We start from the raw sequence: 56,640 nt of genomic DNA, 5'->3' as shown, positions 1-56,640 counted from the left end.
GGGACGTGAGCGTGTGCGGCCACCGGTTGGTGGGTTCACCAGAGCATGACGGCAGGTCATGGACCGCTTGCCGGGGCCGCGTTGTCAGTGGTGGGCGATACGTTCGGCGTCTTGGAACCGCTGTTGCACGACAGGAGTGGACGATGACCGAGAGCAGTGTGCTGCCCGCGCTCAGGGTGGTGCTGACGGACGTCAACGAGCGTGTGGTGGAGGCGTGGCGCGCCGCGTTCGCCGACACGCCCGGCATCGAGATCCGCAAGGGCTCGATCCTCGACGAGGACGTCGACGCCTGGGTCACCCCCACCAACTCCCTGGGCCGGATGGACGGCGGGGTCGACGCCGTCATCAAGCGGTACCTGGGGTCCGGCATCCAGGTGCGCGTCCAGCGGGCGATCCGTGACCGGTTCGCCGGACCCATGCCGGTGGGCAGCGCGGTCTGCGTCCCGTCCGGCGCGACCGTTCCCCGGTACCTGATATCGACACCGACGATGGTGCGGTCCTCGCAGAATGTGAGTGCCACGCTGAACGTGGCGCTGGCGTGCGCGGCCGCTTTCCAGGCCGTTCACCGGCAGAACCGGAAGAAGCCGGGCAGCATCCGGTCCGTGGCGCTGGTCGGGTTGGGGGCGCAGACCGGCCAGGTGCCGGCGCGGGTGTGCGCCAATCTGATGTGGACCGGCTACACGCTCTTTCACGACCACTGGTTCGAGGACGACGCCGAGCTGCGCTCCACGATCGTCTCCCAGTTGCACGGAATCGAGAACGCGCCCGTCGATCAGCGGGTACGCATCGTGCCACCGGCGGCCGCCGTGCCGGTGCCCGTAGCTCCCGCTCCCTCCTCTCCTTCCGCCACGACGAGTGAAGGCGCCTCCGCCATGACCGGATCGGGGCCCGGTGTCCCGGCTCCGGGCCAGCCGCCGCAGTCCCAGCCCGGTGCGAGCGACCCCCTCGCCCTGAGCGAGCTCTTCGACGGCGGCGGGGAGTCCTGGCTCCCGCTGCTGAAGCCGGTCATCGAGGCGCAGCCGGACGCCGCGCGGTTCATCGGGAAGGGCCGCAGCCCTGAGGTGGTCCCGGTCCGCGAGCTGACGTTCCAGGCGCTCAAACCGAACCCGCCGCACAAGTGGAAGGTTGTGGTCTTCGGTCAGAACCCGTATCCGCGGCCGGAGAGCGCCACCGGCATCGCCATGTTCGACAACACCTTCAGTGACTGGAAGGACAGCCGGTTCGGCCGGGTCGTCAGCATTCGGTGCCTCATCAAGGCGGCGGCGATGTGGAAGTACGGCATCGTCAAGAAGACCCCGATCGCCGATGTGCGGGCGCTGCTGAAGGAGCGGGACACGGTCCAGCCGCCGGAGTGGTTCCAGGCGATGCTGACGCAGGGCGTGCTCCTGCTGAACGCGTCGCTGACCGCGAGCGGGGACGGGGCGATGGGGGCCGACCAGCCCACGGCGTTCTGGCGGCCGGTCGCCGAGCGGATCGTCGAGGAGATCCTCAAGGCCAAGCAGGAGGCGGCCGAGGAGGACCGCGGGGTCGTGTTCGCGTGGTGGGGGGCGCACGCCCGCAGCCTGAAGCGGGTTGTCCTGCGGCTCCAGCAGAAGTACCCGGACGTCGAGGTGCGGCATCTGGACCACGCCAACCCGGCGGCGCAGGGCGACATCTTCTGCGAGGGCGACCATTTCGCCCAGGTCAACGACGCTCTGGCCTCGTTGGGCGCCGACGGCATCGACTGGCTGCCGAGCAAGGGGTGGAACAAGACGGCGGTCGGCGCGGGCGGTGCGGACGGGGGTGCCGCTGCGCGCATGGGCGCTTTCATCGAGTCGACCATGAACCTGCACCAGCTGTACCTGGAACGCCTCACCAGCGTCAAGGACGAGGGCCTGGTCCTGCCCGCGATCACCGGTGTCTTCGACACCCCGCTGATCGACTTCCACGACGCCGTCGCCCCGGTCTCCGCGGCGCTGTCCGGGCTCGCCGGGCACATCCAGCGCTCCCGCGACTTCGGCAAGCGGCGTGCGGACCAGGTGGCCGAGGGCGGCCCGTCCGCCGACGCGATCGCCGCGCTCCACCTCTATACCTGTGAGTCGGCCTTCTACCGTGAGATAAACAGCGTTCTGCGCTCCCCCGACCGCACCAGGGTCACGCCCTACCTGCCGTATCTGCGGCTGCTGTTCTCGGCGGTCTCGAAGCTGCCGGCCTACACGCAACCGCTGTGGCGCGGGGTGTCGCTGGACCTTCGGGCGCAGTACCCGGTGGGCCGGACAGTGACCTGGTGGGGTGTCTCCTCCTGTACCTCCGAGCTGAAGGTGGCCAGGGCGTTCTTGGGCAGCCGCGGCAAGCGGACGCTCTTCGAGGTGACGCCGGCCCGGGCGGTCGGGATCAAGCGCTTCTCGGCCTTCACCGGCGAGGAGGAGTACATCCTCACGCCAGGTACCCAGCTCAAGGTGACGGAGGTGAAGAGCGAAGCCCGCGGGCTGTGCACGGTCCGGCTGAGCGAGGTCACGGACGCCGCTCCCGTGGTGTCCTGACCCCCCGTTCACGAGGGCCGCGGTCGTGGTTGCCGGACGCCGGTGGCAGGCACGGGACGCCGGATCCCGCTGGTCGCCGTGGTGGGCACCCTGGCCGTTCTCCCGCTGGCCGGCCTGCTGGTGCGCGCCGTGCTCGACTCCGGCTCGGACCACACTGGTTCGACCGGTGGCAACGGCGCGCCGACCACCCCGCCGGACAGCGGCCCGAGCCCTGATCCAAACGCGCTGCCGGCCTCCTGGGCGGGCACCTGGGTCGGCACCGGCCCGGGAAGTCCGAACGGCAACTACCCCGCGCATGCCCCTCGTCCGAGGGTGTCTCTCCGCGCGCGACTGCCTCGGCGCGGGAATGGTCCCCGGTGGCGTGCAGCAGCACGAACCGGCCCCGGCGCGCCTTCGAAAGGGCGCGCCGGGGCCGGTCCCGGTGTGAATCGCAGCCGCCCTTACGGGCGGATGCCGGCGTCAGCGACGGGGTGAGTGGTGGCACTCCTGGTGGGCGGGGTGCCAGACGCGGATCCACTGGCCGGGGTGCCAGTGGTGGTGCCGGTCCCGGAACGCCGGGCGCCACTGCCGTGCCCAGTGGCCCGCCACCCTCTCGCAGTGGTGCGACCCCGCCGAGGGCCGGTGGTCCTGCGACCCCGCCGACGGCCGATGGTCCTGCGACCCCGCCGACGGCCAGTGGTCCTGCGGGGCGGCCGACGCGGTACCGACCGTACCGACGACCCCACCCGCGGCCAGGGCCACCGTCGCCGCCCCCAGGGCCGCGGCCCTCTTCAACCCGTTGATCATGTTCAGACCTTTCCGTACGAACCGGGGCTGACGCCCCGGCACTGCCCGGACCATTCGGCCGGACACGTACTGATCCTCACCCCCAATCATGACCAAATCGCCCTAGAAATCCGCTTCTTAAGAAATGCAAATTAGTTTCTCATTCAGCGCAAATAGTCATATATACATGCCAATAGCGTGGCCCGTCACGCGTCGGCAGTCAGCCATCCGGGGCGCAGCGGGCCGGTGAGGGTTCTGAACGAAGAGCAGAGGTCTGCTTCATCGGGGAGCGTTGAGCGCCGGGCATGGACGCCCATCCCGCGCTGCCGTGTGCACGACCTCGGTCCGGCGGGCGGTCCGAGGAACCGTGTTGGCAGGCAGTCGTGGCCCGAGAAACGTGCGCGATTACAAGCGGCTCATTTCCCACAGCCAGCACCACATCACCTGGACCTTCATCACCCTCATGATCCGCCGACTCGCCTGCCCGCCCCGACCACCGCGCACCTCCCCACACCCCGTCGAACCCGTTAAGGCGGCCGGCAAGCCCAAGCCCATACGCATCCGAGTGCAGCCCCAGATGATCCGACTGGCCCCCACCGCCTTGTCCTAGACGGGCAGGTCCGAAGTTGGGTCGGGCACAAAGGGTCTGGCACGCCCCGGTTCCACCTGCACTTCACGCCGGCCGGCTCATCCTGGCTGAACCTGGTCGAGCGGTGGCTCGCGGGCTCCGCCACCCGGATCGCCAGCCGTCGGTCTCAACCGCCTGCCACGGGCCTGGAGCCGATGGCTTCGCAGGCTGCCTCCTTTGTGGGGTAGCCGTCCGCCGGGTAGATCACCGGCCCGCCGAGTTTCCGATGGCCGTCGGTGGCGGAGGACTCGCCGCCGTCGGGCTGGGCGTTGGGGAAATAGCAGGCCGCGAACCGGGTCGGCTTGGGAGTCTGTGGCACTGTGCCCTGTACGGGCCGGTCCCAGTTCCACATGCGGTCCCAGGCCGCCGCGCAGGAACGCGCCGCGTCCTGCGGATCGAAATCCTTCATGGCTTTGAGCGGCAGCTGGCTCAGGTCCGCCTCGGGCGACAGCGTGCGAGCGCACATGACGTTGCGCCCGTCCTCGCCCCATGGCCCGAATGTGGCTACGGCAGCCGTGGTGGCGCCCCCGAGGAGGACGGCCGTGACCGCACCCACCATGAACAGGTGCCGGCGCCTCCCGGAACCGGCCGTGCCACGCGGCTGCTCGGTACGTCGCAGGATCTCCCGCAGGACGGCCTGGCCGTCTTCGGACGCCGCCCAGCCGTCGGTGCCGTCGCCGGTGGGGCGCAGGGCGTGGACGGCGTCGAGGTCGGACGCCTGGCTGCGCTTGGTGACGGTCTGCTTCACGCTGACTCCCGTTGGGTGAAGTGGGCCTGGGCAAGAGCGCCATGGACCGGCTGTGCATGGCCTGCACGGGGCAGCGCCGCCCTGAACCTTTTGCGTGCCCGGTGCAGGCGCACAGCGAAGGCAGTGGCCGTGCAGCCCATGACCACGGCCGCCTGCTTGGCCGTCAGTCCGTACCAGGCACTCAGCACGAGTACCTCCCGGTCCTGTTCGGAAAGCGCCGACAGCGCAGCGGCCACCTCGACCCGCGTCCCTATCGCGTCCCCGATCTCCGCGGCCCCCGTCCGGTCGGCCATCACCGCCAAGCGCTCGGTCAGCGCACGGTGCCGCTGGTCGGACCGCACGCGGTTGGCGAGCAGCCGCCGGGCCGAGGCGAGCAGCCACGGCAGGGCATCGTCGGGCACGGACCCGGACTTGCGCCAGGCCAGCACGAAGGTCTCCGACAGGATGTCCTGCGCTGTCTCCCGGTCCGTACGGTGCAGCAGATACGCCAGGACCCGATCAGCATGAGCCGTATAGAGAGCCTCCAGGGCCCGGTGTCCGGCCGGGTCACCGTACTCCCCGGCGGTTGTTCGTCGTCGTCTCACAGCACCTCCATGTTCCGCCCGTCAACGGCTGTCAACCGGGAGATGTACGGCCGGGCCGGATCTCTTACAGCCCCTGGCGGATTCAGGCTCGGGCCATATCGGCAGGCGTGACACGGAGCACGAGCCTGCCGTGAGTACACACCCCGCGCGAGTCGCCCCTGCGCGATCGCCACCTGCTCCAGAGGAAAGGGGGCCTCCCCCTGAGTGGTGGACACGCTGATACTGGATCTGCTTGATCCGGAGGAAGCGAGAAGACCGCCGATGGCGATGAAGGACTACGCGGACGAGTTCAAGGCCGATGCCGTGGCCCTGTACGAGTCCACCCCCGGGCGACCTACAACAGCATCGCCGCCGACCTGGGCGTCAACCGGGCCACCCTGCGCGAGTGGGTGCTGCGGGCCCGCGAACGCCGTGGCGTCAGCACCACGGCTGCGAAGCCGGCCGCCCTACCTCGGGAGACGGTACCGTCCGCTGACCCGGACGAGCGGGTCCGGCAGTTGGAGGCCCGGGTGGCAGAACTCGAGGCGAGTGAACGCAAGCTCGCCACCGAGCGGGACATCCTCCGCAAGGCGGCCCAGTACTTCGCCGGGGAGACGAACTGGTGATGAGCCGCTTCCAGTTCGTCGACGACCGCCGGGACACCTACGAGGTGAAGCGGCTCTGCCACGTCCTGGACGTGAACCGGTCCAGCTACTACAAGTGGCTCGCCGGCGCCGAGGCCCGGGCCGCCCAGCAGCGGGAGGACCGGATCCTGGCCGAGTAGATCCGCAAGGTCCACGGCGAGTCCGGCGGAACCTACGGCTCCCCGCGAGTGACCGCCGAGCTCCGCGAGAAAGGGCGGCGGGTCAACAAAAAAGCGGGTCGCCCGGATCATGCGAACGTTCTCCATCACCGGAATCCGCCTGCGCAGACGCGTGCGTACCACCGTCCCGGACCCGGCCACCTCACCGGTTGCGGACCTGTTCCAGCGGGACTTCACCGCCTCGGAGCCGGGGCGCAAATACATGGGCGACATCACGTATCTCCCGCTCGCAGGCGGGAAGTTCGGGCAGCCGGGGACGGCGCGCTGGCGGGTGGGCCAGGGCTTGACCCGGCGGTGGCTCCGACGGGGTTTCGCCAAGCCTGGATGAGCTGGCCCAGGCGGCGGGCGGGTGTCTCGCTCGGGAGGAACAGCACGAGCACGAGCAGGACGAGCGCGCCCGCTGTGAGTCCTGCGACCACCCAGCCAGGTACTCCTACGCCCACGATGGCCGTCCCGAAGGTGGCTGCCGCCCCGAGCAGGCCGCCGATGCGGGCCGTCCGGCTCACCATCGTGGTTCCTGGCTGACGGAGCGGCGCAGGGTCAGGGACAGGCGGGGAGTGCTGAGCAACACCCGGAAGGTGAAACGGGTACGGGTGCGGCGGGTGGGCAAGACGGCCAGTTCCGCCTGCCATTCCTGTCGCCATCGGGCTCGCTGTGTGCCGGGCAGCAGCATCGTGAGCAGGGCCAGCAGGCGTGTGGTGACGGCGTACGCCGTGGGTGTCGGTTGGAGCACGGCTGCGGAGAGGTCGTGCAGTTCACGGCTGACCTCGGCCAAGCCTGCTGCGCGGGCCAGAGGGGCGAAGACTTTGATGGTCTCGCGTGCTTTGCCGTGCTGCTTGCCGGGTGCGACGAACTCGATGGTGCGCATGTTGTGGAGCCGATCGGCGAGACGAATGGCCAGCACTGCCTCTTCGTGCGGCGACCGCGAGGCCGGCCGCGCGGCGCCAGGGTGGAGACCGCTCGGAGGGATCGCACGGAGCTTGACCGTGCGGACGTCCGACACCAGCTGGGCGACGTCCGGGCCGAAGTGCTCGGCCACGCGGCCCGGCGGGCAGGATGTGTCCTCGACGTCGTGCAGGAGGGCAGCGCAGACCACAGTCGGCGGCATGCCGATGTCGGCAACGATGGCGGCGACAGCGAGGCAGTGAGTCAGGTACGGGTCACCGCTGTGGCGGGTTTGTCCCGCGTGCCAGCGGGCGGCCTCGCCATGGGCGAACTCGATGAGCCCGACGTCGGCATCGGGATGGTGCACACGCACGATTCCCAACAGACCTTCGAGGGACGACGGGCCGTTGACGTGACGCCTACCCGGCCGGGTGGCTAACCAGCGCCGTGCCTTCATGACACTCCCCCCTCACCGACCGGATGCGTGACCGCCCAGCCAGGCAGCGGCTGCTTGCGGGCGCGGTAGGCGCGCGCGAGGGCCAGGCGAGCCTGTTCGGCACCGTCCTTGGTGATCAGGTAAAAGCGGCGGCGCGGTCGGCCGGCTACCTCGTGGACGGCCGGGTCCTCCCAGGTACTGTCCACCCAGCCGGCCTGTTCCAGCCGGGCCAGGATCGGATAGATCGTGCCCGACGGCAGTCCCGCCAGCTCGCACAGCTCAAGGCCGTACCGCTGCTTGGCGGGATCCTCCAGCAAAGCCCGCAGCACCAGTTGGGTCTGCAGGGTCATACGCGGACTACCCATACCCGTACTCTACATAGCCTATATACGGGATGTCTAGGGAACGGGACGCTCCGGCCGCGCCCGACCATGTGCGGCCGATCGACGGCGTCGACCGGCCCGGCTCGGGGGGGTGCTGCACGCGCCGGACCGCGGAGAAGCACCGCAGGGCGCGCCACCGCGTTCACCAACCAGAAGCCGGGGAACTCGACGCCACGCTGCTCGAAGCTGAACGAGCCGTCGCGCCAGTTGGGCAGCGCGTCGGAATTCGGCTCGATTATCGAAGACCGCATGAACGGCGTCGGCAACTCGGTCCGGCGCGCTTGTGCTCGGCCGACTCGCGCAGCATGACCGACAGCAGGTGCGCCACGCGCAGCTGGCAGCCCGTACGCGCGGTGATCGATGGAACCGCGCGCACGACTCTCAAACCTCGTCCGGGTTCTCCTCGGCGTACAGGCGGGCGTCAAGCTCGGCTGCCCAGGCGAGGGCCCAGGCGCGAAGGTCGGCCAGTTGGCCGGGATTGAGGCCGTAGTCGGTAAAGTCCCTGTCGTCCCACCATTCGGCACCGCTGAGGCGGTCGCGCACGTCCTGGAGGCTGAACTCGAAGCGTGCGTGGCGACGGCCGAGCGTTTCGAGGTCGGCGGCGGTGCGCTGCTGGGAGGCGGCGTGGACATCGATGAGGTCGCGGACCGCGCCGCGGTCCGCGAGCGCGCGGACCTTGGTGCCGATCACGTCGTCGAGGGCCAGCACCGGTCCGTACTCGGTCTCTGCGGGCGGACCCCGGAATGCCTCTTTGCGGACGTCCACCTCGCATTCCTCCCCGGATTGCGGGTCGGTTGCGATAAGACGACTGGAGAGGGCGCCCGTCTCGATCTGACGGACGCTCCAGCCACGGGTGGCGAGGCCGTCGCTGACCACGGCGACGATCTCGGCGATCGAGGCGGGATTCTCGGTGGCTACGTCGAGGTCCTGACTGAGACGGTCGACCAGGCCGTGGGCCTGGACGGCATAACCGCCTGTGATTACCAAGGGGGTACGGGGTGCCGATCGCGAGTACATCGGCATAGGGCCGGCGGTGCAGGTCGGTCAGGTTCACGCGGCCGGCACGCCCCGGGCGGCGGCCAGCTCGGGAAAGGCGGCTTCCCAGGCCTCCCGCAGCGGCCGGCTGATCAGGGTGCGCAGCACCGGCCACTGCCCGAGCAGCAGATCCCAGTTCAGGAAGGCGACCAGGTCCTGGCGCTGCCCCTCGGCCAGGACGGGTGCGGTAGAGGCTCATCCGCGAGCGCGGCTGCTCTACGTCGTAGGAGCGGCGTCCTGACCAGGCCACGTGCAGCGGCAGGTCGACCGAGCCATGGGTGGGGCCCGTCAGATCCTGAAGGCGCGCGGGCAGCCGCTTGGCGTACTGCTCGCGGAGCACCTCGAACGCGTTCGGCACCGGGAAACGAGAGGAGCCGAAAACCATGCCCCGACTATCGCCTGCCGAGCCGGGCGGGTCACGACCGGCGCCCGAACGGGCACCCGACAGCCGTGGCAGGCCGAGAACGAGATCGCCGGATCTCCGTCTGCCCACGGGAGCACCGCGGTGAGGGCACGCAGACTGCGCCCTAGCCGGGTGCCACCACCCCCCGGGCCTTCACCGCCTTCGTGCGGTCACGCCTGACCGCTGACCGTTCATCGCGAGCCGAACCAGCACAGGAATTGCGCCCCGCAGTGCTGGTGCGCGGCCCGGGCTGGTGCGGGAGCGAGTGTCAGTCGTGTTCGCCGGGGTGCGTGTAGGTGGTGGTGTAGCCCTGCACGGGCGTGGCCATGTCCGCGGCGCAGTCGGCGCGGGCCTGGCGGGCGGCCTCGGTGATGTCGGGGTGGACGGGGGGTGTGGGGGGTGCGGGCCAGAGTTGGATCAGGTGGCGTTCTCCGTGGTCGCCGATGCCGGGTGAGCCAGTTGATCCCGCACTCGAACGCATGCCGGGCCTTGTAGTCCTCACGTACGAGATCGACGCGGATGGCGCAAACCGCGACCAGGCGGTCGGGGTTGTCAACGCGTTGCCTGATTCCGGTCTCTCGTCCGACCGGCCAACGCAGTCCGCGCCAGGTCACGTAGCCACACATGTGCGGGGTCGGTGTCATAGCGCTGATGCCACGACAGGTACACCCGGGCCGAAGGCAATTCGAAGGGCAGCGGGAGGAGGACCAGACCGAGATCCGCGGCCGCTGAGTGTGTGGTGGATTCGGGGGCCGTGACAAGGAGGTCCGACTCGCGCACGAACTCGAGCCCGGCCCCTTCGGTGGGCGCGGTCGCCACCACACGTCGGGTAAGGCCGAGCCGCGCCAGAGCCTCGTCGAGAGCATTGTCGAACCTTCCGCGCCGCGAGATGGTGATGTGCTCGGCCTCGGCGTACCGCGCGGCGGTGACGGCTTTGGCACGGGCGAGCGGGTGCCCTCGCCGCATGACGATGACCTGGCGGGTTTCGGCCACCTGGTCGGCGCGGATTTCGGGCTGGGCCGGGCGGTTCGCGTTCGCCTCGAGGTCGACTTCGCCGCGCCGCAGCTCGGGGGTGTCGATGCTCGATTCCGCGATGAAGCGCAACCGTACGCCTGGTGCCTGCCTGCGCACTTCCGCGAGGAGCGCGGGGCCGCCAAGGGCGACGAGGGAATCGTGCCAGCGGAGAGTGAAGGTGCGCTCGAGTGTCGTGAGGTCGAGTTCACGGCTTGGTGCCAGCACGCTGCGGACCTGCTGGAGCAGGTCGTGGACCTGTTCCCGGACGGCGATCGCGTACGGCGTCGGGGTCATGGTGCGTCCGGTGCGCACCAGGATCTGATCCCCCGTCGTTCTCCGGATCCGGCCGAGGCTTCGGCTCATCGCCGGGGCGGTCACGTGCAGGCGTTCGGCCGCGCCGGTCACGCTTCCTTCCTCGAGGAGCGCGTCGAGCGCGGCGAGCAGGTTCAAATCCAATTGCATGCGAGTCACTCTAGCCGTGCTTTACATGCACTTGAGGTTAATGCTCGCTGCTCATACCTTCGAGGTGCGGGCGCAGAGATCGATCGTTTCGCGCCCTCGGCTTCATCCCCCTGCTGAGATGGGAGTACCGCCATGCCCGAATCGATCCAGAGCACCGGAAGTGCCGCGGCCACCGGTTCCGTGTCCGACGCCGAACTGCTCGCGCAGACCGCGATCGCCGTAGGTGCGGCGGGCTCGGTGCTGCGGGAGCGGTTCGGCGGCGTGGTCCGCCACCGGACGCGCGAAGAGCTGATGCGCGCGCTCGCCGCCAACGACGAGGCGGCCCTCGATGTCCTGCGCCCACGCCTCGCGCTCCTGCGCCCGGAGGCCGGCTGGGTGGAGGAAGAGCTCGAAGGCGGGGCACTGCCGTCCGGCGAGTGGTGGGTCGCGGATCCGGCCGAAGGCAATGTCAACCACCTGCACGGATTGCCGGAGTGGGCGGTGACCGCCACACTCGTGCGCGACAACCGGCCGGTGCTCACCGCGGTCCATCTGCCGTTGACCGGCGAGACCTACACCGCGCTCGCGGGCGGCGGCGCCTACCTCGACGGCCGGCCGCTGCACGTTTCTGAGACCACGGACCTCGGACTGAGCCTCGTGGCCACGAGCCAGGCCAGGCCGGACGAAGACGAAGCGATCGTGCGCCGCGTCGGCTCCTCGATCACCGCGATGCTGCTGGACGCGCTCGTGGTACGGACGTCCGTGCCCGCGACCCTGCATCTGCTGAACGTGGCCGCCGGCCGGATCGACGTCTTCTGGCAGTTCGCCGGTGCCCGGGCGGACCTGCTGCCCGGCGCACTGCTCGTCGCCGAAGCCGGCGGACGCATCTCCGACGCCGAGGGCCGCCCCTGGACGCCGGAGAGCGAGAGCTTGCTGGCCGCCGCGCCCGGTGTGCACGCCGACGCCGTCGCCACGCTCTCGCGCTGACCACCTCCAAGAACAACAAGCACCGGAAGGACCAGATCAGCATGACCATGATCGCCGTACTCGGAAACGGCCGCGTCGGGGGCAGCCTGTCCGCAGCCCTCACCCGGGCCGGGCATGAGGTGACCGTGGCGGACCGCTCGCCAGGCGCTGCCGCCGACGCTGCCCGGACAGGGCAGATCGTCATCAACGCCACGCCGGGCGCCGGCTCGCTGGAACGGCTCCTCGCTCTGCGCGAGGAGCTGGAGGGCAAGATCCTCGTGGACGTCTCCAACGCCACCGTCGACGGACCGGACGGACTGCCCGCCAACCTGCTCTACACCGGCTCAAGCCTCGGGGAGCAACTCCAAGTTGCGCTCCCCGGCACGCACGTCGTCAAGACGCTCAACACCATGCTCTACACGGTGATGACAGCGCCTACCGCACTCGTCCAGTCGCCCACCGCCTTCCTCTCCGGTGAGGACCCGGAGGCCAAGCAGGCCGTCCGCGGGCTTCTCGAAGACCTCGGCTGGCACCGGGAGTGGATCACGGACCTCGGCGGGATCGAGACCGCGCAGGCCGTCGAGGCCGCAATCCTGTTCGTGCCTCACGTGATCCGGTCCACCGGATTCGCGCCCTTCGCCATCTCGATCGCCCGCTGACTGGACGAAAAGCTGTGAACTGGGCGATCATGCACGGCCGGTTCTGGTCTCGCTCCCACTTCGCCGGGTCATGCGGCGGCGCACCGATAACGGTGGTCCGTCAGTACATCGAGAACCAGCAGCGTCGGACGTTGTGACCTGCGGGTTGGAGCAGTCTTGAGATGGCCTACACCCCCGCCGGAAGGCGGGGGCACTAGCCAAGATCATTGGTAGGCACAACCGGGAAACAGGCGAGGTCTTCTGATCGCTGCCGGGGTCAGCCGAGGCCGACTGCTAAAAAGGGCGAACCAGTGCGCGACAGGACCGTCCTGAAGCAGATGAACCCCGGGCGCTCGCCGAAGACCCGGCCGACGCCGGGGCCGCGAAAGGGTTGGTGTGCGGGGCCGGCGGAACTGGGTAACGTCTTTGTCATGTTCTTCCAGACACCGATTTACGAGTGAGAGCGGATGGACCCCCGCTGACGTCCTTAGACGTCGCCGCCCGTCGCCCACCGATGAATCCGTAGATCACTTCACCGGGGTCCTCCGAGGATGCCTTGGCCTTCAGGCCGGGAGGAATCGGACTCCTGCGGAGCAGGGCAGGAAACGGGATTTCGCCCCAAGGGCGGAACGCCGTCCACCTGATTGGGTAGGCTGCACGCCGTGCGGTGCGAGAACCAAGCGCGCGCACCGTGCTGATCGAGAGCCAAGACAGCACATGCACCTCCAAGCCTTGCTGTATCAAACCGGGCTGGTTCCAACCCGGCTGGTGTTGATCGCGGAAGACCTGTTGGGCCGCTGCCCCGCAGGCAGCGTGAGCCAGGAATCCCCCTGCTTTAGCTGGGGGAGGATTCAAATCATTACCGGGAGAACCCGTGACCGTGAGCAAGAACATCAACAACCCCGTGGGCATGGGCGGCGGCCAGCGCAAGAAGCTGTCCCGCGCCGAACGGCAGAACAACGGTCCGCACCGCAACCTCGACCGCCAGAGTGCAGCCGACCAGAAGGCGGAGCTGGTGCGCAAGATGCGCGAGAAGGCAGGCGCAGCTGAGGGCGCCGGGCAGGCGGGCCACGACACCGCACAGAGCTGACGCATGCGCCGCCGCAGGGCGGCACCGCAAGGGGCAGGGCCCGGACCGCGACGCGCGGTCCGGGCCCTGCCGCCGTATCGGGGCTCTGCTGCCGTACCAGGCGCGGCGGGCCCCCTCAGCTCTCGGCCGAAGGCCATTCAGGACATCTACAACGCTCAGGACCGCGAGCATGCGGCCAAGGCCGTCGCCGCGTTCGCCAAGCAGTACGGGGCGAAGTCCCCCAAGGCCGTCAAGAAGATCGTCGATGACGAGGCCGAGCTGCTGGCGTTCTACGACTTCCCGGCCGAGCACTGGATCCACTTGCGGACCACGAATCCGATCGAGTCGACCTTCGCGACCGTCCGGCTGCGGACCACCTCGGCCGCCTCCGCACCGTGCGTGCTCCCAAAGACGTGCCGCGCGTACTTCGCGCTCTGAAGCATGGCCGGCAGGACAACGCATTGAAACGACCGAACGAGCCGGGCCCCGCGCACCGCCAGGTCGACAACGGCATCCGTGGAAAAGCTTGAGCCCGACAGGGTCTCATCTGCGCCCGCGGAAGAAGCCGACTCGACTTCGGCGAGAGCCACCCGCAACTCCGCGATTACGGACGCATCCAGGCCGAGAGCTCGGGACAGGCGGTCGAGGACGTCACGGCTGGGAACCATCCGCCCGTTCTCCACACAGTCGGCTGCCCAACCCCAGCCTGCTGCGCCAACACAGCACCAGTCAGGCCAGCATCCACGCGCAAGGCCCGAAGACGTGCCCCCAGCACCCGCATTCGCTCCTGCCGCTCGCTCCCCATACCAGCGTTCTACACCACAGAGCAGCAAGCTCCTGGCTATGTACGCGAGAACGGGGCTCTGGCACAGCTTTTGTGGGGCGTCAGCAGTGGCAGTGCACGCGTACCAGGATCGTGTCGTGGGGCAGCTGCGACAGGTATGCCTCGCTGCCCGGCCAGACACGGGGCCCGGGGGGTTCGTGAGGACACGAATCCGGGTGTCGGCGGCGGTTGAACCTGGACCCAGTCTGGACAGGTGAAATCTGACCCGGGTGTCTTCGGTTCGGTCGGTTGTTTCAGTCGTTGGTGGTGGGGACGCGTCCGAGTTCGCGTCCTCGCATGCGGAACGAGTCGCCTTTGAGGGAGTGGACCTCGGCGTGGTGGACGAGGCGGTCGATCATGGCGGCGGCGACGGTCTCGTCGCCGAAGACCTCTCCCCATCGTCCGAAGGGTTTGTTGCTGGTGACGATCACGGACGCGCGTTCGTATCGGTTCGAGACGAGCTGGAAGAACAGGTTCGCGGCCTCGGCCTCGAAGGGGATGTAGCCGACCTCGTCGACCACGATCAGTGGGTAACGGGACAGTTTGGTGAGTTCTTGCTGGAGGCGTCCGGTGTGGTGGGCGGCGGCCAGGCGGTCGACCCACTCGGCGGCTGTGGCGAAGGCGACGCGGTGTCCGGCCTGGCAGGCGCGGACGGCGAGGCCGATCGCCAGGTGGGTCTTGCCGGTGCCCGGCGGCCCCAGGAAGACGGCGTTCTCCTTGCCGGCGATGAAGTCCAACGTGCCCAGATGCGCGAGCTGTTGTCGCGTCATGCCGCGCAGATGGGTGACGTCGAGTTCCTCGATCGTCTTGATCGCGGGCAAGCGGGCGGCACGGACGCGGGCCTCGCCGCCGTGCGATTCACGGGCGGAGACTTCGCGCTGGAGGCAGGCGACGAGGTATTCGGCGTGGGTCCAGGACTCCTTGCGGGCGCGTTCGGCGAGCCGGTCGGCGGCGTCCAGCAGAGCCGGGGCCTTCATCGCGCGGGCAAGGAAGGCGAGGTCCGCGGCGGTCTGGGAACCGGTCCGGCGGCCCGCTCCGGTGTTTTCGGCCGGGGCAGCGGTGGTGCGGGGCATCAGCCGGCCTCCCGCTCGCCGCCGCCTTCGATAACGGTGAACAGCCGGTCGTAGGAGCCGAGTTCGCGTTGCTCGACCTCGACGAGCGAGTCGGTTTTGGCCTGGGTGGCCTGCTGATGACGGGCCTGCCCGCGCATCGTCTGGCCGGCGGCTGCGTGGTCGGGATCGGTGAGGGTCTGGTGGCGGGCCCAGCAGCGGGGGTGGCGGGCGACGATCACGCCGCCGGGGGCGAGTGCGATGACTTCGTCGTTGTCGGTGAGCACGGTGATCGTGTGTCCGATCGCCTGGGGGTGCACGGAGTAGTCGTTGGTGTCGACGCGGACGTAGTGGTCACGCCCGATGCGCATCTGCATCCGCCACCAGGCGGGCGGGTCGACGGGTGGCAGGGTGAGCATCCCGGCCCGGTCGGCTTCCCAGCGTTCGACGGGACGTGCCTGCAGGGTGCGGTGCAGGCGCCGGTTAGCCAGGTGGTGAGCTGGGTGTTGAAGTCGCCGGGGCCGTTGAACGTGCGGCCGGGCAAAAACGAGGTCTCCAGATAGCCGTTCGCCCGCTCGACCAGCCCTTTCGCTTCCGGGTCGCGTGGCCTGCAGAGGTAGATCCTGGTGGCGAGCAAGCCCGCGAACGCGGCGAACTCCGCGGTGAGTTTGCCGCGGCCGACCGCTGCCTCGTTGTCCCAGACCAGCATCTTGGGCACGGCGCCCCATCCGTTGAGCAGCCGCCAGTGGCCGTCGATCAGATCGCCTGTCGTGCGGGACGGCAGCATCCGCGCGGCGATCACCCGCGAGTAGCCCGACACCATCACCAGCACCGGCGGACGTCCCGTCTGTCCGTAGCCGAGCGGGATGTCCGCCTCGGGGAACCACAGGTCACACTGGGCCAGCTCGCCCGGCTGATAGGTCGTGCGTGAGACCGGATCGAGGGGAACGTAGGCGGAACGCAGTTCCCGCACCCGTTCCTTGAGGACCGTCATCCCGCGTTCCCACCCGATCCGCTCCGCGATCACCGTGGCGGGCATCGTCGGGGTCTCCCGCAGCAGCTCACGGATCTGCACCTCGACCGCGTCGACCACCGAGCCCTTGGCCGGCCGCTCGTACTTCGGCGGCCGGTCACTGGCCAGTGCCCGTTTCACCGTGTTCTTCGAGATGCCCAGATGCCGGGCGATCGCCCGGATCGGCATCTGCTCGGCCCGGTGCAGCCTGCGGATCTCTGCCCAGTCCTCCACGCGGATCACCCTTCCCTCCTGACCTTCCGATCAAGATCAGGTTCAGGCGAAGACCACCCAGAGGGTCACTTTTGATCCGCCGTCAGAGGGTCAGAATTCAGACGTCGCCGAGACCGGGTCGCAGTACGCGTGAAGGGCGCTTCCGTCGCTCTCTCGCCACCAGCCGTCCACGGTGAGCACGTCGGTCTCCCACGGAACCCAGGAGAACTCACGGATGAAGTCGGCACGGCTGCCGCGGAAGCCGATGATGGGATGCTCCGCACGGATCGAGCCCAGGCCGAGGCTCCAGGGGTGATGGATATAGGCCTTGATCAGGGGCTGGGTCCGGTAGGCGGCCAGCATGCCGTCGGCCCAGGGGCCGCCCGGGAACGCGTGTGGGTCTTTTTCACAACGGTCCTCGAAAACCGAGAGGGGCAGTGCCGGCGGGTGTACGGCGGACATCTGCTGCCACAGGTCCCAGGACGCGGCTGCCACGCGTTCGGAGGCGGCTTGCGGCCGTGACAAGTCGAGCAGGGCACGCGGTCCTCCGGCACAGGCTCCTGGAGCGCTGGGAGCGGGGAGGCCGTCATACGCAGGCTCGTCGTGAACCAGCCTGGGATCGTCTTCGTATCCGCGAACGACCGCGAACCCCTGACCGTTGCTGCCACCGTGGATGCGGCGTGAATCCCACATGCCGCGGTCCACGGGGTTGTCACTGTCCTGGTCGAACGGCGCGAGGGCCGCAGTGAGGGCCCCGTCGATGTCGTCCGCGGCCCCACGCGGTAGACACACTGTCACTGTCAGGCCGGCCATACGCTCTCCCCGATCTGTCGGCGGACAGCATGATCGCATCGAGCGGCTACGTTCGGCATGCCGATTTGGCACCGGGCAGGCATTCCATCCGCTCTGAGCCACAGCCCCAGCAGACCGCCCGGTTGATGTCCACGATGAGGCCGGCAACCGGCTTTTTTCCCACCACAGAAGTTGAGCCAGAACCCGTTCTCATGGACAGAGCCACCCGCAGCGACACCCGCCAGATGAAGCCACAACGTCAAGGCCTCAACGGAGACAAGACAAGACCACCAGCGGGACCGTGATTCAAAATTTCTCTACTGGTTCAAGTGCCCGCGCAAGCGCGGGCTGGCCCCTGGGGCCGCAGCAAGCGACGGCATGAGTAGAGACCCGGACACGGAGTATCCCGGTCAGAGCATGCCTCCGGCGGGGGCGCTCAGGCTCCGAGATGGCGGGGGCGTCGTTCGCGGGTGCCGGCCGAGTGGGATGGGAGCTGGGGTAGGTGGTGGGTAGGGGCAGTCGTGAAGGCTCCGGTCGGTGTTTTGCCAGGTCAGACCGCACCCGCATACTCGATCTTGCGATACGGTGCGGATTCGCGTAGCCACCTCCGGGGGGCAGTGAAGTATCTGATTAACCGTGTCTCTCGTTGCGTGACGCTGACCATCCTGAGTCCGGCCTGTCTCTGCCTTGTCGGCTGTAACCCGGATCCGACCGATCCCGAGAACGTCGCCCCGATCACCCTGATGAACAACACACCCAGCGCCGTGCGTGTCTTCTGGTGTGCTGGCGACGGAGACAACGAGTGCTCGGAGCAAGACAGCCTCGGACCAATCGCAGCGGGCGGCACGCGCCACGTACAGATTTCGTCCTACGAGGTACTACTGCGGATCACGTCCACATCAGGCCCGGAGGGATACGTCTGCGGCGACGACACATCAGGCAGTCGGATAGCTCTGAGCCCGTCGTACCCCTCGGTGAAGTCCGCATACGACCACTGCTCCGACGGATCGTCTCCAAGCACGACGGGCTGATCGTTACGCGCGGGCTTGCTGGGCCGGCGATCGGTCCAAATCCTCGATGCCGCCAGACAACGCGCCCCTCCCGTGCCCGTTCAGTCGGGCAACAGCGGGGAACAGCGGTCGCTGGCGGGCAACGCCGCAAGAACTGCCCCTGACCGAGCTACCTGGTCAGAGGCCGTTCACCTGCGGTGGGTGTGGGATTTGAACCCACGGTGACTCGCGCCACGACGGTTTTCAAGACTCTTCACGAGCTTGACGCACCCATCGAGATTCCGTCGACCGCGCGTACACTGCCGCTCGCAGCCCGAGAAGCAACCCGTGGAGGATGGCATGGCGGATGTGTCCAGGTTCCCTGGGCGGGCCGGCCGCATCGTAGTGCTCGCCTTGGTATCTTGCGGCTGGGTAGCCGCCCCAATCTCTACGTTCATCGAGCTGCCCCACATCACTTGGCCCGGATCGCTCCTGTTTCTCGGGGCCGGCGCATTTCTTGCCCGGGAGTGGCGACGCGTCTGGCGTCGAGAGGCCCCGTACGACGTACGGCAGCAAGCCCTAGAGGTTCGCGTCTTGGGCGCGAGCAGGCGCGGGACTGTCTCTGGGCCGTCCGAGGTCAGTTGACAATGACAATGGCACGGTCACCCGGCCGTGCCATTCTCGTGCCAGAACGGACGGGGACTCACGGAGAACCGTGGTTCGCAGGGGGAGTTCGCCAGGCCTCGGCCCGAGGTAGGGATCAGCAGGTCACGGGCATGGTCGCCCCACCTCGCTCCTTAGAGGTCCTAACAGAAGCTGTTGATCATGTGACCTTCGGCTTGGATGGTCGTTGGTCCGGGCGTGGGAAACACGTCAGTCGCGGCCGTGGATCGTGTCGGATGAACTGTGGTCGCTCATCGAGCCGTTGCTGCCCGAGCCGGCACCGAAGCTGGTCAAGGGCAGACCTCGGGTCCCGGACCGGCAGGCCTTGTGCGGGATCCTGTTCGTGCTGCACACCGGCATCCAATGGGAGTACCTGCCCCAGGAGTTGGGCTTCGGCTCGGGCATGACCTGCTGGCGGCGCCTGGCCGCGTGGAACGAGGCCGGCGTCTGGGATCAACTGCATCTGGTGCTGCTGAGGAAGCTGCGGGCCGCGAAGCAGCTGGACTGGTCGCGGGCGGTGATCGACTCCTCGCATGTGCGGGCGGCCCGGCGGGACCCAAAAGCGGACCCAGCCCGGTCGACCGCGCGCGGCCGGGCAGCAAGCACCACGTCGTCACCGACGCCCAGGGCATCCCCCTTGCGGTGTCGCTGACCGGCGGAAACCGCAACGACGTCACACAGTTGCTGCCGCTGCTGGACAAGATTCCGGCGGTAGCAGGCGTCGTCGGCAGGCCCAGACGCAGACCCGATGCCCTGCTCGCCGACCGCGCCTACGACCACGACAAGTACCGCCGCCTGCTCTGGGACCGCGGCATCCGCCCGGTCATCGCCGAACGCGGCGTGGAACACGGCTCCGGCCTGGGCATCTTCCGCTGGGTGGTAGAGCGCACCATCGCCTGGCTGCACGGCTTCCGACGACTGCGGATCCGCTGGGAGCGACGCGACGACATCCACGAGGCCTTCCTCGGCCTCGCCACCTGCCTGATCACCCACCGACACGTCCAACGCCTTTGTTAGGACCTCTAACTGGCTGTTCTCTATCCGGCCGTGTGATCGGCATGGTTCGAACAGGGGCCTGGTTCGGGTGAGTTGTCTGGTGTGGAGGCATGGAAGAAGGGCCTCTTGGTAGCTCGCGGATGTCGAGTCCAGCGAGAATCAAGAGGCCCTGTTGTCGAAGTGTCGCGTGGTCACGGTTGCCGAGTCCAGTTCGTCCACTCGTGGGTGTGACTGTCTCGCCCACAGGTTCGGGAACGCGGCCGACCGGCCGGATCGCCGGCCCCGGTACGGCTCGGACATGAGCGATGCCGAGTGGGCTCTGGTGAAGGATCTGCTGCCGGTTCCGGGCTGGCTGGCGGGCCGGGGCGGCCGGCCGGAGGGCTACTGCCACCGGCAGATGATCGACGCGGTGCGCTACCTCGTCGACAACGGCATCAAGTGGCGGGCGATGCCGTCCGACTTCCCGCCCTGGCCGCGCGTCTACGCCTTCTTCACCCGCTGGCGGGACGCCAGCCTCGTGACCGAGTTGCACGAACGGCTCCGTGAGGCCGTCCGCACCAGCGAGGGCCGCGGCCCGGAACCCAGTGCCGCGGTCGTGGACTCGCAGTCGGTGAAGGCGGACGCCACCGTCGCCCACGCCTCACGCGGGTTCGACGCGGGCAAGAGGATCAACGGCCGCAAGCGGCATCTGCTCACCGACACGCTCGGACTTCTCCTGTCCGTGCTGGTCACACCGGCATCCACGACCGACCGGGACGCCGCCCGAACGCTTCTGCCCGCGGCAAGGAAGGACTTCCGGCGGCTGGCGCGGGTCTGGGCGGACGGCGGCTACACCGGCCACCTCACCGACTGGACCAGCCAGCACCTCGGCCTCGCCCTCGAGGTCGTCCGTCGTCCGGACGGCGTCCAGGGCTTCCAGGCGCTTCCTCGCCGCTGGGTCGTCGAAAGATCCTTCGCCTGGCTCCTGCGCAGCCGACGCCTGGTCCGGGACTACGAACGCCGCACCGACACGAGCGAAGCCGTCATCCACTGGTCGATGATCGCCCTGATGAACCGCCGCCTGACGGCACGACCTCATCAGTCCGCTGTCCTGCCGGCAGGGTGAACGTTCCGGGCTTCGCCTCCACCAGCCAGCCCCGTTCCACCAGCCTCTTCAGCCGTGCTCGCGCACCCTCGACGCGTGAGGCCAAGGCGCTGTCCCAGCCAAGCACCACGGCCGCCCGCCGGGCGCCCAGCCCGTGGTCTCCGGCCTCCGCCGCTGCCGCCATGACCGCCTGGTAGTCGGGCGACAGGTCCTCGAGTCCGGCCGCGTTCTCCCGATGCGGCACCGCACGGCGCGGTCCCACCGGCTTCCTCTGTGACGGACCGACGGCCGTCTCGGCGGGCTGTTCCTCCTCGGCCAGCGCCTCCAGATACTGCTCAAGGCCGATCGTCCGGCGTCTGAGGACTTCTTCGGCGTCCGCCAAGTCCGCCCGAACCCAACCGAGTTCGGCTTCGAGCTCCTCCACGCGCACGACCGCGGCCTTCCGCCGTGCTTCTAGAACCGCACGCATCGACGGCATCCGACACCCCCACGGCAACTCGATCAGCAACGAGTCGAGGCTTCCGCAGCAGCCGCAATCTCATGTCTGACCAGCAGAATCCGCACACGAGGTTCGGAAAGAGAACGGCCTCTAAGGCGGTGGTTGGCCAGCAAGGCAGGTGGCTGCACAGCATCGAAGTACAGCAACCATCGCGCCCGGCCCTGACCATCACCGGCCCTGGGCGACTGTCTGACGTGCCCGGCAGACCTCAGAGACCACCGTGCCCATAGTTCGCATCGAGGGGCAGGGAGCCGTAAGGACTATGAGCGGTCGGAGACGGACGAGCGCCGTTCGCGAGTGCCGGCCAGAGCGTGGGTGACTGGCTGCCTATGGGAAGGTCTTGCATGTGATGGGTCAGGATGGCGTCCGGGTCCGCGAGCTCGCACTCGTGGACGGAGTTCGCCCTGCGGACGTTGTGCGGGTTCATCGCGAGGCGCTCCAAGTGCTGCGTTCGAGCATCGACGCAGCCCACATTGACGCCTACAGCGGTGACGCCTGGCCGCCTGAGATCCTGCACTCGTACGAGCGCGCCCTCCAGCTTGCTCGTGAGGAGGTCGCACGCGGTCATCGCCGCAGGCGCTCCGATCCCGGGATGGGGATCGATATTGATGTCCGAGACGACGGGCAGTTCGAAGTGCTGTCGGACTTGGCGCCTTACACAATCCACGCCGAAGGCTGGCGGAACGGTCGGCAGGTCTTCAGCGCCAGCGACACGGGAACCGCCCTGTGGATCGAGGTCACGCAGGAACAGGAAGCAGCACTTATTACCCGACTGGGTCTGCTGGGGATCCCATCGGGTGTGCTCACCGTCCTGGCACCCGGGCGCTAAAGGCCATTGCCGACGCGGGCTCGCGGAGCCACAGGACCAGCGAGGCAAGGCGGAGTCCGGCCTGGTAGCCATCCGCGAGCTTGTCGAACCGGGTCGCTACCGCGCGGAACTGCTTGAGCCGTTGGAGTGTGGACACCAGCGTCACGACCGGCGGATCCCCGGACCGGTCTTGCGGCGGGGAGTCAAACCCGATGATTCTCCTGACATCAGCGACTGACACCAACAAGGGCGAACGGCCGTGGTCAACGCTGAACGTCAGCGGACAGCCAGTCGAGGCGCCGGGTGGGTGGACCAACACCGGCAGCACCCCGTCATTGACCTGATAAAGATGAGGCCAGACCTCAAAATCAGATTCCTAGACCGTTGCCCGCCGGACCTGGTAGTCCCAGCGTGTGAGTGACCGGACGACGGTCTCGGCGCCAATGGGGTTGGCGCTGTGTACGAAGACCGTGCCGATTCGGAAGGGCCGCCCGTTGAAAGCGGCTTCTTCCATGAGGGTCACCACGGGCAAGATGCTGTCGTCACCGCCGAGGTCGTGGTCGAGCCAGAGTTCGTCGATGAAGCTGTCGCGGTGCTCTTGCAGGAGCTTGATACCTTCGCCGCTGCTGCGCGCGATCCGCGTGGTCCAGGGCAGCGGCCGGAGGTCGTCTATGCCGAGGATGACGGGCGTTGGTGCGGGCGACTCTTCTTTCACTCGACCATTATCACGGCACGGCCGCGACTGGCTCAGGGAGCGTGATCGCCGAACTAGGGTCCGTCTTCAAACGGATCTTGCCCAGAGCAGGAATGACGCGAGATTGACCGCTGCCTCGTAGGAGGTGGCGGTCTTGTCGTATCTGGTGGCGATGCCGCGGAAGCCCTTGAGTCGGTTGAAGCAGCGCTCGACGACGTTGCGCCGACGGTAGATCTGACGGTCGAAAGCGGGTGGCCGGCCTCCTCGGTGGCCGCGGTTGTGGCGGTGACGCTTCTGGTCGGTCTTTTCCGGGACGGTGCAGGCAATTCCGCGTTTGCGCAGGTAGGCGCGGAAACCGCGAGAGCTGTAAGCCTTGTCGGCGACGACCTGGTCGGGTCTGCAACGGGGTCGGCCAAGTCCGATGCGCGGGACGCGAATGCGTTCCAGGAGGGGACGCGCGCAGACGCTGTCGTGGCGTTGGCCGGGTGTCAGCAGGACGGCCAGGGGCCTGCCGCGACCGTCGCAGGCGAGGTGGATTTTGGTGGTCAGTCCGCCTCGGGATCGGCCGAGGGCGTGATCGTCCGGTTCGTCCGGCCGGTGGATCCCCCTTTTCGGCCGGTGGCGGCCGAGTGCTGGTGGGCGCGGACGATGGTGGAGTCGATCTGGACGAGCCAGTCGATGTCGCCGACAGCGTCCGCGCCAGCCTGGATCTGCTGGAGTGCCTGGGTGAACACGCCGTCCAACGCGTAGCGGCGAAAACGGGTGTAGACCGTCTGCCACGGCCCGTAACGTTCCGGCAGGTCACGCCAGGAGACCCCGGTCCGGATCTTGTAGACCATCCCGTTGATGACCTGCCGGTCTGGCACTCGCGGTCGTCCCGTCGCGGCACGCGGTATGAGCGGAGCAAGTAACTCCCACTCCAGGTCGGTGAGTTCATGGCGGCGTATCACCCGACCATGATCCACCACCTGATCATCTTTGAAGACGGACCCTAGGTCGATGCAGCTCTCGACGGTGGCACCCTCGGCGTCAGCGGCCGATACGGAGGTGAGCTGTGGCTACGAGACGCAGAGATGAGCGCATGGCGCGTTGCGCGCCCGCTCAGTCGGCGAGCCCGCCGTCGGCTGAGGCACAGACTGGCTTCGTGTCCAACCTTTGGCACTCCCCCTTCACGAGGTGCGGTACAGCCACGAAGTACAGCAACCACAGCAACCGATCACGTCCCGCAACGCCCTTCGGAGACCATGACGCGACCGCAATGACGGCCAGTGCCCGGTTTCTGTATAGCTACAGATCAGAAGGTGCCCGCGCCCCTGCCGTACTCGATCTACCGGGAACTGACAGGGAGCCACGGTGGTTGACGGACAGCGCACAAGAGAACGGCCCTCGACCGCCTGGTCAGGGGCGACAGGACTGTTGCCCTTATACGTCGATCAGTGGGCGACCAAGCCAGCCAACCGGGTGACTCAGCCACCTGTTCGATTTATGAGTCCATCGAGGAGTAGAACCTCGCCTGTGATGCTGTGATCGGGCCACCCGACCACAGCTCGGCGTCAGCCGGCCCTGTTCAGCCTGGCCATCCATCGATGATGGAACACCCTCGCGCCCCCTTTGCACCGCGCTCTCGCCCTGGCTGCGGTCGAGGGAGGACCATAGGAGTTGAGTGAGCAAGGGAGGCCCACCATGAAGACCAGAGCCTCGGACTACGACCGCTGGCTGTACTCTCACACCCCCTCCCAGGCCGAGGGCGAGCGTGACGAACCGGCCGAGCGCGCAGCCATGGATCAGCACCCCGACGTCCCCAGGACCGAGCCGTCCCAGGCCGAGGGCGAGCGGGTGGACGACACCAGGACCACCTGACCGCCGACAAGCGATCAACGAACGGCGCCTGATGGTCTGACTGCGTGACAACGCCGACGTATGACGGCACACGCCTGCGGACAGCCGCGGCAGGCAAGCAACCCACCGTCCTGGGTGGAGCATCCACTCAAGTGCTTTGGGACGAAGAGGCGGTCCGTGGACCATCCGTGGACGAGTCACGTGTTACTGATCAATCAGACGCCTGTGACCTGCGCACACGCCAAGGACCGAAGGGCCCTCCGGAGCCGTGCGCGTTTGGCCAGGCAAGGCACTCCCTCTTGTTCCAGAGGTGAGCTACGGTCCCCACATGACCGAAGATGACGGCGGGCGCGCTGCCTGGATGGAGTCGAAGCGCCGCCTGGTCAATCCCAAGCGCCACATCGCTGCCCTGCGAGAGATCATTGTCGAAGACGACGATGAACTTCTTCTCTATAACTACGACCTCATCAGCGACCCGCAGACCGTGAAGATCGTAAGAGCTCAGCAGCGAGCAGCGGGGCAGAGGAACCGCCGACTCAAGCGCTTGGCGGCCCGGCAGCGCCACGCGGTACACCAGCGAAGTACAGCAACCACAGCAACCGGCCCCACCCCAGAGTGCTTGAGTTCTCGAAGTCCGTCGCAACACCCCAGTTGGGGAGTGCGATGGACTTCGAGATTCGGGACCGGTCGGTCAACCAGGGGCGCCGTAGGTTGACCGAGGAACGGCGCATTTACCTTCAGCTCGTGCAACAGGGCGTGAGTAGTGTGGAAGCGTGCCGGATCGTCGGGATCAACTATCGGACGGGGAAGCGGTGGCGTAACGGCCGTGCCCCGTCCGGCAGGACGGTCGGGGCGTCACCGATCCCTGCGGTGGCGCCTTCGGGTCCTTCCCGCTACCTCCGTGAAGCCGATCGGATCCATATCGCCGATCGGTTGCGGGAGAAGGCCACGATCCGGCAGATCGCCACCGAGTTGGGCCGCAGCCCCTCCACGATCAGCCGGGAGATCCGCCGCAACGGCACGGTCGACCCGCGCGGAGTCCGGCACTACCGCCCGCACGCGGCCCAGACCCGGGCCGACAGTCGGCGCCCCCGCCCCCGCCCCAAGCCGGGGAAGATCGCCCAGAACCTGCACCTGCGCGCCTTCATCCAGGAGCATCTGGACCTGCGATGGAGTCCGGAGCAGATATGCCAGGCCCTGCGCACCCGCTTCCCCCAACGGCCGGAGCTGCACGTGGTCCACGAGACCGTCTACCAGGCCCTCTACGTCCAGGGCAGAGGCGAGCTACGCCGTGAGCTCGCCTCGATCCGGCTCTGGCTCCGCTCGTGACCCGCACGACAGGTCTCAGGCGCCGGTCCGCCCGTCGACGAGCTCACGCACGACGTCGAGGTGGCCGTTGTGGCGGGACGTCTCCTCAATGAGGTGGAGGATCACCCAGCGGAGATCGACGTGGCGAGTTGGGACTGCATCCCCGGCGAAGAATGGTCAAGGTTCTGACGTGTACGAGGCGACCGCACCACAACCGCACCAGATCGACCGGAGAACAGCGGGGAATCACGGTGAAAGCGATCCAGCCCGGCGGGACAGTGCCCAGACCGTTCGCCCAGGTCAGCGCTAGAGTCGATCCTCAATGACCGCAGCTTCCCCAGCTGATGGCGGTACACCGGGGCCGGCCTTGACGCAGACAGACAGCGGCAGCTCCGTGCGGTCCTGACCTTGCTCCTTTGCAGGCACGGCGTTGACTGTCACGATCAAGCCGTGGCCAACCTTTCGAAGACCGCAAGCCGCCTGGACGCCTTCATCGACATGATGGGCCCAGTGATCGGCGTCATGCTGCTGGCTGTAGGCATTGAGACCTACCGCAGCGGTGGATCCATGGGCTGGCCCATCGCGGGAGCGGTCCTGCTTGTGATCAATTCCTGGGTGGCCTGGCGCCGCCTCGCCAGGCGCCGGAATCCGATCCCCTCGCCGTAGCGACGCCACGCAGCCGCCAGTTTCTGACATCCACGACTGACTGTGAGGATGCCGGACGGGGGTGCGGTCCGGGGACGAAACCCCGAAGAACCGGGAGATCGGCCCCTCGACCAAGCGGCAGCGCTTCAACCGCACCGAGCACCTGAGGGCAGATACCGCCGGACCCCGATGCCGGCCGCCGTCTCAAGGGCTTCCGCCAGGACAGCGAGTCCCAGCACTCCCGCTTCGACCAGAGCCCCCCACACAAGAGAGTCCCTGCCTACGGGGGCCTACGTGGTCCTGCCGATCTGCACGGGGATCACGTCCTGGACCCGGTCCGCGCCGGTGAACGTCACTTCGGCGTGCCAAGCCTCTGGTGGAGACGGTTCCCTCGATCGAAAACTCATCCACCAGAGGCTTCACCCGCCGACCAGGCCAACATCACATCCCACCAGGCGAGTTGCAGCCGGCCATGCTCTGATGACCACAGGTGGGAGCGGCGGCCGGCCGGGCTGCCCGTTGCGCTGGACCGCCCGGTCGGACCGGGTGTCTACCGGACGTCGTAGGCGCGGGTGATGGTCTGGGTGACCGCGTTGCCGTTGGCGTCGGTGAAGGTGGCCTTCGTCATGACCTGCTTGCCGGCGGCGCCGGTGTGGTCGAGGACGGCCGTCCACTTGCCGCCCCGCCGCTGGGTCGGCGCCTGGGTCCAGGTGGTTCCGCCGTCGTAGGAGTAGGACAGCGAGGCCTCCGTGATCGCGCCCGGGGTGTACCCGGCGTGGCCCTCGACCGACAGGCCGACCCTGATGCCGCTCTGTGCCGGCAGGGTGTTCATGCCGTCCACCGGCAGGTCGTACGCCGGGGCGAGGATCGGCAGGCCGCGGGAGTAGACGTCCGGCTCCCGGTGGGAGCGGAAGCTCCATGTGGTGGTGACGGCGGTGGAGCGCAGCCAGTTCCGGTCCGAGGAGGGGATCTTCTCCAGGTTCTGGGTGAGCTCGTACGCGGAGTCCTCGTCCGGCACCTGGAACACGCCGTACGGGTCGTAACTGCTGCCGATCTGCTCGCCGTTGCGCTTCAGCACCAGGTTGCCGAGGTCGCCGAACGATCCGCCGTAGGACCAGTGGTCGCCGGAACCGTCGACCCAGAGTGCGTTCTGGAAGCCGATCAGGTCGCCCTGCCGCTCGGCGGACAGCATCAACTTGCCGTCGGCGTCGCGCGGCGCGGCAGGCCGCAGGGGGCCGCCGTACCACTCCTCCGCGCTGCGCTGTCCGGCCCGGTAGGTGCGTTCCTGGTCGCCCATGAACGCGGCGAACGGGAAGCTGGTCATCGCGCCGTGGTACCAGGCGTCGTCGCCGGTCGTGTAGTAGGCGGTGCGGGTACCGGGCACATGGACCCCGCCGAACGGGCTGACGGTGATGTAGTCGCTGTCACCCCCGGAAGGGCGGACGAACAGCGCGTCGAGGTAGTCGCTTTCCTTGCCCATGGCCTTCCACGTCTCGGTGACCTGGGCGAGCCTGGAGTCCTTGGGCTTGTAGACCTGATCGGAGTACAGCGGACCCCGGGTCGGGTACGACAGGTTGTAGACGTAGGACGCCCCGTCCTCGGAGCCGATCGCCCGCCAGGTGGGCCGGAACTCGAAGGTGCCGTTCCTGGCACGTCCGTCGATGTCCGCGTAGACCTTCGGGACGCTCTTGCCGATCACGACCGAGCCGGCCATCAGCCAGGTGTCGTCCCAAATGCGGCTGTAGCTGAACGAGGTGCTGTCCACCGTCGAAGGCTGGTCGGTGTGCAGGCTCAGCTGGTGGGCCTTGCGGGCGTCGAGGACGACGGTGGTGTCACGGGTGATCCGCAGCTGCGGCTGCGCGAGGTAACTGACCGACTCGGCCGCGTTGTTCGCGTCGTACGACATCACGAAACTGCTGAGAGCGTAGTCGCCCGGGCGCACGCTGTACGTCTGGTCGGTCGCACCCGCGTTGGTACGGCGCTCGCCCTTGTCGATGTCGAGCTTGACGAGGTCCAGGGAGGAGGAGCCGGCCGCGGGCTTGCCGTTGCGGTCGATGACCTTGACCCGCAGCGTGACCGTCTCCGGCTGGACGTAGAGCGTGACGGGCACGGAGACGTGCACACCTTCGCCGGTGGCCAGGATCCGGCCGGTGACCGCACCGTACTGGGCGTCCTTCAGGCGGGCGGTGGGGTCGATCCGCAGCGGCACCTGGGCGGTGGCCCCCGCGGGGACCCTCACCTTGTCGTCCTCCAGCTGGACGATGCGGGAGTCGACGTCGCTGCCGTCGTTGCCGTGCACACCGCTGACCCTCAGTCTCAGGGTCAGATCGCGGCCGGTGGTGTTGGTGAACGGCACCCGCACGGTGGTGCGGTCCGAGGCGTCCTGCGGCCAGTCGTAGCTGCCGGCCTGGACGGCGGGCGCGGAGAGCACCTTCTGGTTCACCGCGGCGAACACGTCGAGGACACCGGCGCCGGTCTGGTCGGCGCCGGCGACCTTGCCGCCGGTGCGGGCGGAGGCGACCAGGGCGGCCTTGATCTGCTGCGCGGTCCAGTCCGGGTGGGCCTGGCGGACGACGGCTGCGGCGCCCGCGACATGCGGGGTGGCCATGGAGGTGCCGGACATCGTCCGGTAGGCGTAGACGCCCCGTCCGCCCGCGTTGGCCGCCGAGATGTCGACGCCGGGGGCGGCGATCTCGGGCTTGAGAGTGTGGGTGACGGCGACCGGACCGCGGCTGGAGAACTGCGCCGTGGTGTCGTCGCGGTCCACGGCACCGACGGTCAGCACGCCGGGCACGCAACCGGGCGAGGAAACGGTCTCAGTGCCCGAACCGGCGTTGCCGGCGGCGATGACGAACAGGGTGTGGGTGTTCTGCGAGAGCTGCTGCGCGGCCTGGGCCACCGGGTCGGCGCAGTCGCCGATCGCGGGACTGCCCAGGCTCATGGAGACGACATCCGCCTGCTGGTCGACGGCCCACTGCATGCCCGCGATGATCCAGGAGTCCTGGCCGTAGCCCTGGTCGTTGAGGACCTTGCCGATGAGCAGGGAGGTACCGGGGGCGACGCCCTTCTTGCGGCCGTCACTGGCCGCTCCGGACCCGCCGACCGTGGAAGCGGTGTGAGTGCCGTGGCCCACCTGGTCGTCGGTGGTCTTGGAGTTCGTGAAGTTCTCGGATGCGGCGACCCGGCCCACCAGGTCCGGGTGCTCGGCGTCCACGCCCGTGTCCAGCACGGCGACCTTGGTGCCCTTGCCGTCGTAGCCGGCCGCCCAGGCCTCCGGCGCGTGCACCTGCGCGGTGGACCGGTCCAGCGTGGCCTCGACCTTGCCGTCCAGCCACAGTTTCTTCAGTGTGGAGGCGGAACGTGAGCGAGTGTTGGTGATGTCCTGCCAGAAGGTGGCGGCCGTGTCCTTGCCGGCCTTGAGCGCGACACCGTCCACGGTCGGGAGGCTCAGGCCCCGCTCGGCCCCGCGGGGGGCCGCCGGCGCGCTGCTGGCGACGTTCACGCTGTTCTGGTACGTGGCGATGAGCGGCAGCGTGTCGGTATGTGCGTCGTCGTATCCCTGGCGGATGAGCCCGGTGACGTTGAACAGCTGCTTGTCGACCTTGCCCTCGGCGATCGCCCGGGAGGCGTCCTCCGGGTAGACGTAGAGGTCCTTGCCCATCTGAAAGGTCTGCACGATCGGCTGTGTGCCGTCCTCGCGGGGCAGGACGGCCGCGGAGCTGTGACCCGACAGGTCCGTGGTCACCAGTACCTTGTCGCCGGTGACGAGCGTGACCGACACCTGCTTGCCGCCCGCCGCCGTGGTCCCACCGCCGACGACGGGCCTCTTCCCCGAGGCACCGTCAGAGGGCGTGTCCGCCGCCGCCCCGGAGGGCAGGACCGCGGTGACAGTCAGGACGGCGACGGTCGCCGCGCCCAAGGCTGTACGCGTTATGGAGCGCATGGATCTCCCCACTGGATACCGTGAACATGTCAGGCTGTAGCTGGAGCCTGCCATGCATACGGACCTGCGAGGGGCGCCGCGCGTGACGGGTTTCCCGCATGTCGGTTTCCCGTCACGCGGTCGCGTCCGGCGGCACGTCGGCTCGATGGGGCCTGGGGCCTGGCAGGTGCAGGTACGCCCGCGTGTCCTTCGCCGCGATCATCCGGGCGAGCATCGGCCCGGCGGGTCAGAACCAGCCCGCACGTGCGGCGTGCCACCCGAGCTGCAGACGCGAATCAGCTCCGGCAAGGTCCATCAGACGGCGTGTCCGTCGCTCCACGGTGCGTATCGAGAGACCGAGTTGGGAGGCCACCCGCCGGTCGGAGACCCCCGCCAGCAACAGGGCGAGGACCTCCAGCTCCCCCTCGGTCGGCTGCTGATCGGCTGTCGACTTCGCGCGCACACCCGTGGCGGTGGTGTACAGCGGACGGGCCTGGGCCCATTCCTTCTCGAAGAGATGGACCAGGGCCGTCAGCAGGCCACTGCGGTGCACCACGATGGCGCTCGGCTCGCCGCCGGAGTCCGCCATGTCCAGCGGGACCATGGCACGCTCCCGGTCCGACACGACCATCTTCAGCGGCAGCGAGTCGGCCAGACGAAGCTCGAGACCCGCCGCGATGGCCTCCCTCACATCCCTGCCCACGTCGGGACCGTCGAGATAGTCCTTGGCCGCCACGACCCGGAAGGCGACTCCGCGGTCCAACGCGGAACTCTCCGACATGTCGGTGTCCTCGCGCGGTACCGCGATGGGCTCCCCGACGAGGAAGACGAGCAACTCCCGCTGAGCACCACGCTGCAGTTGATGGAACCGGTGCGCGACCTGCTCCACGCCGACGACCACCTCCATGACGCTGCCCGCAGGATGCGCTGCGGTGCTGCGGTACTGCTCGGTCAGCATCGCGAACGCGGTCTCGGCCCGCTGAAGCGCGTTGCGCTGCTCGACGAGGAACGGGGCCAGGGCCACCGAGGGCGGGGTGATCCGGTAGCGGGCGGACGGACGGCCGGCCCCGCGGTCGGCCACGTCAGGTGCCCCGCTCCCGGCCTCGGCGGCGATCACCACCAGGCCACGTGTCGACAGGTCGAGCAGGATGCGGGTGGTCTCGGGCTCCTCGAATCCGGTCTGCCGGGCGAGGTCGTGCGCGGAGGCTGTCGGGCGAGCGAGCAGCGCGGTGTAGACAGCCTCTTCGGCCGGTCCCAATCCCAACGCCTGAAGCATCCAGCTCCCCTCGCGGGCGGCCGCCGTGTCTGCCCCTTGGTGCAGCTCAAACGCACCGAGCGGATCTTTCTCGGCCGACCCTATCCCACCGTCGGAAGTCACCCTGGGCTGCTGCCTGTTGTGCACCCACCTGGGACGCTCGGACCGGCCTCCCGGGTGGGAGACGCCGGTGCACTCCCCCCAGGGAGCGACCGCCGACGCCGGAACAGCTAAGCGGAAGCCCTGGGTTCCGAGGTGCACCCGCTGTGACACGTGCATCATCAGGCCGAAGAGGACGGCGTGGTTCGACACTTCACGGCCCGGGTCCTGCGACCGGCCGTGCGTGGTGGACGCACGGCCGGCCGCAGGACCCGGGTTCCCTGCGTCGTCAATCACTTCGTTCATGTCCGGCGAGGCTGCGCGAGCATGCCCGGCAACCCGGTCGGCAGCCCGCTCGCCGCCTCGCGAACCACAGCAGGCAGGGGGCGAACTCGGGTGGGCCGGCAGGACCCCCCGCACCTCACCCCCTGCTGCCTCAGTGGTCGGCCCCCGCGGCCTTCTCGCCGTGCCGGTCGACGACGGCGCGCCGCATCACGGCTGTGCTGCCCATCAGCGTGTCGGACGTGATGCCCTTCTGCTTGTCGTGGGTGATGAAGCCGCGCGCGCCGAGGAACGCGAGACTGCGCTTGTCGAAGATCCATTCGTCACGCGTGGCGGAGGAGGCGTCCTCGCGTGTGATGGCGATCCCGTGCCGGCCGGCCACGTCGACGGCGTCCGGGATCTCCTTGACGCCCGGTATCCTCGCAGCCGCCTTGTACAGCGCGGCGGTGTTCTTCGGCGGCATGAGCGTCTGGCTCAGCAGGTCGCCGATCAGGGAGAAGACGGCCTGCTCCCTGGACTCTCCGTCAAACACGCGGACGTCGCGGCGCAGCAGGGCGAGCAGGGTGTCGGGGTCGGCCGGCAGCGAGGACAGCCACGTGTACGTGGGGTGGTCGATGCCCGCCGGGACCGCGTCGGTGGACTCGATGGGGATCGTCTCATCGGGCATCACGGCGTCCTTGCCGGACTCGCGCATCCAGCCCGTGGTCTTGAGGGGCCTGGGGTCCTGCGACGTCCACGTCTCCACCGTATGCGGGGCACCGAGTTTCACGGGCCCTTCGAACGTTCCCTTGTTCGACACGGTCAGGCTCCTGACGTACACGAACTGGTCGTCCCTGACCGGCGTGACGTCACGCGCCATGGCCGCGACGGCGATCCGGTGAAGGGTGACGGGGGCGCTCTGGGCGCGTGCGTTGCCGGTGGCGGCCCGGTCCGCCGGCGCGGACCGGTCGTCGCCGCCGGTGCCGGTGAGGGTGACGGCCAGTGCTCCGGCCAGCGCCATCGAGGCGAGGGGCACCAGGACGGCGGGACGCGTCAGCCGGCGGCGCGCTGCCGGAACCGAGGCGACGGAAGCGGGAGCGGCGGCGGGAGCGGGAGCGTGGTCGAGGTCTTGGTCGATCTGCTGCATCAGGACGTCCTTGTAGTGGCGGTGTCGTCCCGGCCGGAGGTCCCATTCGGCCGGCGCGGACAGCAACTCCAGCGCGTCCTCGGTCCGTCGACCGTCGGCGTTCATCGGGTCTCCTCCTTCAGGAACAGGGCCGCGAACGCGGCCTCACTCTCCATCTCTCCGCGGGGACCGGGGAGTTCCGTCTTTCCGCTGCCCTGCCCGGAGCTGAGCCGGGCGAGCTTGGCCCGGGCGCGCGACAGCCTCGACCGCACGGTGCCGAGGGGGACGCCGAGCGTCTCCGCCGCCTGGCGGTAGTCGAGCCCGGCCGACACGCACAGGGCGAACACCTCGCGCTCCTGGCGGCGCAACCGGCCCAGCGCCTCGTGGACCAGCGCGAGCCGGCGGGCGTCGTCGATCCGCCCTGCCGCCTCCTCCGCGAAGTCCTCCACGGGACGCGGCTGCGGGCTGCGGGCGAGGAAGGCGAGCCGCCGACGCAGACTCCGGTTGGCGTTGTGCGCCTTGTGCGTGGCGATGCCGAGCAGCCAGGGCGCCAGCGATCCGCCGTCCAACTCGACCCGCTCCCGGCCGCGCCAGGCGGCGAGGAAGGTCTCGGACATGGCTTCCTCGGCCTGTGACCAGTTGCCGGTCAGCCGCAGGGCATGGTTGTAGACCGCCCGCGCGTACTGGTCGTAGAGCTCGGCGAACGCCGCCCGGTCCCCCGCCCGTATGCGCGCACGCATGGACTCCTCTGGTTCTGTATGGCTCACACTCGGTACTCTCCATGCCCCGCCCGAAGTTCCAGTGGCGTGCGTCACACCCCTGGTGCGATGGGCGCTCGCGGCGAACAGCGCCCATGCCCCTCCTCATGACGAGCGCTCTTGGCCTCAACCCTGGGCCAGTGCAAGCAGCTGAGCAGCCGCGCGGCTTTTGTCCAGTACGGCGAGAGGGGGCTGCGCAACAACTCTCCGGCCCGCTGAAGTCGTTGACACGAGTTACGGACACACGGGGGCGCATACTGCGCCTTGCCCCCGGCTACGTACTCACCGGCCTCAAGGAGAAGCTCGGCGTGCCTGAGTGTCCAGGTCGGGTCTGAGGGATGCCACAACGTCACGCCGCAGGCCGTGATCGCCGCAGCGGAGGCGGAATCGATGCGCACCGGTGATTTCTGCGGCACGCCGGGAAGCGCGCGTACCCGGGGCGATCGGCCCGGCGGCCGGCGAAAGTGCGTGCGCGATGCCTGCCGCGGCGGATGGTCCGCCCACCAGCTCGTGATCGTTCACGATGTTGTGCGGGAACGGCGCGGATGAGGCGGGGCCATCCTGACGGTGCGCTGCGGCTGGACGCGGCGCCGGGCCGTGACCTGGGTCCTGGACGTGGCAGCTCCGTACAACAGCTGATCCGCATCCGGCAGGAACACGGCCGTTGCGGACACGAGCAGCGGCGCCGGTTCCCCCGCGGCCGGTGGAGGCCGGGCACCTGGGGTGTGCCGGCCCGGCCTCCGGATTCCACGCCCGGCTCCGCTCGGACGGCCAGGGCCTGGGCTGCGCACAGGCGCCGTTCAGGTGTCCGGGCCAGGGGCAAGCACGTCGGCTTCAGACGGCCGCGCGAGCGAAGGTGAGCGTCGCGGTGACCGTGGTCAGGCCGCGGATCATACCCAGCTGATTCCAGACCATCCCGAACCGCTCCCGGTCCACGGTGAACTCCACGGCGAGGCTGATCGCGTCGTCACTCGATGCGGTGACGTGGGCGGTGACGGTCTGCGGGCTGCCTGCTCCCCGGACGGTCAACTGGCCGGCGATCTCGGCGGTGTCGTCCTGGGGCACCGCCGCGCCGTTGACGGCAAAAGTGAGAGTCGGGTGGTTCTCGGTGTCGAAGAAGTCACTGCCGCGCAGGTGTTCATCCCGCTTTGCGTTCCTCGTGTCCAGAGACGTCGCGTCCACGCTGACCACACCGTGGGCGGTCCCGTCGGGCTTGATCTCACCCTCGCCCTTGACGCTGCCGAAGGCGCCCTTCACCGTCACCAGGCCCCACATCGTCCGATGCGCGATGGCCACAGTAGAGCGGGCGGGATCCAGCTGCCACAGGCCAGTTTCGATGACGACGGTCATGGAGGTTCTCCAGAAGAGTTGAGGACGGGAACGGGGAAGCCGCATCCGCGACCCGAGTGCCGGGACCGCAGCCCAGTAGTCCAAATTTGGATGACTCCACGCACGCTAGCCGGTTATCCAAAAATGGACAACCGTTAGACTGTGACACCATGGCCGACTCTTCCGCCCCCGCCGATCAGCTCGAGCGCGAGCCATCGGACGACACCGGGCTCCTGCCCGCCGAACTGCGCTCCTGGATGCAGCTGTTGGCCGCGGCCGGCACGATCGAGCAGCAGCTCCGCTCACGGGTGAAGGATGCGACGGGGATCTCGCACGACGAGTTCCTGCTGCTGTGCCTGCTCGCCGACCAGCCCGGCTCCAGCCTGCGGATGACACGGATCGCGGAACTGCTGGGCCGCCCCAAGACGCGGCTGACCTACCAGGTGGCCTGCCTGCAGCACGCGGGACTGATCACCAAGAACTCCGCCTGCGGTGACCGGCGCGGCGTCGAGGTGGCACTCACCGACAAGGCCCGCACTCTGCTGAGCGAATCGTCCCGCCCCCTCGCCGACGCGGTCGCCGAGGCCATCGCGCGAACGGCCTGCGCCCAGCGGTACACGCAGTTGCAGCACCTGCTGCCGACGAGCCAGGGCTCCGGGGAGCCCACCACAGAGCAGAAGAAGTAGCCGCAAGGAACCGAACCTGGAGCTCGTCAGAACCGGGGACGGAGCCGACGGCCGGGCAGCACTACGCGGACTCTGCCGAACACCGACGCCGCCTGTCCAGCACGACGGCGACGCCCATGCCTGCCGCCGCACCGCCGCCCGACTACCGCACGACTGCTGACGTCATTGGGCGGCTGCCGCTCTCCTTGCTGGGGCGCAAAGGCCTCGGCACTCGCCCTGGTGCGCACCTCAGCAGCAGCGGTATCGGCTGCGCGCACGACTCGGCGGCGCCGAAGGTCCCCTTGCCGACACGGGTTGTCGGGGGCCAGGCCCGGTGCCCGCCATGAAGCCGCCGAGGGCGCCGGGCCGTTGCCGGATGCGTTCGAGCCGGTCGAGGACGGGGACCTTCCTCGGCCCGATCTGTCGCGGAGCGCCCAAGTCGGCTCAGGGGATTAGTGGTTGTTTCGGTCCGGGTGCCCAATATGATGTGGGATCCGATCGCGGCCCTGGAGCAACCACCTCGTCGGGGGCCTCAGCCTGGAGGTGGAGTGACGTCAGCGGGCAGCAATGACCATCCGCCTGGCCAAGGCCGTAACGAGCGCCTCTCCGGTCCGCTTCCGCCACCGTTACGTCCGCCGGACTCGTCCGGCCGCAACTGGTCCGCGGTGGCCGACGAGGTCACCGACACCACCCGGCTGCTGAGCGCGGGCACGTACGTCGATCCCGGCTTCCGGGACGCGGTCGTCCAGGAGCTCCACGTACATCAGGAGCGCGTCGTCGCCCCCTCCGTCGACTTTGACGCCGTCACGGTCCTGTGGCACGCGTTGCGCGCACGACGCCTGCAAACCCTCTGGGCGGCGGCAACCGCGGTCCTGTGGGTGGCCGGCCTTCTGCTGGGCGGCGCCTTCTTCGCGCTTTTCACCGTCCCCGCCGCAGTGCTCCTCCTCGCATCGGCTCTCGCCGGGCCGCCGCCCGGGACGGACCGTGGCCGTCTCGGGAGCCCAGCCCGCCGGACCGGCCGGATACGACGGGTCCTCGCCACGGCGATGAACGTCGTCGGGAGCCTGCTGTTCGCCGGCTACGCCGCAGTGGCGCTGGCGAAAGTTGCCGTCGACCCAGGAGCCAACGGCGTTCCCGCCTGGTTTGCCCTCGCCGTGCCGATCGCCATGGCCGTTTGCACCGCGGGGTACCAAGCGCAGGTGTCCCGGATCATCGGTGAGGATCTGGGGCCTGCTTCGTTTCGTCCAGTCGGTGTCGGCGGGCCGGAGGGGCACCCGTGGATCCAGGTGCCGGGACGAGACATCCGGCGTGAACAGCACTCGCCGCTGATCGTCTACCACCCGGATTCTCCCTTCCTCGGCTTCGGCGCCCCCCATCGGCCCTGGGTCGTGGCAGTCGGACTGGTCCGCAGGCGTCCGGGCCGGCCGTACGCCGAGGACGAGTTCGACGACCGGATGGTCATGGACCAGGTCCGCGCGCAGGTCGAGCAGCTGCGTGGGACGGACGGGGGCCGTGCGGGAACGAAACGGAACGTCTTGGGGAGACTGGCGGTCGACGACTGCGTGTTTCTGCCCGTGACCGGGTTGCCGCACCGCACCGCGGCACCGGACGCCTGGCAGGACTTCCCCGTGCACCGGGACGCCGCCCTCGCCGAGAGTGGCACCCGAAGGCGGCACTACCTGCGTGTCCAACTGGAATCAGGGGGCGGCGAGAGCGTCCTCAGCGTGTTCGTCCGCGCGTATGCGCAGCGCGGTGTGCTGACGCTCGAATGCGTGCCGTGCGTGCTGCCCCCTGTCCGGTCGGCATTTCGCGAGGTGGACCGGATCACCAGCACGCGGCGAGGCGAAGCCGCAGTCGTCAAGGCGCTCCGGGCGATGGGGCAGACGCCGGCTTTCGCGGCACGATCGGTGGTCTATCTGGTCCGCCGGACCGCGGCCGCGTTCCGGGAGTGGACCGCAGGCCACGGTTCGGCGCCGGCTGACGGACCGCACGTTTCGGTACGGGAGCTGGGCAGCGGCGAGAGCGCGTCGCTGTTCCAGGAGATCGACATCGAGGGTTCGCTGGCGGCCATCCGAGACCGCGTGCTGCGCGGTGTGACCCAGGCTCTGCGTGAACAGGGTTACGAGACGGACGAGTTCCAAGACAGGCTGGGCAACCTAGCCCACGGAGCGGTCTTCCTCGGCGGTCCGATGACCGGCCAAGCCATGGCCACCGGTGCAGGGAGCACCGCGACTCCGTTGGCAGCCGGCCCCCGCTCCCCCGGCCCGACGACGAATCCCGACGACGACAGCTGGGAGAGCGACTGAGCCCATGGGAGACATCGCCAAGGGAGTGCTGGTAGGGGCATGGGGTCTTCTCGTCGGCTGGATCCTGCCGACGACGATCAACCTCGCCATCCTGGGTTTCACCGTCTTCCCCAGCGTCGACGACGAGTTCGGCGTGGCCCGGCTGCGGCCCGCCACACCCCACGGGGCCACACTGCTGCTGGTCCTGGCCGTGCTGTTCGGGCTGATCCTGTACGCGCTGCAGAACCCCCTCTACCGCATCCTGGAGGGCTACCTCCTGTGGCCCCCTGCGGCTTACGGTCGGCGGTGCAGGCACCACCAGAAGGTCCGTACCGCCCTCGACGACCGGCTGACACTGCTGCGCCTCGAACGGCAGTCTCGTGCCGGAACGTTGCGGGAACCGGAAGCACGGACTCTGGCCCGGCTGAGCGGCAGCCCGCACCTGACCCGTTGGCGCGAGGCCGACCGGCGGCGCAGCCTGACCCAGCGCGCTCTCCTTCAGGAGCAGCTGGCCCGCTATCCCGTCGACACGGACCAGATCGCCCCCACCCGGCTGGGCAACGCCATCCGCCGGTTCGAGGAGTACGGCCACGACCGCTACCGCCTCGACACCCAACTGTTGTGGAACGAGCTCCAGGCGACCGCCCCGGACCAGGCCTGCCGCCAGGTTGATGCCGCCCGCACCAGCGTGGACTTCTTCGTCGCCCTGCTGTACGGGCACGCGGTCCTCGTCGTCCTCGCGTTGGCTGCACTGACCGCTCCCGATGCCGCCCCCATCCGGCTCCTGCCGGCGGCGGCGGCCGTCACCGTGCTGATCCCGGTCTGGTACCGCTCTGCGGTCGTGGCCACCGACGAATGGGCGACCGCCGTCCGTGCCCTGGTGAACGTCGGCCGCGGCCCCCTCGCCCACTCCCTCGGCTTCGCTCTCCCCAAGGGCCTCGCCGACGAACGGGCCATGTGGACGATGGTCTCGAAGTTCACCCGCATCCCCTACGACGACCCCGCCGTCGCCGTGGACCGGTTTCGCAGACAACTGGAGCCGCCCGCCAGTCCTCCCGGGCCGGGCCCCGCGGACTGACAATCGGCCCTGCTGGTTACAGGGCGTGCAGGCGCTGCCCCGACCGCAACCGGTCGTCGCTCACCCGGTCAGCCGCTCCGACCGTACGTCGAACAACCACCCACTCCCGCCAGGCATCACGCTATGAATGTGGTCGCGGGCCGGTGTGGGGGGCTGGCTGCATGCAGCGGTCGTGGTCCTGCACCGGCTCGACGACGCAGGCCTGGTCGACGTCTCCCGTGTGGTCCTCGACGCGGCTCATGTCCGCGCCAAAAAGGGGGCGAAGGACACAGGTCCGTGGACCGGAGACCTTGCTGATGTCAGGTCGTGGGCCAATGAGTTGGACCGGTTGTAAGGGCGGCTGGTGCATCGGTTCTACAGGACTGAGCCGCGGAGTCGGCGCTTGCCTACCTACAGGGTCTGAGCTCCACTGGAGCGGGGAGAGACTTCCTGCGAGCAGAGAGAAGGTGCGCCCTTGGCAGCAGCCGATCCGGAGCACGTCGCCTGGTTGACCGAGAGGAAGCTGGCCCGAGCCTGGCCGACCTGCTTGAACGCCACCGCGAACGCCAACGGAGTCCGCAGCGACTTCCGTGTATCGCACAGCACTTGGGGCGGGAGCACGTGGCACACGTACCACCTGGCGGATGTCGCCCGGGTCGCCGGGGCGATCGCCGACGGCACAGCCGCGCTCCAGCCGCACTGGCGAAACGACACCCCCGAGGCCAAGCTGCTCGATCAGCACCTCCGCAGGAAGAACCTGCCCGGTGCCATAGGGTGCGCCCTGGTCATCGCCGTCGCGTTGGCGATCGTCGTCACCATCGTGGTCCTCTCCTGGAACGACTCCTCATCGTCGTATTCACCCCCCTCCTACTGGCACTAACCCGCGCAGAGCCCGCTCAGTCGAGGTCCGGTTCGCCGCAACGACAACTGGGCAGGCCGAGCCCATGCAGCAGACGCCGCTCGGCCTCGTCGGCGCCCATAGGTGTCAGATCGATCGGCGCGAGCCTCGCGATGACCGCAGGTACCAGGTCGTGGTGACCGAGACAGCTGCGAACCGTCCCGCCTCCGACTGGACCAAGGACCAGCCTCCGTCCGGCAGTTGCCGTCACGGGACGCGTGAGCCTCGCTCTGGTGCGTACTGCCCGGCTTCCGACGCTGCGATCACACCAGCCACACCAAGACCCGTTCGCACGCTACTCCGCTCGTGCCGTCAGCCATCGTCGATCCGGTGTGACAGGACTACGCCCCCAGTGGGCGTCCAGGTCAGAATCCCACCCTGGAAGTCGCTCCGCCGACGGTCCGAGGGCCCGGACTCGTCCGAGACCGGGTAGCCGAGCTCGCTGCGTTCCCAGCCCTTATTCGCCCACGTGTCGCGAATCGCCCCGTGGACTTCCCGCGCCCGGGTTTCCGGGGTCCAGTAGATCGAGCCGTTCTCGAAGTGATTGAAGCGGCCGATCCCGTCCGGAGTTCCCGTCTCATCCGTGAGCGGATATCCCAGGAACCCCCCGGAACCCCCGAGTGAGGCGTAGTGGTCGCGGATGGCGCCGTGCACTTCTTGTGACCCCGTCTGTGGTGACCACTCGATCGTGCCGTTCTGGAAGTCGCGCGAGCGCCCGCGCCCATCCGGATTCGGGCCCTCGTTGGCGCCGGCACCGGCATCCACCGGAGCCCCGATCCAAGGGATCGTAGCCCACTTCGCATCTATGGCAGTCATGTGCTCCGCCCTTTCTCCGTTCCTTAGTCGGGCATCACTCCGTGGGCAAGTCAGCACCGCAGGCTCCTCCGGGTGGTTTCACCTGCTGGTCCTGGCGGCCTTCCATCGCGTTGCGTGCAAATATTCGCGAATGCCCCGATGCCGAAACAGGCCGTCGTTATGACAGCCGTCAACACGCGGCTGTCCAAGACAGGTCATCACTGGAAGGATCATTTACCCGAAGACCCTGGCAGGTGCGGGTGCGGGTGGAATTCGTTTGGTCCGCAGTCGATCTGTTGGTGTGGCGGGGTGAGTGAACGCAGCCGTACCTAGTGACTCCGCGTCTGTGGCCGGGGTCTGGACGCGGAAGAGGTCGGGGGGAGGGGCCCGATCCCGATGGTCATGTCAAGCCCAGCCTTGCCCGACTTGATTTCCTGAGCCCTTCGACCATCCTGTTGAACCGTCGGGCGCATTGCTTCCGTCTTGGAACTCGTCCTTGAAGAACAGCAAGCGCCCGTCCTGGTGCACAGCGTAGAGAATTCCGTCTCCGCCGCCAACGATCTGTTTGATCGCTTCGAAGTGCTGGCCGATTTGGTGGCCCGTGTTGCGGGACCACCCGGTCGATCCGTTGGCCGCGTTGCTTCCGTCTCGCCACTCATCCTTGTAAAACAGCAGACGCCCGTCCTGATGCACCATGTAGAGGGTTCCATCGCCACTGCCGGTCAGCAGCCTGGCGCCTTCGAAATGCTGGCCGACTTGATGGCCTGTATTGCGGGACCACCCGGTCGATCCGTTGGCCGCGTTGCTTCCGTCTCGCGACTCATCCTTGTAAAACAGCAGACGCCCGTCCTGATGCACCATGTAGAGCGTTCCGTCGCCACTGCCGGTCAGCAGCCTGGCGGCTTCGAAATGCTGGCCGACTTGATGGCCCGTGTTGCGGGACCACCCGGTCGATCCGTTGGCCGCGTTGCTTCCGTCTCGCGACTCATCCTTGTAAAACAGCAGACGCCCGTCGTCGTGTACGCCATAGATGATTCCGATGTCACCGGAAGCGAGCTGAGTGAATCCCATGACGACTCTCCTTGTCGCGTAATCTTGGGGCTGCGCAAGCTTGCAAGGGAACCGAAAATGCGGGAATCCGCATTGGCGACTACCTCACCGACTCAACGGATAGTCACAAACTGGACCTGAAGCAACTACGTCGAAACCTCTAGTCGGCTCCCAGCCGTTCTCATCAAACGATTCAGCAGGGAGCTACGTTCGGAATGATGTGACGCGTCGCGATGGGGCTGGATAGGACTCTCAAGCCTTGTGAACCGACCGGATTTGATCCTTTCCCCATCGCGAGCGCGATCGCTGTCTTCTGCCCACCCAGCATCCATTGCGCCTGTTCGAGAGATGTGGCCGGACCGTGCAACAGGCGTTGTGCAGGCGTCGCTTGAGCATCGATGGCACATCATCGCCGCAGGAAGCGGCAGGCCGGAACATAGCCGAGACGCCGGCGGCGTCGCCCGCAAGGCCTCGCCCTAACCCGGCGCTCCCGGCCCCGAAGCCCCTGGGCTTTCGACTACGGGCCGTTCGCGGTCATCGCCGGCAACGGTCCGCCAGGGCCTTCCTCGGCAGCCGCACGTACGGCGTCCCAGGAGCTATCGCGAACTACTCCCAGGCATGTACACCGTGGTCTGGTCCGGAGGCGACGACTCACAACGCTTCATCACCTGCACAGGATTCACCGCACCATGACAGCGCCTTGAGGCAACCGGCACTGTGCATTCTTCGGCAACACGGCTCCTGCTGTCCCGCTGGCATCACGCGGTTCGGGGTGTCCTATCCCGTCCGAACCTGGGCCGGGTTCTGGCCTGGGGAAAACGGACTGGGGACAAGGCAGCAACGCTGAGAAAGCGCATGGTGCACGTACTGGAGAACGCCAGCAGGACGGGGGTGGTGGAGGCTCGGGATCATCCGAGTTCGTGAAGGTGCCGGGGAGGAACCGGGATGGGATACACGCCGGAGTGGTCCTGCGGGATTTCCCGTGTGGGCGGGACGCGTACCTGGGCTGAGCCCGGTTGGTACGTCGGTCCTGCCCGACGGGCTGCCGGATGCGCCCTGTCCCCGTTGCCGCAGGTGCCGGTCCTGCCTGGTTCACACCGCGGTCCTGTCGGCCAAGGGCCGATGGGCTTCACGGCACGCACTTCACGGACTCGCTACGTCGGCTGGCTCAACACCCATGTGGCCGACGTCGCCCCCGGATGTCACGGGCTCATACGGCCCCGTTCACGGGGTGGTGCGCAGGTCCTGGCGGAAGCTGTCGGACTGGTCGCCGATCCAGGCAGCCTGGCCGACCCGTACTCCCGCCGACAAGGCAAACGAAGGAGATGGCAATGATCGACCGGACCAAGAGGGACGAGGCCGGACTCCGGCCCGACCATGAAGCGGCACTTCGGATGCCGCTGCAGGCGCCGCCCATCAACCGGACCGCGTCCGTGACCGCGGGCGCCCTCGGCGACAGCGCCGGCGTCCAGCCCAACGGCATCTTCGACACGCTCGGCAAGGTTCTGTCGATGATCCCGGTCTGAGCAGACCACCTGTGTCTCGCGGAAGTTGTCGGCCTGGTCGCCGGTCCGGCGGCCTGGCCGACCCGTGCTCCCGCCCGTAGAACGAACAAAGGAGACGGCAATGATCGACCGGACCAAGAGGGACGAGGCCGGACTCCGGCCCGACCATGAAGCGGCACTTCGGATGCCGCTGCAGGCGCCGCCCATCAACCGGACCGCGTCCGTGACCGCGGGCGCCGTCGGCGACAGCGCCGGCGTCCAGGCCAACGGCATCTTCGACACCAGGGAAAGCCTGCTGTCGCTGATCCCGGTCTGAGCCGAACGCTCTGCGCCGACGGCTCACGGCCTCGCCGTGCCGACGGCGCGGCGAGGCCGCAGCCGTCTGGCCGATCTCGAGCTCACGTGCGCGAAAGTGCCTTGCCGACCTGGGGCGATGAACCTTGCTGAGGGGTTCTGCCGTTCCAGGCGGAGGGCACTTTCTACGTGCAGGAGGCCTACGTGGAGGCTATCGAGTTGCGGCCCAACGTCCAGGTCAGTGCTGACGGTTCGGGGTGGTGGATCACGTCTGACACGGTTGGTGCCGGACACGGTTGCCCGCCGGGTTGACCGCCGTGTATGAGGACCTCGGCGAGCCGACAAGGCAATCGGTCCGGCACGGGAATGACCGCTCTCGCGAAGGGCGGAGTCGTCATTCGTCGACAGGCACGGCTACGAAGTCGTCTCCGTAGGGAACGGGATCGCCGTTGTACGCAAGGCGAGGGAGTACGAAGTTGTAGCCCGCTGAGGCGTGACCACCGCCGGTGGGGCACCGCCCCTTTTCTGCGTAGCCATCGTAGAAAAGAGTTCGGCATTTGCCGCAGAAACGCCAGGAGTCCTGGGTTCGGGCTTGTCCCGGCACGTCATGAGGAAGCGAGAAGTTGTAGCCGGCTGCCGCATGGGCGTCGCCCCCGGCGCAGCGTCCCTTGTCCTGTTCGCCGTCCCAGAACATTGCCGTGCACTTGCCGCAGAAGCGCCAGCCCGTTTGAACTGTCGCAGTGCCCGCTTCGTCATAGGGAAGCGAGAAGTTGTAGCCGGCTGCCGCATGGGTGTCGCCCCCGGCGCAGCGTCCCTTGTCCTGTTCGCCGTCCCAGAACATTGCCGTGCACTTCTTGCAGAAGCGCCATTCTGTCTGTTGAGGCATTCTTCTCTCCTTACGGGTGTGCACTCTCCGTCGGATGGGGCATGCAGTGGCGCCGGCAGGCCTGAGGCCGGCCTGGTCCTGGAATCGGACAAGTCTTCATGCAGTGCGGATCACCTGGCCGATCGGGGCGGCGGCCTCTGCGTGGGCGAGGTACTCGTCGATGCTGTGTGCACGGCCGCGTGCGTTGGTGACGGCTACATCGGTCAGGGCGTCGTGTCCCCAGACGGCTGCGAGGGGGCAGCCGGTGGCGACCGCGTCGGTGGGGCACCAGGCGTTGAGCCATTGGCGGACGCGTGGGGGACGGTGAGGCCCGCGGGTGAGGAGGCGGTTGAAGACCGTGTCCAGTCCCAGGGGGCTGCCGGCCGTGACGATCAGTGTGAGGCCGAGTTCCGGTGCGAGCCGAGTGAGGAGATCCATGGCCACGACGGTGCCGAGGCTGTGGGAGACCAGGACGAGTTCGCCGGAGGCGGGCATCGTTTCGAGGACACAGTCCAGGACCGCGTCCCGGACGTCGGCCTGGTCGAGGTAGGCGGCGACGTCCCTCAAGGTGGCGGCGATGACCCATTCGTCGAGATCGGTCCTGGCGGCCAGCCAGCTCAGCTGCCGTTGCAGGGCCGAGGTCAGCACGTCGCCGAGTCCTTCGTCGGCCATGTGGCCGTCGGGGGGCATGGCCGCCTTGTCCGCTGCCTCGGACACGAGTTGTTCGTAAGTGCCGGTCGGAGTGGGCGGGAAGGCCTCGACCGGTCCGGCGGCCGCTGCTTCGGGTGAGCGGGGTGCGGCCGTGTGCGGGCCCATGGCCTCGGCCAGAACGTCGCCGTAGAAGGGAAACCAGACGTTCGCGGGGACGATCGGTGTGTCCCCGGCGCGGGTGAGTCCGGCGTTGAGGCCCGCGCACCACTGGCGGCGCAGCATCTCGGGATCTTTGCCCTGCTGGCTTCTGCCGTGCAGGAACACCAGATGCCGTCCCTCGCCGAAGGCCTCCGTACTCGCCCGCAGGCCGGTGTGGCCACCGGTCCGCTCGGCGACGCCCGGCGCAGTGATCACGGACGCCGGGACGGTAGCGGTCGGGGCGGGCGGCTGTGTTGCCGCGGTTTCCAGGAGCCGGGATTCGGGACCCATCTGTGCCAGCACGGTGCGCTGCGCGGGGTCGAGGGGCAGCGCGGTGAGGTGTCTGAGGATCGAGCTGATGCGTACTCCCTCGTTGGCGACGTAGGCGAGTGCGTCGTCGCCGTCTCCGGGCTGCCACAGGCGCCCGTCCTTGCGCAGGAGGCGTCCCTGCTCGTCGCTGGCGGGGACGCCGCAGTGGTGCAGTGCCGCCACTTCCCACTGGTCGTTGAACACCGGGGATCCGGAGTTTCCGGGCTGGGTGTCGGTGCCGTAGTGCAGGAAGTCGTCCAGCCGCAGTTGGAGGGCGTTGTTGCGGATGGCGATTTCCTTGAGGTGGCCCATCGGGTGGCCGATGACGTTGGCCGGCTCGCCGATCACCAGGGTGCCCAGCTGGATGCTGAGCTTGTTCCATCCGAATCTCTCTCCCGGTGGGATGCCGTCGGCTCCGGGAGCGATCTGGACCAGGGCGAAGTCGAGGCGTTCGTCGGCGACGAAGAACGCGCGGGGGTCGAGGTCGAGGCGGACCGGCTGGTCGGGGGTGTTGTCTATGGTGACCTGGGCGTTGAACTCCACGAAGCACTGCGCGGCGAATGCCTCGTCGGGCAGCACGTGATGGTTGGTCATCAGCAGGCGGGGCGATACGAGGAAGCCGGTGCCCAGGGGCAGTTCACGGCCCTGGTCGCGCACTGTGATGCGGGCGACGGTGCCTGCGGCCCGCACGCCACGCGGCAGGAAGCTCCAGGCCTGCAGGTCCATCGATGCGCCGATGACACGCTCGTAGACGCTCTCGGTGTCTGACGTGGTCCGGCTGGCGGCAGTCACCACGGCGGCAGGGGGTACTGCGCCCCGGTCGAGGAGCCGTCTGGCGCGGGCGGCGATCGCTTCTCGGGAGTCGGGGAACTTCACTCCCTCGTCGAGCTGTTGGGTGACAGCAGAACGCTGTGTGCTGGTGTCCTGGTAGCGGCGTGCGGCGGCCTGGCTCTGTTCCTGCAGTGCGCCGCGCACTGAGTCGACCATGGCCATGGGTCTGCCCTTCCGGTCGTTTCGGGTGCGCTCGCGGGGGTCATCCCGCGGGATCCTGCGGGTGTGGCGGTGTCACACGGGGTCGCCGAAATGAGCGGCTCCCTTGTCGTCGAGTTGTGCCAGCAGGACGTCACGGGTCTGGCGGGGGACGTCGTCGATGCTGGTCACCGACGACGTCGGCGGGAGACCGTGCGCGGCCTGGAACGCGTTCAAGGCGGTGCGGGTGTTCTTGCCGAGAACACCGTCCAGTCCGTGGGGGTCGAATCCCAGGGTCTCCAGAGCGGCCTGCAGGCCGATCACCAGATTCATGGGGAGGGGAAAGGCTCCCGACCGCATGAGGGCGTCGAGCTTTTGTGCGGGGTCGAAGAACAGCTGCGTGAAGTCGCCCGGGGGCGGCGCGGCCATCCAGCCCGCCAGTGTGAAGAGCAGTCCGTTGCGCACGTTGCGCGGGATGACGCCTGGGTTGCCGGCCTCGGTCATCTTGCATTCCAGGGCCATCGTCAGCCAGTCCTGTTGCTGTGCGGCGGCCTGGAATTTCGGGAATTTGAAGAACGGGCCCATCGCCCAAGCCATGCTGAACAGGCCGAGCTGGCCGTCGGCCGGCCACTGGTCCAGGTCCGCAAAGGCGGCACGTTGGCGCAGAGAGTCCTCGAAGCTGTCCAGCTTGTGTGACACCAGATCGTTGATCGCCTCGTCGGTGATCCGCAACCGCGTGATCGCTTCTTTGTCCGGAAGCAACGGCTTGGAGGCGGTGCCGCTGAATTTGACGTGCTGGTATTCCGCGCCGATTTCAGCGCTGTCTGCGGCGGCCGTCGTCGTCTTGTCGAACCAGCCCAAGGTGAAAATGTCGGGGAGCGGCTGTGGGTTGCTGCCGAAGTCGCCGGGGTCGTCCGCGTCGAGCAGGTTGCCCACTCCGGTGGAGACCAGGCGCTTGACGTCGAGGTACATGAATCGCACCCGGCCCTCCATCGGTTCGTTGAAGGGGAGGAAGGCCTCCCTGACGCTGTCGTGCATCGTCGGCTCCTGTCGTCGCACAGGGATCCGCCGCCGCGGACGCGCAGGCGCTGGCGTGGGGTTCACGCATGGACCTGGCAGGCGGGCATCGGCGGACGGGACGGGCATCTTTGCGAAACCGGTGATCAATTGGCTCCTGGACCGGGGTCCGAGGGAAGGTGCCGCATGATGGTCTGCTTCAGACCAGGCCTGCCCATACGCAGCCGGTCGTGGGCTGGCAGTGCCAGCCACGGGCGTCGTGGCCCTGCACCGCTTGCGGATCGCTGGGGAGCGAACCGTAGTCACCGTCGTTTGCCCTGCCTTTGACCACGATCACTGTCCCGTCGTCGTCCTCGAATTCACCCAACTCCACCAGGAACGGCTCGTAAGGCTCACGGAGCCGGTCGATCGCTCCTTGGACTGGCATGTTCAGTGGCATGGTGGTCTCCCTTCAGAGCGGGATGAACGCCCCTGCAGGCGTGGCATCACCCGCACCCGCGGAGCGGGTGATGCCACAGGACTACGGCAGGCAGGGTGCGCGGCCTTCGGCGATGTCGCGCCTGTCGGCCTTGTGCAGTGGTGCACCCGAGGGCGGGCCGTTGCTGCCAACCGGGTTCGAGCGGGCGCCGGCCACGTCGTGGACGCGGTCTTCGGCCTCCCCATCAGGCATCGCCCTGGAGGGCGCGGTCACCTATTCACGTCGCGACGCCGTGACGTGCGATGTAGCACAGCTGCCGGGCCGCTCCCGGCAGGTCGGCGCAGCTTGACCGTGCGGCTCGCGCACCGTCTTCCAGGTGCTGGGCCGCCGGTGCACCGCAGTGGTCTCGGCGCACGGGCCGGGCCTGGAGCGGCGGTGAAAGCCTCAGTTCCCTGTTCGGCGTGTTCATCGTGGGTCTCCCTTGTCTCGGATACGGAAGCGTTCACCTGTCGAGGAAGGTGTGGACCGGTGCCAGGCTGACCGGAAGTTCGTCGCTGACGTCGAACGTGAACTGGTACGAGCGCCTCGCTCGCCGGTCGTTGTCTGGATCGAAGAAGCTCACGACGACGTCCTGGCAGTCCGAGCCGGGACGGCAGTACGGGCTCTTGGAAACCGTGATGGTGTCCAGCGCCCACAGTTGATTCGTCTGTCCTACGACGGTCTTGCCAGACAGGATTCCGTCCTTCAGCTGACTCCCGAACAGGAAGCCGTTGGTTCCGGCGTAGTTCAGCGCCCGGTCGGCAGAACTCTGGCCGAGATTGCGGAACTGGTAGTAGATCTTGTCGAGGAACGCGCGGAGGGTATTGCGCATCTCTTCGTCGGAGAGAGGTTCTCCCACAGCGTCCTTGTTCTTGTTCTGCTCGGCGTCATGCCTGATGTCGTCCATGACGGCCCGCACCAGTGCGGCCTCGTTCCACGTGTAGACGCCGCGGCTCTTGACCTCCACCACAGGCACGACCTGCCCCGAGTACAAACGGACCGTCCGGTCCGTCAGCACCCCGGGTATCGACACCCGCGAAACATAGGCATCGTCCTCCGACGCGAGGACCTGTCCCCTGATCGCTTCCCGGAAGATCCGGTACACCGTGGACACCGGGGGGTGCGACAGGGTCTCGATCAGCTGAACCAGATCGTTCTGCTGCAGCGTGGCTTTCCCCTTTTCCATGCCCGCCTTGACGGGAACGGTGATCGGGTGACTCCAGTCCATGCCGACCGAGGCTTCCGCCTCCAGGGCGTAGATCGGCGTGCTGTCCATGTTCAGCGTCCAGGTCACCTTGTCGGACACCCACGGGTTCTTGGCCAGATACGCGGCCAGTTGGTTCGGGTCATAGGGGTTGGGGGGCAGTTCGCTCTCACGGCCGGCCCCGCCCGGCACCGTGACGACCGGCATCTGCTGGCGGAAGCTGTCCCTGCGGGCTTCGGTCTGGAAGTCGAATCCGATGACGCCCACCGCATAGACCAACTGGCGGCGGCCAGCGTTCTCGCACGCACAGCCCGTGGCGGGATCTCCTCCGCAGCCGCAGCCCGCCGCGGGACGGATACCACTCCCCTGGGCGCTCCCCACCGTTTCGGGGCTCGCGCCCATGGACATGGCGGTCGGCGTCTGCGGACTCGGAGCACCGGCGCGTGCAGTTGCCGGGGTGGACTGAATTTCCATGGGACCAGCTCCTTCGTTCGGTTCGGATGCACCTGTCCCGGGCGACGGGGATTCGCCCGCGGCGCTGACCCCCGACGAGGCCATTTCGGCCTGCTCCGCCTGCGGCGGCTCGGAGCCGAGCAGGTCGGACACTGCAGCTGCATCGTCGGCTGCCCCGTCCGTGGGGACAGCTTCCTCGTAGGCGGTGCTGGGCTGTGTTTCCATGGCGCGGGCTCCTTCGTCCATCGGGAAAGAGGTCCTTGTGACCGGCGGGGGCTCGCCTTCAGCGACGGTCCCCGAATGGCGGGGCAGCGTGGCATGTTGCTGGGCTGCAACCAGCCCGGGCTCGGACGAGGCCGGGACTTTCTCGCTTCCGGACGCGGTGGGCTGGTTGCCTGCGGCGACCAGGTCATAGGCGCGTGCGGCGTTCAGGGTGCCGGCCAGGTGCCGCCGGCATCGGGGGGTGTCCTCGGGAGTGCACGCGGGGACGGTCGCGGTGGCGAGGATCGCCCGGCCCGCCGCACGAGGATCCGCGCTCTGCCCCGCTCGCAATTGAGCGGCCACCAGCAGCGCGGCGACGCCCGACACAGCGGGGGCGGCGAAGCTGCTCCCGGTCAGCGCGGTCAGTCCGGCCCCGGGCACGGCGCCGTCGATGTCCTGCCCCGGGGCCAGGACACCGTTGTTGCGGTGTGCAGCACCCCAGTTGTTGCTTGCCAGCGGCTCCCCACGGGGATCGTGCGCTCCGACCGCGACCACCGACGGCACCGCGGCGGGCACTTGGAGGCAGTCGCACCCGTCATTGCCGACAGCGGCGACGACCAGGACCCCGCTCTCGTCGCACATGCGCAACGCGCGTACCAGGATGCTCTCGGCCTGGCCTTCGAGGGTGCGCTCGCCACCACTGATGTTGATGATGTGTGCTCCCTCCTCGACGGCCCGCTCGATCGCCCGCGCCAAATCCAGCTGCGACACCCGCCCTTCGCCGGCATCCCTGAAGACGGGCAGGATCAGGCCCCGGCAGCGGGGGACGACACCGGTGAGGGGGCTGCGCGGCTGCCCGAACAGCAGGCTCGCCACATGCGTGCCGTGCAGCGACATCGGTCCTCGGCCGACCGGCTCGTTGACCAGGGTGTCGATCCTGGTGACGTCGGCTCCCGCGAAGCAGGGGTGGGACAGATCAACCGGGCCGTCCAGGACCGCGACGCACACCTCGGGATGGCCGAAGGCTTCCTCGTGGCCGGGAAGGCCCTGCAGGACCGACCGGACATCCATCTGACATTCCCTCCGCCGGGGTCAGGTACGGGGCTCACCGTGGTTCGGAACGAGCTTCCCCCGGCCCTGTCGCGGTGGTGTTGTGCGCACTGTCCGGGATGCGTTCCGCAAACGTCCCTGATTGGTTGCTGACCCGTTTTGCCTGGCCAGGATGGGTGTATCGAGCGGCTCACGCGGGCTCTCATCGGGTGCGCATGGCACGTGCCAGCGGCACAGTGGTGGATGTGTCGTGGAATGGTGCATGCCTCGAACTGCTGGGGCCCTTCGAATTCACGAACGCCGGGAACACCACCTCGCTCTCTTTGGGAGCGCAGCGTCTCCTGGCGTTTCTTGCGCTGCGCGACGACGGCGTCGCCCACCGGTGCGCCGCCGCTGAGCAGCTGTGGCCGGACTGCACGCCCTCGCGTGCGGCGGCCAATCTTCGCTCCGCGCTGTGCCAGGCCCGCCGGGCCGGACCGGTGACCGTGATCGAGTGTGTCGGCCAGCGGCTACTGCTCTCCCCCTCGGTCCACGTTGACCTGAATGCCGTCGGGGACTGCGCCCGTCAGGTCCTCGACGGCATACGCCCGTTGCCGCAGGGTTGGCCCACACTCATCGACGACCTGAGCCGCCAGCTCCTGCCCGGCTGGTCGGAGGACTGGCTGATGGCAGAGCGGGACAGCTGGGACCAGATGCGGGTGTACGCCCTGGAAAGCCTGGCCCAGCAGTTCCAGGCCGCGGAGCGTTACCTGCCCGCGCTCCAGGCCGCCTCGGCGGCCATCGCCATCGACCCGCTCCGCGAAACCGCGCACCGCATCGTCATCGAGGTCCACATAGCCGAGGGCAACATCGCCAGCGCGCTCAAGCGCTACCAGGAGTACCGCAGGTACCTGTACCGCGAACTCAAGGCGGCGCCGTCGACGCAGATGACCGAGCTGGTACGCGATCTGACCACCGCTTAGCGGCCGGTTCATCGCGAATACCCGCCATCAAGGGCTGCGTGGCGCGCAGTCACAGCGAGGGCGGATTGCCGGTGTTGATCGTGTCCCGGTCAGCGAGCCGGTGTGTCATCCGGGACGGGACACAGCGTGCGCCTGTCCCATCCCAGGACGTGAGGTTGCGCAGGCAGCTTCGGGCTGCACCGGCGGCGCGCCTGGACACACTCGCCTTGCGGTGCTACGTACGGGACCTGACGGAACGTCGCGCGCATCCGCGTGGTCCGTCCGATGCCCGCAGGGCGCCTGCCGGGCCGGTACCGGCCTCCTGTCGGACTGACCGGCAGCGCCACGCTCTGGACATCGGGCGCCCCCGGGCACGACCTGACTCAGATCGTGAACGCGCCCTCGGCATGGACCGGACCGGGGTGCAGGGGCGGTCTGTCAACGATTCCCCGTCCTGGCAGACGGCCTGTACGTGTGACACAGCCCCGGGCCTCAGCATCACGGCGGGTGGGAGGACACCACGTCCCGTCCGGGGAACAGCACGTTCGGGTCGAGGCAGTTCAAGTGCGATCCACAGAGCATTGCGGTGAGCGTCGCTGACAGCAGCGCCTGCTGTCCATGCGTCGGTCAAAGCACGGGCGGCTGATTGCGCGTGGCGATCAGGCAGGCGGCCGAGACTGGGGGGCTTCGCCCACACCGGGCTCGTAGAGTCCTTGGGCGGCATACAGCAGGAGGTCAGTCGTTTGGCCGCTCGGAAGGTAGGACCTCACGCCCTACGTGACGGCCGCTGGTGTGGAGGTCTCCTGCGCGGTACGAGCGCACGGCTGATGCTGGATGCACCGGTGGTCCGCCCGGACTGCGGACTTCGTAGCCGGACATCACGTGCTTCCCCCGCAATGGGTGGGAAGGAGCAGACCGTCGCCCGGCCGCAGGGCGCGACCGAACGGGATGTTGAATCCGTTGCGACCTGCGGCCGGGAACACGGTCAACGGCGTCGATTCAGGGGTGTGCTCGAAGGTACGCGTGACGAGATGCCGAAGGCCAAGAGGACCTCCTCGCCCGTCGCAGCCCGCCGTAGCCCCGGGCTGCGCCACTTCCATCGTCTGCCCTCCCGGTCCGACCTGTCCACCGCAGTCGTCGGCGGCCGCCAGGGACACGGCCGCGGCACGCCAAGTGGCCGACGTACGGCGGGGCTTCCGCTGACGCAAGAGCCATCCGCCGACTGGCCTGCCCTCGGCTCCGGGCGCACGATGGAGACACAGGCACTGGCGTCATGGGTCTGGCGCGAGTCCGCGTCACCGGCGCGAGGAGGCCGACCATGACGCACACCGCTTCCCCTTCAGCTACCAAGTCCCGTACGGCAACAGGCGCGAAGTCCCAGACGTCCGCCGCCAAGCCCCGAACCCCAGCGGCACTGGCACCCGGCGGCACTGAATCGGAGAACCACCCCTGGAAAATACAGCTGGTCGACCACCCCCCGCGTTTCGAGTCGACGTACTTCCAGGCAGCGAAGAAGGTGGCACACAAGGTCCTCGCCGAGATGAGCGAGGACGACCTCCCCTACGGGCCCCAACCTCCCGGCGCCGAGCACTGGGAGATGCACCACGGCGGCAGTCTGTGGGTCAAGGGGGCCCATGGTTGGCGGATGTACCGCGCGCGGGTGGGCATCGAGTGGAGCATGCAGTTCTGCGCCGACCCGGCGAAGGTGGAGCGGCTGAGGCAAGAGGCCGCCGAGCTCATCGACGCCTTCCCGGACACCCTGCCCGCGCTTGGGGAACTGGGTTACAAAGGCGCCCAGGAACTGCTGCGCACGCCGATCACGGACGCCGACGGCGTCGAGCGGTGGACCGACTCGCTGTTCAACGCGTGCGTACCGATGAGCAACGGCAACCACCAGGGCATCCTTCCCAAAGTGCCTGGCGAACACCACTACCCCTGGCCCGTCAAGGGCGCTGACTTCGTCCGGTACGACGACTTCCAGCTGTGGGTGAACCTGCCCGACGGCACACACGGCGCCGTGTCCCCAGTGGACCGGCGCGGATCGGGCGACGGACACGTACGCCTCGTGCACGCGCCCGAGGGGAGCACGGCGGGCGACACCCTCGCCAAGGCCCAGAGCCTCGGGAAGATGGCGGTCTTCCCGGCCAACAGCACCGTCGCCCTGGAGGCGTTCAAGCAACAGATCGAGCCCGGGCGGCGCACCGCGACCGGCCCCCTCGTCACCGCCACCACGCCGCGGCGGGGCGGAGCGACCCGGCGCACCACCACCAGGCGCACCGGTTAGGAGCGGGCATGTCACGCCGAATCGTCATCTGCCTCGACGGAACGGGCAACCAGGTCGGCGCCCGCCACCCGACCAACGTGGTCAGGCTGTTCGAGATGCTGGAAGCGGACGCCCCCGACCGGCAACTCCTCTACTACGACCCCGGTGTGGGCACCATGTCGGCGACCACCGCCCACGGACCGACCGGCCGATGGCTCTCCCGCCTGACCGGCCTCGCATTCGGCACCGGGCTGAAGGCCAACCTCGCCGAGGCCTACACCTACTTGATGCAGCACTGGCAGCCCGGAGACCGTGTGTACGTCTTCGGCTTCAGCCGTGGCGCCTACACCGCGCGTGCCCTCGTCGGGATGCTGAACAAACCTGGCCTCATACGCCCCGGCTCCGAGAACCTCGTCCCCTACGCGGTGTCGAGGTACGCCTTCAACCAGGACATCGACAAGAGTGAGCAGGAGGTCGCCCGGTTCTCGCACGCCTTCTGCCGGCGCACCGAGAACGAGCCGCTGTGGGCCACCGTGAAACGCAACAACCCCCGGCAGGTCTCGCATCACGCCGTCCCCGTCGACTACCTCGGCCTCTGGGACACCGTGAAGGCAGCCGGCATCCTGCGCCTGGGCACCCTGAACTGGCCCTACACCCACCAACTGCCCAACGCCGCCCGCATCCGGCACGCCGTGTCCCTCGACGAAACACGCCGCCCCTACCGCGAGTTCCTGGTCACTCCCCGCCCCGAACCCAACCAGGACACCGCCCAGGAGGTCTGGTTCGCCGGCGTGCACTCCGACGTCGGCGGCACCTTCGAACACGCCGAGAACGCCCCCCTGCTCTCCACCATCACCCTCAAGTGGATCACCGACGGGGTCTGCCGCGACCTCGACTTCCGCCCCGGCGCCTACCAGGAAGCCTGCGCGGTGACCGAAGACTTCGCCACCGCCCCCCTTCACGACAACGGCCCCCTCTGGATCCTCGTGGGCCGCCGCACGCGCCCGGTGCCCGAGCACGCGCGGCTGCACACGAGCGTGCGGCTCCGCCAGGAACGGGACCCCGGATACCGCACAAACCTGGCTTATCCGGCAAAACCTGAGCCTTGGGCCGACCCTGACTGGATCAAGGCCCAGCCTCCGCCCGGCAGTTGACGCCACAGGCCGCGTGAGCCTCGGCCCGGTGCGTACCCGGCTGTGTCAGCCGCGGAACCGGCCACAACGGGCCCGTCCCTGATCGCCCAGATGGTAGTGCTCCAGCCGGACTCAGTTTTTCTCCTGGTCAACGGCTTGACGGTGGAGAGTGCAGCGAGGGTTGGGCAGGCGCGGGACAGTCTTGGGCCGGCTGTCCCACCAACGTGTGCCCGACTGCTGGGGAAACGTGATCTGTGACGCCTCGGCCGGAACGACATCGGCGTTCGTCTCGCGGTGGGGACCTGACCAGGATGCCGGCCGGCTCCGGACGGTTGGTGGCCTGCGTGGGACTCGTGTTCGCCCCGCTTCTCGCCGGATGCGGCTCCGGGCGCGGCCCTGCGCCGGTCCGTCTTGTCATCTGGATGTACCCGGTGATCACCGATCCCCAGGCGGATACGGCGTACTGGGGTGAGGTCGAGAAGGGCTTCGCGAAGGCGACCCCGGCTGTCGAGGTCACGGTGAGGCACCTGCCGTGGGCGGGCAGGGACCAGCGCATCGCCGACGCCATCGCGGGTGACGACGGGCCGGACGCCGTCCTTCTGATGCCGGACCAGACCCCCGGTTCGCCTCCCAGGGCGAACTCGTCCCGCTGGACGCGGCGCTGAAGGACACCGTGCACAACTTCCTGCCCGCCGCGCTGGACGCGGTGACGCAGGACGGCCGGATCTACGGCGCGCCGATCTACCAGACCGTGACGACCACGATCTACAACAAGCGGCTGCTGGCCGAGTACGGTTCGCAGGCCCCGTTACCTTTTCCGTGGCCCCGCAATGGGGCGCCTGGCCCCCGGGTCCGGTATGGCTGTGTGCCCCCTGTCGTACGGATGACCTGGGGGGT

47 protein-coding genes and 10 pseudogenes are annotated in these 56,640 nt (G+C 68.4%); 27 read left to right on the top strand and 30 right to left on the bottom strand.

The genetic code is table 11. From position 1 onward, the window contains the following. Positions 1 to 143: 143 nt before the first annotated feature. The gene (locus ACFYR3_RS39525) at positions 144 to 2,522 is read left to right on the top strand and encodes an ADP-ribosyltransferase domain-containing protein (RefSeq protein WP_389286900.1); all 2,379 of its coding nucleotides are present in this window, start codon (positions 144 to 146) and stop codon (positions 2,520 to 2,522) included. 459 nt (positions 2,523 to 2,981) lie between these two features. Here ACFYR3_RS39525 and ACFYR3_RS39520 read toward each other — a convergent pair whose 3' ends face one another. From ACFYR3_RS39520 to ACFYR3_RS39510, 3 genes are all read right to left on the bottom strand, one after another. Continuing rightward, positions 2,982 to 3,308, bottom strand: a complete 327-nt coding sequence (locus tag ACFYR3_RS39520) for a hypothetical protein (RefSeq protein ID WP_355852260.1) — start codon at positions 3,306 to 3,308, stop codon at positions 2,982 to 2,984. A gap of 734 nt (positions 3,309 to 4,042) precedes the next feature. Beyond that, on the bottom strand, positions 4,043 to 4,663 hold the full coding sequence (locus ACFYR3_RS39515) for a hypothetical protein (protein ID WP_389286898.1): 621 nt from the start codon (positions 4,661 to 4,663) through the stop codon (positions 4,043 to 4,045). Continuing rightward, positions 4,660 to 5,247: a sigma-70 family RNA polymerase sigma factor gene (locus ACFYR3_RS39510; RefSeq protein ID WP_355852254.1), complete on the bottom strand. Its 588-nt coding sequence runs from the start codon at positions 5,245 to 5,247 to the stop codon at positions 4,660 to 4,662. The genes ACFYR3_RS39515 and ACFYR3_RS39510 overlap by 4 nt, the downstream gene beginning before the upstream one ends. Before the next feature lie 604 nt (positions 5,248 to 5,851). Here ACFYR3_RS39510 and ACFYR3_RS39505 point away from each other — a divergent pair. From ACFYR3_RS39505 to ACFYR3_RS39495, 3 genes and pseudogenes are all read left to right on the top strand, one after another. Continuing rightward, positions 5,852 to 6,010: a hypothetical protein gene (locus ACFYR3_RS39505; protein ID WP_355852251.1), complete on the top strand. Its 159-nt coding sequence runs from the start codon at positions 5,852 to 5,854 to the stop codon at positions 6,008 to 6,010. Further along, a pseudogene (locus ACFYR3_RS39500) lies at positions 6,011 to 6,091 on the top strand (IS3 family transposase); the annotation flags it as partial. It lies immediately after the preceding gene. A 28-nt stretch (positions 6,092 to 6,119) separates the two neighbouring features. Beyond that, complete coding sequence (locus tag ACFYR3_RS39495; RefSeq protein ID WP_355852248.1) at positions 6,120 to 6,377, top strand: hypothetical protein; 258 nt, start codon at positions 6,120 to 6,122, stop codon at positions 6,375 to 6,377. Between the two features lie 174 nt (positions 6,378 to 6,551). On the opposite strand, the gene ACFYR3_RS39490 is transcribed toward ACFYR3_RS39495, so the two are convergent. From ACFYR3_RS39490 to ACFYR3_RS39465, 6 genes and pseudogenes are all read right to left on the bottom strand, one after another. Next, entirely contained in the window at positions 6,552 to 7,307 is a 756-nt protein-coding gene (locus tag ACFYR3_RS39490) for an HD domain-containing protein (RefSeq protein WP_389286895.1), read from the bottom strand. A gap of 80 nt (positions 7,308 to 7,387) precedes the next feature. Beyond that, on the bottom strand, positions 7,388 to 7,735 hold the full coding sequence (locus tag ACFYR3_RS39485) for a helix-turn-helix transcriptional regulator (RefSeq protein ID WP_356786397.1): 348 nt from the start codon (positions 7,733 to 7,735) through the stop codon (positions 7,388 to 7,390). A 399-nt stretch (positions 7,736 to 8,134) separates the two neighbouring features. Then, positions 8,135 to 8,807: pseudogene (locus ACFYR3_RS39480) on the bottom strand (nucleotidyl transferase AbiEii/AbiGii toxin family protein). Further along, positions 8,804 to 9,173 (bottom strand): annotated as a pseudogene (locus ACFYR3_RS39475) (hypothetical protein). The pseudogenes ACFYR3_RS39480 and ACFYR3_RS39475 overlap by 4 nt, the downstream one beginning before the upstream one ends. 286 nt (positions 9,174 to 9,459) lie before the next feature. Beyond that, positions 9,460 to 9,672, bottom strand: coding sequence for a hypothetical protein (locus ACFYR3_RS39470; protein ID WP_389286893.1), 213 nt, complete (start codon positions 9,670 to 9,672; stop codon positions 9,460 to 9,462). Between the two features lie 71 nt (positions 9,673 to 9,743). Beyond that, a complete protein-coding gene (locus tag ACFYR3_RS39465; RefSeq protein ID WP_389286892.1) occupies positions 9,744 to 10,667 on the bottom strand; it encodes a LysR family transcriptional regulator in 924 nt (307 codons plus the stop codon). 132 nt (positions 10,668 to 10,799) lie between these two features. On the opposite strand from ACFYR3_RS39465, the gene ACFYR3_RS39460 reads away from it, so the two are divergent. From ACFYR3_RS39460 to ACFYR3_RS39440, 5 genes and pseudogenes are all read left to right on the top strand, one after another. Further along, positions 10,800 to 11,633, top strand: a complete 834-nt coding sequence (locus ACFYR3_RS39460; RefSeq protein ID WP_389286890.1) for an inositol monophosphatase family protein — start codon at positions 10,800 to 10,802, stop codon at positions 11,631 to 11,633. Between the two features lie 41 nt (positions 11,634 to 11,674). After that, entirely contained in the window at positions 11,675 to 12,271 is a 597-nt protein-coding gene (locus tag ACFYR3_RS39455; protein WP_389286888.1) for an NADPH-dependent F420 reductase, read from the top strand. A gap of 35 nt (positions 12,272 to 12,306) precedes the next feature. Continuing rightward, positions 12,307 to 12,408: pseudogene (locus ACFYR3_RS39450) on the top strand (transposase); the annotation flags it as partial. Between the two features lie 716 nt (positions 12,409 to 13,124). Next, positions 13,125 to 13,340 (top strand): DUF6243 family protein, encoded by a 216-nt coding sequence (locus ACFYR3_RS39445; RefSeq protein ID WP_356786388.1) that lies wholly within the window; start codon positions 13,125 to 13,127, stop codon positions 13,338 to 13,340. 102 nt (positions 13,341 to 13,442) lie between these two features. Then, positions 13,443 to 13,694, top strand: a pseudogene (locus tag ACFYR3_RS39440) (transposase); the annotation flags it as partial. On the opposite strand, the gene ACFYR3_RS39435 reads toward ACFYR3_RS39440, so the two are convergent. From ACFYR3_RS39435 to ACFYR3_RS39415, 5 genes and pseudogenes are all read right to left on the bottom strand, one after another. Further along, a complete protein-coding gene (locus ACFYR3_RS39435) occupies positions 13,610 to 13,987 on the bottom strand; it encodes a Scr1 family TA system antitoxin-like transcriptional regulator (RefSeq protein WP_356786386.1) in 378 nt (125 codons plus the stop codon). The pseudogene ACFYR3_RS39440 and the gene ACFYR3_RS39435 sit on opposite strands and share 85 nt — an antisense overlap. After that, the gene (locus ACFYR3_RS39430; protein ID WP_356786412.1) at positions 13,924 to 14,100 is read right to left on the bottom strand and encodes a helix-turn-helix transcriptional regulator; all 177 of its coding nucleotides are present in this window, start codon (positions 14,098 to 14,100) and stop codon (positions 13,924 to 13,926) included. The genes ACFYR3_RS39435 and ACFYR3_RS39430 overlap by 64 nt, the downstream gene beginning before the upstream one ends. A gap of 296 nt (positions 14,101 to 14,396) precedes the next feature. Further along, a complete protein-coding gene (gene istB / locus ACFYR3_RS39425; protein ID WP_389286886.1) occupies positions 14,397 to 15,215 on the bottom strand; it encodes an IS21-like element helper ATPase IstB in 819 nt (272 codons plus the stop codon). Further along, positions 15,215 to 16,446 (bottom strand): annotated as a pseudogene (gene istA, locus ACFYR3_RS39420) (IS21 family transposase). The gene istB and the pseudogene istA overlap by 1 nt, the downstream one beginning before the upstream one ends. Positions 16,447 to 16,527: 81 nt before the next feature. After that, positions 16,528 to 17,229 (bottom strand): hypothetical protein, encoded by a 702-nt coding sequence (locus ACFYR3_RS39415; RefSeq protein ID WP_389286884.1) that lies wholly within the window; start codon positions 17,227 to 17,229, stop codon positions 16,528 to 16,530. A 1,857-nt stretch (positions 17,230 to 19,086) separates the two neighbouring features. Here ACFYR3_RS39415 and ACFYR3_RS39410 point away from each other — a divergent pair. Then, positions 19,087 to 19,877 (top strand): IS5 family transposase gene (locus ACFYR3_RS39410; RefSeq protein ID WP_389286911.1). Its coding sequence is split into 2 segments (ribosomal slippage): positions 19,087 to 19,411 and positions 19,411 to 19,877, totalling 792 coding nucleotides; the frame shifts between segments, so codons are not numbered across the junction. 277 nt (positions 19,878 to 20,154) lie between these two features. Beyond that, positions 20,155 to 20,961, top strand: a complete 807-nt coding sequence (locus ACFYR3_RS39405) for an IS5 family transposase (protein ID WP_389286882.1) — start codon at positions 20,155 to 20,157, stop codon at positions 20,959 to 20,961. Here the strand turns inward: ACFYR3_RS39405 and ACFYR3_RS39400 are convergent. Continuing rightward, positions 20,879 to 21,409: a hypothetical protein gene (locus tag ACFYR3_RS39400; RefSeq protein WP_389286880.1), complete on the bottom strand. Its 531-nt coding sequence runs from the start codon at positions 21,407 to 21,409 to the stop codon at positions 20,879 to 20,881. The genes ACFYR3_RS39405 and ACFYR3_RS39400 overlap by 83 nt on opposite strands. A 472-nt stretch (positions 21,410 to 21,881) precedes the next feature. Between ACFYR3_RS39400 and ACFYR3_RS39395 the strand changes: the two genes are divergently transcribed. After that, the gene (locus ACFYR3_RS39395) at positions 21,882 to 22,268 is read left to right on the top strand and encodes a hypothetical protein (RefSeq protein WP_389286878.1); all 387 of its coding nucleotides are present in this window, start codon (positions 21,882 to 21,884) and stop codon (positions 22,266 to 22,268) included. 355 nt (positions 22,269 to 22,623) lie between these two features. On the opposite strand, the gene ACFYR3_RS39390 is transcribed toward ACFYR3_RS39395, so the two are convergent. After that, positions 22,624 to 22,962, bottom strand: a complete 339-nt coding sequence (locus ACFYR3_RS39390) for a cyclic-phosphate processing receiver domain-containing protein (RefSeq protein WP_389286876.1) — start codon at positions 22,960 to 22,962, stop codon at positions 22,624 to 22,626. A gap of 66 nt (positions 22,963 to 23,028) precedes the next feature. After that, positions 23,029 to 23,888, bottom strand: a protein-coding gene (locus tag ACFYR3_RS39385; protein WP_389286909.1) for an IS5 family transposase whose coding sequence is annotated in 2 segments (ribosomal slippage) — positions 23,029 to 23,522 and positions 23,522 to 23,888 — 861 coding nt in all. Because the reading frame shifts where the segments join, the coding sequence is not laid out codon by codon here. Between the two features lie 736 nt (positions 23,889 to 24,624). Here ACFYR3_RS39385 and ACFYR3_RS39380 point away from each other — a divergent pair. After that, the gene (locus tag ACFYR3_RS39380; protein WP_356786690.1) at positions 24,625 to 24,801 is read left to right on the top strand and encodes a hypothetical protein; all 177 of its coding nucleotides are present in this window, start codon (positions 24,625 to 24,627) and stop codon (positions 24,799 to 24,801) included. A 642-nt stretch (positions 24,802 to 25,443) separates the two neighbouring features. Further along, positions 25,444 to 26,082, top strand: a pseudogene (locus tag ACFYR3_RS39375) (helix-turn-helix domain-containing protein); the annotation flags it as partial. A 42-nt stretch (positions 26,083 to 26,124) separates the two neighbouring features. Here ACFYR3_RS39375 and ACFYR3_RS39370 read toward each other — a convergent pair. After that, positions 26,125 to 26,235: pseudogene (locus ACFYR3_RS39370) on the bottom strand (DUF664 domain-containing protein); the annotation flags it as partial. Positions 26,236 to 26,538: 303 nt separating this feature from the next. Between ACFYR3_RS39370 and ACFYR3_RS39365 the strand changes: the two are divergent. Beyond that, positions 26,539 to 26,754 (top strand): hypothetical protein, encoded by a 216-nt coding sequence (locus ACFYR3_RS39365; protein WP_389286874.1) that lies wholly within the window; start codon positions 26,539 to 26,541, stop codon positions 26,752 to 26,754. 529 nt (positions 26,755 to 27,283) lie between these two features. On the opposite strand, the gene ACFYR3_RS39360 is transcribed toward ACFYR3_RS39365, so the two are convergent. From ACFYR3_RS39360 to ACFYR3_RS39340, 5 genes are all read right to left on the bottom strand, one after another. Beyond that, positions 27,284 to 30,676, bottom strand: a complete 3,393-nt coding sequence (locus tag ACFYR3_RS39360; protein ID WP_389286872.1) for a S8 family serine peptidase — start codon at positions 30,674 to 30,676, stop codon at positions 27,284 to 27,286. A gap of 226 nt (positions 30,677 to 30,902) precedes the next feature. After that, positions 30,903 to 31,919 (bottom strand): helix-turn-helix domain-containing protein, encoded by a 1,017-nt coding sequence (locus tag ACFYR3_RS39355; protein WP_355852212.1) that lies wholly within the window; start codon positions 31,917 to 31,919, stop codon positions 30,903 to 30,905. Positions 31,920 to 32,445: 526 nt separating this feature from the next. After that, positions 32,446 to 33,522, bottom strand: coding sequence for a CU044_5270 family protein (locus ACFYR3_RS39350; protein ID WP_389286870.1), 1,077 nt, complete (start codon positions 33,520 to 33,522; stop codon positions 32,446 to 32,448). After that, the gene (locus ACFYR3_RS39345) at positions 33,519 to 34,136 is read right to left on the bottom strand and encodes an RNA polymerase sigma factor (RefSeq protein ID WP_389286868.1); all 618 of its coding nucleotides are present in this window, start codon (positions 34,134 to 34,136) and stop codon (positions 33,519 to 33,521) included. The genes ACFYR3_RS39350 and ACFYR3_RS39345 overlap by 4 nt, the downstream gene beginning before the upstream one ends. Positions 34,137 to 34,988: 852 nt before the next feature. Next, complete coding sequence (locus ACFYR3_RS39340) at positions 34,989 to 35,504, bottom strand: YceI family protein (protein ID WP_355852203.1); 516 nt, start codon at positions 35,502 to 35,504, stop codon at positions 34,989 to 34,991. 149 nt (positions 35,505 to 35,653) lie between these two features. Between ACFYR3_RS39340 and ACFYR3_RS39335 the strand changes: the two genes are divergently transcribed. The 5 genes and pseudogenes from ACFYR3_RS39335 (at position 35,654) to ACFYR3_RS39315 (ending at position 40,370) form a co-directional block, all read left to right on the top strand. After that, positions 35,654 to 36,169, top strand: a complete 516-nt coding sequence (locus ACFYR3_RS39335; RefSeq protein WP_355852200.1) for a MarR family winged helix-turn-helix transcriptional regulator — start codon at positions 35,654 to 35,656, stop codon at positions 36,167 to 36,169. A 644-nt stretch (positions 36,170 to 36,813) separates the two neighbouring features. Next, a complete protein-coding gene (locus tag ACFYR3_RS39330) occupies positions 36,814 to 38,454 on the top strand; it encodes a hypothetical protein (RefSeq protein WP_355852197.1) in 1,641 nt (546 codons plus the stop codon). Positions 38,455 to 38,458: 4 nt separating this feature from the next. Continuing rightward, a complete protein-coding gene (locus ACFYR3_RS39325; RefSeq protein WP_355852194.1) occupies positions 38,459 to 39,511 on the top strand; it encodes a hypothetical protein in 1,053 nt (350 codons plus the stop codon). Between the two features lie 127 nt (positions 39,512 to 39,638). Next, a pseudogene (locus ACFYR3_RS39320) lies at positions 39,639 to 39,788 on the top strand (IS5/IS1182 family transposase); the annotation flags it as partial. 177 nt (positions 39,789 to 39,965) lie between these two features. Beyond that, a complete protein-coding gene (locus tag ACFYR3_RS39315) occupies positions 39,966 to 40,370 on the top strand; it encodes a hypothetical protein (protein WP_355852191.1) in 405 nt (134 codons plus the stop codon). 330 nt (positions 40,371 to 40,700) lie between these two features. Here the strand turns inward: ACFYR3_RS39315 and ACFYR3_RS39310 are convergent, their stop codons facing one another. Together ACFYR3_RS39310 and ACFYR3_RS39305 are read right to left on the bottom strand one after the other, a co-directional pair. Further along, positions 40,701 to 41,153, bottom strand: coding sequence for an LGFP repeat-containing protein (locus tag ACFYR3_RS39310; protein WP_389286865.1), 453 nt, complete (start codon positions 41,151 to 41,153; stop codon positions 40,701 to 40,703). 435 nt (positions 41,154 to 41,588) lie between these two features. Then, a complete protein-coding gene (locus ACFYR3_RS39305; protein ID WP_389286863.1) occupies positions 41,589 to 42,254 on the bottom strand; it encodes a tachylectin-related carbohydrate-binding protein in 666 nt (221 codons plus the stop codon). Positions 42,255 to 43,564: 1,310 nt separating this feature from the next. Here ACFYR3_RS39305 and ACFYR3_RS39300 point away from each other — a divergent pair. Together ACFYR3_RS39300 and ACFYR3_RS39295 are read left to right on the top strand one after the other, a co-directional pair. After that, positions 43,565 to 43,759, top strand: a complete 195-nt coding sequence (locus tag ACFYR3_RS39300) for a hypothetical protein (protein WP_355852179.1) — start codon at positions 43,565 to 43,567, stop codon at positions 43,757 to 43,759. 100 nt (positions 43,760 to 43,859) lie between these two features. Next, a complete protein-coding gene (locus ACFYR3_RS39295; RefSeq protein WP_355852173.1) occupies positions 43,860 to 44,054 on the top strand; it encodes a hypothetical protein in 195 nt (64 codons plus the stop codon). Between the two features lie 372 nt (positions 44,055 to 44,426). Here the strand turns inward: ACFYR3_RS39295 and ACFYR3_RS39290 are convergent, their stop codons facing one another. The 5 genes from ACFYR3_RS39290 to ACFYR3_RS39270 all read right to left on the bottom strand — a co-directional run bounded on the left by ACFYR3_RS39290 (position 44,427) and on the right by ACFYR3_RS39270 (position 51,427). Then, a complete protein-coding gene (locus ACFYR3_RS39290) occupies positions 44,427 to 44,918 on the bottom strand; it encodes a hypothetical protein (RefSeq protein ID WP_389286861.1) in 492 nt (163 codons plus the stop codon). 96 nt (positions 44,919 to 45,014) lie between these two features. Further along, complete coding sequence (locus ACFYR3_RS39285; RefSeq protein WP_389286859.1) at positions 45,015 to 47,048, bottom strand: trypsin-like peptidase domain-containing protein; 2,034 nt, start codon at positions 47,046 to 47,048, stop codon at positions 45,015 to 45,017. A gap of 72 nt (positions 47,049 to 47,120) precedes the next feature. Then, positions 47,121 to 48,062 (bottom strand): peptidoglycan-binding domain-containing protein, encoded by a 942-nt coding sequence (locus ACFYR3_RS39280; protein WP_355852164.1) that lies wholly within the window; start codon positions 48,060 to 48,062, stop codon positions 47,121 to 47,123. A gap of 178 nt (positions 48,063 to 48,240) precedes the next feature. Then, positions 48,241 to 48,480 (bottom strand): hypothetical protein, encoded by a 240-nt coding sequence (locus ACFYR3_RS39275; RefSeq protein WP_389286857.1) that lies wholly within the window; start codon positions 48,478 to 48,480, stop codon positions 48,241 to 48,243. A 481-nt stretch (positions 48,481 to 48,961) separates the two neighbouring features. Further along, positions 48,962 to 51,427 (bottom strand): S8 family serine peptidase, encoded by a 2,466-nt coding sequence (locus ACFYR3_RS39270; protein ID WP_389286855.1) that lies wholly within the window; start codon positions 51,425 to 51,427, stop codon positions 48,962 to 48,964. A gap of 224 nt (positions 51,428 to 51,651) precedes the next feature. Here ACFYR3_RS39270 and ACFYR3_RS39265 point away from each other — a divergent pair, with 224 nt between their 5' ends. From ACFYR3_RS39265 to ACFYR3_RS39245, 5 genes and pseudogenes are all read left to right on the top strand, one after another. Beyond that, positions 51,652 to 52,368, top strand: coding sequence for a BTAD domain-containing putative transcriptional regulator (locus ACFYR3_RS39265; protein WP_355852155.1), 717 nt, complete (start codon positions 51,652 to 51,654; stop codon positions 52,366 to 52,368). Between the two features lie 1,297 nt (positions 52,369 to 53,665). Beyond that, entirely contained in the window at positions 53,666 to 54,631 is a 966-nt protein-coding gene (locus ACFYR3_RS39260) for a DUF6424 family protein (RefSeq protein WP_355852152.1), read from the top strand. Between the two features lie 8 nt (positions 54,632 to 54,639). Further along, positions 54,640 to 55,764 (top strand): DUF2235 domain-containing protein, encoded by a 1,125-nt coding sequence (locus tag ACFYR3_RS39255; protein ID WP_389286853.1) that lies wholly within the window; start codon positions 54,640 to 54,642, stop codon positions 55,762 to 55,764. Positions 55,765 to 56,087: 323 nt separating this feature from the next. After that, entirely contained in the window at positions 56,088 to 56,408 is a 321-nt protein-coding gene (locus tag ACFYR3_RS39250) for a hypothetical protein (protein WP_355852146.1), read from the top strand. Between the two features lie 8 nt (positions 56,409 to 56,416). Further along, a pseudogene (locus tag ACFYR3_RS39245) lies at positions 56,417 to 56,640 on the top strand (hypothetical protein); the annotation flags it as partial.

The sequence above is a fragment of the Streptomyces sp. NPDC005784 genome (genome assembly GCF_042871525.1).
Taxonomy (GTDB): Bacteria; Actinomycetota; Actinomycetes; order Streptomycetales; family Streptomycetaceae; genus Streptomyces.
This window is presented reverse-complemented; position numbering and strand designations above follow the sequence as displayed.

Excerpts from the sequence above, each read along its gene's own strand:
- ACFYR3_RS39525 (WP_389286900.1), top strand. The coding sequence starts at position 144 with ATGACCGAGAGCAGTGTGCTGCCCGCGCTCAGGGTGGTGCTGACGGAC.
- ACFYR3_RS39520 (WP_355852260.1), bottom strand. The coding sequence starts at position 3,308 with ATGATCAACGGGTTGAAGAGGGCCGCGGCCCTGGGGGCGGCGACGGTG.
- ACFYR3_RS39505 (WP_355852251.1), top strand. The coding sequence starts at position 5,852 with ATGAGCCGCTTCCAGTTCGTCGACGACCGCCGGGACACCTACGAGGTG.
- ACFYR3_RS39495 (WP_355852248.1), top strand. The coding sequence starts at position 6,120 with ATGCGAACGTTCTCCATCACCGGAATCCGCCTGCGCAGACGCGTGCGT.
- ACFYR3_RS39485 (WP_356786397.1), bottom strand. The coding sequence starts at position 7,735 with ATGGGTAGTCCGCGTATGACCCTGCAGACCCAACTGGTGCTGCGGGCT.
- ACFYR3_RS39470 (WP_389286893.1), bottom strand. The coding sequence starts at position 9,672 with ATGCGTTCGAGTGCGGGATCAACTGGCTCACCCGGCATCGGCGACCAC.
- ACFYR3_RS39465 (WP_389286892.1), bottom strand. The coding sequence starts at position 10,667 with ATGCAATTGGATTTGAACCTGCTCGCCGCGCTCGACGCGCTCCTCGAG.
- ACFYR3_RS39460 (WP_389286890.1), top strand. The coding sequence starts at position 10,800 with ATGCCCGAATCGATCCAGAGCACCGGAAGTGCCGCGGCCACCGGTTCC.
- ACFYR3_RS39455 (WP_389286888.1), top strand. The coding sequence starts at position 11,675 with ATGACCATGATCGCCGTACTCGGAAACGGCCGCGTCGGGGGCAGCCTG.
- ACFYR3_RS39435 (WP_356786386.1), bottom strand. The coding sequence starts at position 13,987 with ATGGTTCCCAGCCGTGACGTCCTCGACCGCCTGTCCCGAGCTCTCGGC.
- ACFYR3_RS39430 (WP_356786412.1), bottom strand. The coding sequence starts at position 14,100 with ATGCGGGTGCTGGGGGCACGTCTTCGGGCCTTGCGCGTGGATGCTGGC.
- istB (WP_389286886.1), bottom strand. The coding sequence starts at position 15,215 with ATGCCCCGCACCACCGCTGCCCCGGCCGAAAACACCGGAGCGGGCCGC.
- ACFYR3_RS39415 (WP_389286884.1), bottom strand. The coding sequence starts at position 17,229 with ATGGCCGGCCTGACAGTGACAGTGTGTCTACCGCGTGGGGCCGCGGAC.
- ACFYR3_RS39405 (WP_389286882.1), top strand. The coding sequence starts at position 20,155 with ATGAGCGATGCCGAGTGGGCTCTGGTGAAGGATCTGCTGCCGGTTCCG.
- ACFYR3_RS39400 (WP_389286880.1), bottom strand. The coding sequence starts at position 21,409 with ATGCGTGCGGTTCTAGAAGCACGGCGGAAGGCCGCGGTCGTGCGCGTG.
- ACFYR3_RS39380 (WP_356786690.1), top strand. The coding sequence starts at position 24,625 with ATGAAGACCAGAGCCTCGGACTACGACCGCTGGCTGTACTCTCACACC.
- ACFYR3_RS39360 (WP_389286872.1), bottom strand. The coding sequence starts at position 30,676 with ATGCGCTCCATAACGCGTACAGCCTTGGGCGCGGCGACCGTCGCCGTC.
- ACFYR3_RS39350 (WP_389286870.1), bottom strand. The coding sequence starts at position 33,522 with ATGAACGCCGACGGTCGACGGACCGAGGACGCGCTGGAGTTGCTGTCC.
- ACFYR3_RS39345 (WP_389286868.1), bottom strand. The coding sequence starts at position 34,136 with ATGCGTGCGCGCATACGGGCGGGGGACCGGGCGGCGTTCGCCGAGCTC.
- ACFYR3_RS39340 (WP_355852203.1), bottom strand. The coding sequence starts at position 35,504 with ATGACCGTCGTCATCGAAACTGGCCTGTGGCAGCTGGATCCCGCCCGC.
- ACFYR3_RS39335 (WP_355852200.1), top strand. The coding sequence starts at position 35,654 with ATGGCCGACTCTTCCGCCCCCGCCGATCAGCTCGAGCGCGAGCCATCG.
- ACFYR3_RS39325 (WP_355852194.1), top strand. The coding sequence starts at position 38,459 with ATGGGAGACATCGCCAAGGGAGTGCTGGTAGGGGCATGGGGTCTTCTC.
- ACFYR3_RS39305 (WP_389286863.1), bottom strand. The coding sequence starts at position 42,254 with ATGGGATTCACTCAGCTCGCTTCCGGTGACATCGGAATCATCTATGGC.
- ACFYR3_RS39300 (WP_355852179.1), top strand. The coding sequence starts at position 43,565 with ATGATCGACCGGACCAAGAGGGACGAGGCCGGACTCCGGCCCGACCAT.
- ACFYR3_RS39295 (WP_355852173.1), top strand. The coding sequence starts at position 43,860 with ATGATCGACCGGACCAAGAGGGACGAGGCCGGACTCCGGCCCGACCAT.
- ACFYR3_RS39290 (WP_389286861.1), bottom strand. The coding sequence starts at position 44,918 with ATGCCTCAACAGACAGAATGGCGCTTCTGCAAGAAGTGCACGGCAATG.
- ACFYR3_RS39285 (WP_389286859.1), bottom strand. The coding sequence starts at position 47,048 with ATGGCCATGGTCGACTCAGTGCGCGGCGCACTGCAGGAACAGAGCCAG.
- ACFYR3_RS39280 (WP_355852164.1), bottom strand. The coding sequence starts at position 48,062 with ATGCACGACAGCGTCAGGGAGGCCTTCCTCCCCTTCAACGAACCGATG.
- ACFYR3_RS39275 (WP_389286857.1), bottom strand. The coding sequence starts at position 48,480 with ATGCCACTGAACATGCCAGTCCAAGGAGCGATCGACCGGCTCCGTGAG.
- ACFYR3_RS39270 (WP_389286855.1), bottom strand. The coding sequence starts at position 51,427 with ATGGATGTCCGGTCGGTCCTGCAGGGCCTTCCCGGCCACGAGGAAGCC.
- ACFYR3_RS39260 (WP_355852152.1), top strand. The coding sequence starts at position 53,666 with ATGACGCACACCGCTTCCCCTTCAGCTACCAAGTCCCGTACGGCAACA.
- ACFYR3_RS39255 (WP_389286853.1), top strand. The coding sequence starts at position 54,640 with ATGTCACGCCGAATCGTCATCTGCCTCGACGGAACGGGCAACCAGGTC.